Here is a 55895-nt window from a genome sequence, read left to right on the forward strand (position 1 = left end):
CGCTCATGGCGGGCCTTCTGGAATATCTAAATAACTGGGTGGAATATTAGATTTGCCACTATTATTTGAAAAATCTTTATTTTGAATATTTAATATCGGAAATTCTGATATTTAAGCGGCCATGCCCTTATGACCCCAGACCAGCTGCTCACCTTCGCCTGTGTGGCCGACACCGGCAACATCAGTCGCGCGGCGCAGACGCTGCACCTGTCGCAGCCGGCGGTGTCGGGCCAGTTGCGCATGCTGCAGGAGTGGTTCGGCGAGCCGCTATATCGCCGCAGCGGCCATGGCATCGCGCTGACCGAGGCCGGCGAGCGACTGGCCGAGCAGGCCCGCCAATTGCGCCAGGTGTACCGGCAGGCGCAGGCCGTGCGCGAATCCTGGCGCGGGCTGGAGACGGGCGTGCTGCGCCTGGGCGCCAGCACCACGCCGGCCAGCTACCTGCTGCCGCGACTGGTGGCCGAATTCCGGCAGGCGTTTCCGGCCGTGAGCCTGCACTTGTCGGATGGCAACACGCGCGAAATCGTCGAGCGGCTGCCCGTTCTGGACCTGGCTTTCATCGAGGGCGACGTGCCCGCCGGACTGCCGGCAGACACGGCCGTGCATGCCTGGCGCCAGGATGAAGTGGTGGCGATCGTGCGCGCCGACCATGCGTTGTCGGGCAAGGGCGCCGTGACCCTGCGCGACCTGGCCGCGTCGCCGCTGGTCATGCGCGAACCGGGTTCGGGGGTGCGGCGGCTGGTCGAGCGCGCTTTCGCCGATGCCGGCCTTACGCCGTCGGTGGGGTTGGAACTGGCGGGCGTGGAAGGGGTGAAGCAGGCGGTGCGCGCCGGATTGGGCGTGGGCTTCGTGTCGGTGATGTCGATGCGGCACGAGGACGGCGCGCTGGCCGCGTTGCGGCTGCTGCCCCGGCCGTTGACCCGCACGCTGAGCATCCTGGTGCCGCACGCGGATGCCGCGGCACGTGCCGCCGGGCGCTTCCTGGCGATGTGCATGGCGATCCGGCCGGCGGACGGCGGCTAGCCCGCCGCGCGCGGCATCAGGGGCCCGGTCCCAGCCGGGCCGCCTGACGGACCTGATTTCAGGCCTGCGGCTTGGCCAGGCGCTGCAGCGCCAGCTGGACCCAATAGGTGCCGCCCAGCGGCAGCAGTTCGTCGTTGAAGTCGTAGCTGCCGTTGTGCAGCATGCACGGCCCCAGTCCGTGGCCGTGGGCGCGATGCTCGCCCATGCCGTTGCCGATCCAGACGTAGCAGCCGGGCAGTTCCTGCAGCATGAAGGCGAAGTCCTCGGCGCCCATGGTGGGCTGGACGTGGTCGTCGACCATGTCCTCGCCGACGATGCCGCGCAGCACCTCGGCGCAGAAGGCGGCTTCGTCGGGATGGTTGATGGTGGGCGGGTAGTTGCGCTGGAACTTGAATTCCACTTCGCAGTCCATCGCCGCGCAGGTGTGGCGGGCGATCTCTTCCATACGGCGTTCGATCAGATCCAGCACGTCCAGCGTGAAGGTGCGCACCGTGCCGCGCAGCTCGGCGTGGTTGGGCACCACATTGTCGGCGCTGCCGGCGTGAATCTGGGTGATGCTCAGCACCGCGGCGTCGAGCGGGTTGCGGTTGCGCGTGATGATGGTCTGCAGCGATTGCGCCATCTGCACCGCCGCCATGACCGGGTCGATGCCCAGGTTGGGCATGCCGGCGTGCGTGCCCTTGCCCTTGATGACGATCGAGAACTCGTTGCTGGACGCCATGATGGGGCCGGGCGTCAGGCCGAACTTGCCGGGCGGCATGCCGGGCCAGTTGTGCATGCCGAACACGGCTTCCATCGGGAAGCGCGTGAACAGCCCGTCGTCGATCATGCGCTTGGCGCCGCCGCCGCCTTCCTCGGCCGGCTGGAAGATCACGTAGACCGTGCCGGCGAAATCGCGGTGCTGCGACAGGTAGCGGGCCGCGGCCAGCAGCATGGCCGTGTGGCCGTCGTGGCCGCAGGCGTGCATCTTGCCTTCGTGCTGGCTGGCGTGGGCGAAGGTGTTCGCTTCCTGCATGGGCAGCGCGTCCATGTCGGCGCGCAGGCCGACCGCGCGCTCGCCGGGGAGCTTGCCGCGGATGATGCCGACCACGCCGGTGCCGCCCAGGCCGCGATCGATCTCGATGCCCCATTCCTCAAGCTTGGCCGCGACGACGTCGGCGGTGCGGAACTCTTCAAAAGCCAGTTCGGGATGCGCGTGGATGTCGCGCCGGATGCCGGCGATATCGTTGTGCCAGGCGACGATGGGTTCGAGCAGTTTCATGGGGAAAATTCGGGGGACGAAAGGGAACTCAACAAGGGTATCATCATTCGAAAATCGAATTAATGGAGGCAAACACTATGGCTCGTCCGTGGCTCGCGCACTATCCGCAAGGTGTTCCCCAAGAGATTTCCACCGAGGGCTATGCCTCGCTGGTCGATTTGCTGGACAGGGCCTGCCAGCGCCATGCGGCCCGAACCGCCTGCACGGCGATGGGCACCGACATCAGCTACGCCCAGCTCGACGCGCATGCCCGCGCCTTCGCCGCGTGGCTGCAGTCGTTGAACCTGCCCAAGGGGTCGCGCGTCGCGCTGATGATGCCCAACGTGCCGGCCTACCTGGTGAGCATGCTGGGCGCGCTGCGGGCCGGCCATATCGTCGTCAACGTCAATCCGCTGTACACGGCCGAAGAGCTGCAGCGCCAGCTGCTGGACAGCGGCGCCTCGGTCATCGTGATCCTGGAGAACTTCGCGCGCACGCTGCAGAACGTGCGCGCTCGCGGCGAGCTCAAGCACATCGTCGTGACCGGTCCCGGCGACCTGCTGGGCGGACTCAAGGCGCCGCTGGTCAACTTCGTGGCGCGCTATATCAAGAAGATCGTGCCGGCTTGGCAGATCGACGGCGCGCGCATGCTGCCGGCGGTCCTGGCCGACGGCGCGCGGCGGCCGTTCACGCCTCCGGCGCTGTCGATGGACGACGTGGCCGTGTTGCAATACACCGGCGGCACCACCGGCGTGCCCAAGGGCGCCATGCTGTCGCATCGCAACCTGACCGCCAATGTGCTGCAGACCGAGGCCGTGGCCCAGCCCGTGATCCACGACCTGGCGGACCGCCAGCTCACCATCCTGAGCGCGCTGCCGCTGTATCACGTGTTCGCGATGACGGTTTGCGGTCTTTACGGCCTGCATGCGGGCATGCGCAACGTGCTCATCATCAATCCGCGCGACCAGCCTTCGCTGATCAATGCCTGGCGCAAGGTGCCCATCAATCTGTTCCCCGGCGTCAATACGCTGTTTAACGCGCTGGCGCACAACGAGGACTTCGCCAAGCTGGACTTTTCCGTGCTGCGGCTGACGCTGGGCGGCGGCATGGCGGTGCAGCAGGCGGTGGCCGAGCGCTGGCTGAAGATCACCGGACGGCCCCTGATCGAAGGCTACGGCCTGTCCGAGACCTCGCCGGTGGCCACGGTGAATCCCACCGACGCCACCGCCTATTCCGGGTCCATCGGCCTGCCGCTGCCGTCCACCGACGTGGCCATCCTGGACGACGCGGGCAACGAGGTGCCGCTGGGCGAGCGCGGCGAGGTCGGCATCCGCGGGCCGCAGGTCATGCTGGGCTACTGGCGCAAGCCGGAAGAGACGCGCCAGTCCATGACGGCCGACGGCTACTTCCGGACCGGCGACATCGGCATCATGGACGAGCAGGGCTACACGCGCATCGTCGATCGCAAGAAGGACATGATCGCGGTGTCCGGTTTCAAGGTCTATCCGAATGAAGTCGAGGCTGCCGTGGCCCAGCATCCGGGCGTGCTCGAGTGTGCTGCCATCGGCGTGCCGGACGAACATTCGGGCGAGGCCGTGAAGGTCTTCGTCGTGAAGAAAGATCCAACGCTGACCGAGGAGCAGGTGCAGCAGTGGTGCAAGGACAAGCTCACGGGCTACAAGCGGCCGCGCTACGTGGAGTTCCGCGATGAGCTGCCCAAGAGCAACGTGGGCAAGATCCTGCGCCGCGAGCTGCGGCCCGACGTCGAGGCGGCGGCCAGGCCCGCGGCCTGAGCCGGGCGCGGGTTCAGTCTTGCTTGTCCAGGTGCGGGGCGATCATTTCGTGCAGGGCCTGGCCGATGGCGGCGTTGCCCGCCACGACCCGGCCGCCGATCGGCCAGGAGTCGCGCTTGTGCATGTCTGAGCACATGCCGCCGGATTCGCGCACCAGCAGCGTGCCGGCGGCCACATCCCAGGGCGCCAGCCCCATTTCCCAGTAGCCGTCATAGCGGCCGCAGGCCGTCCAGGCCAGGTCCAGCGCGGCCGCGCCCATGCGGCGCACGCCGCGCGCGCGATTGATGGCGTCATGCAGCATGGGCATGTATTGCCCGGCGAAGGAAAAGTCGCGGAAAGGGAAGCCGGTGGCCAGCACCGCGTCATCCAGCGTCTGCGTGCGCGAGCACGAGATGCGCCGGCCGTTGAGCCATGCACCCAGGCCGTAGACGGCGGTGAACAGCTCTTCGCGGCAGGGGTCGTAGACCACGCCAACCACCGGCGTGTCCTCGCTCAGCGGCTGGCCGGCAGACACCGATGTGCCGGCGTGCGCGATCAATGCGATGGAAACCGCGTAGTGGGGGATGTCATGCAGGAAATTGGTGGTGCCATCCAGCGGGTCGATGTACCAGGTGGCGCTGCCTTGGGCCTGTCCGCCGGTTTCCTCGGCCACGATGCCGAATTGCGGCGTGCGCGTACGCAGCTCCTGGATAATGGCGGCTTCGGCTTCGCGGTCCGCCTGTGACACCAGATCGTTGCGCGCCTTGCGATCGATCACGAGATCGGCGCGGTGATGCGCGTAGGATTGCAGGATGGCGGCGCCGGCGTGCGCGGCGGTGACCGCCGCGTCGATCGTGGCGCACAGGTCTATGGGCGAACCCATCGAGCGGGGCTGATCGTAGGTATCCATGCGGCCAGTTTACGCCCCGCATGCGTCAGCCTTGTTGCGTCCGGCCCCAAAACCGCGCCGCGCGTGGCGCGCATCCAACGTCGGCGTCGCGTGGCCGGGCCGCGCTGGGCCGTCGCGTCGTCCGATAATTCGCGTCATTCCCGAATCTGCTTGAATCCTGGTCCCTCATGTCTTCGTCTTATGTTCCCCTGGCGCCGGCGACGGTTGCCCTCGATGCCGAAGGCCGGCTCTACAGTCCGGCCTATGGCGACGTCTACCATTCGCCGGCGGGGGCGCTGGGCCAGGCCGAGCATGTATTCCTGCGGGGCAATGGCCTGCCGGAACGCTGGCGCGGCAGGGATGCCTTCACGGTCTGCGAGACCGGGTTCGGGCTGGGCCTGAATTTCCTGGCGCTGTGGCGGGCATGGCGCGACGACCCGGCGCGCAGCGCTGCGCTGCACGTGCTGGCGGTCGAAGGCCATCCCTTCGCTCCGACGGATCTGGCTGCGCTGTTGGCGCGCCACGCGCCCGGGCCGCTGGCCGGCCTGGCGCGCGAGCTGGCGGCTCAATGGCCGCTGCCGCTGCCTGGCTTGCACCGGCTCGAATTCGACGGCGGGGCCGTCACGCTGACCTTGGCCTTTGGCGAGGCGCAAACGGTGGCGCCGCGTTTGGACGCCTGCGTGGATGCGTATTTCCTGGATGGTTTTGCGCCCGGGCGCAACCCGCGCATGTGGGAACCGGCGCTGCTGCGCGAACTGGCCGCCATGGCAGCGCCCGGCGCGACCCTGGCTACCTGGGCCTGCACCGGCGAGCTGCGTCGGGCATTGTCCGAATCCGGTTTCGACGCGCGCCGTGAAACCGGCTATGGCGGCAAGTGGCACATGACGGTCGCCACCGCCAGGGCAGAGGGCGCGCGGGCCGCGCAGGCGCGCGCCCGCATCCGGCCGCGTGGCCACGCCGTCGTGGTGGGCGCGGGCCTGGCCGGCGCCGGCATCGCGCAGGGGTTGGCGCTACGCGGTTGGCGCGTGACCGTGCTGGACGCCGCTCGTGCCGGTGGCGTGGGGGCGCATGCCGGTCACGTGGCGGCGGCGCTGACGCCGGTGGTGGCGCGTGACGACAATGCGCGCGCCCGGCTGTCGCGCGCGGGCAGCGCGCGGGCGCTGGCGCGTTGGCGCGACTTGCCCGAGGGCGCCGCGCCGCGCGTCTGCGGCACGGTGCAATTGGAGCGCGACGAAGGGCGCGCGGCGGCGCTGGCGGGCACCTTGGAAATGTTGGCGTTTCCCGCCGAGTGGGTGCGGCAGGTTGATCGCGATGAAGCCGGCGCGCTGGCCGGCATGCCGGTGGCGCGCGGCGGCGCGTATTTCGCGCAGGGCATGCTGATGCAGCCGGGCCGCCTGATCGAAACCCTGCTGGCCTTGCCCGGCGTGACGGTGCTGCCGGCGCAGGTCGCGCGCGTTCATCAGGATGACGGGCAATGGCAGGCGCTGGACGCGGCGGGCCGGGAACTGGCGCGCGCGGACACGATGATCCTGGCCAACGCGGCCGGCGCCCGCGGCGTGTTGGACGCCAGCGGACTGCTGGAGCCCTGGCTGCCGCGCGTGGCGCAGATGCACGCGCTGGCCGGCGAGGTCACGCTGCTGCCCGCCGCGGCGCTGGACGGCGGACCGCGTTGCATCATTGGCGGCGAAGGCTATCTGTTGCCCGATACCGGCGAGGGCTGCGTGGCCGGCAGCACCTATGTCCATGGCGCGGAACAGGCGCTGATCAGCGCTGAGGGGCAGCAGGTCACGTTGGGCAAGGCCGCAGGCTTGCTGGGCACCGTCGGTCCGGCCTGGAATGCGCTGACGCCCGGCAGCCTGCCCGGTTGGGCGGGGTGGCGGGCAGTTCTGCCCGGCCGCCTGCCCGCCGTGGGGGAGTTGGCCCATGCCCCGGGGCTATGGATGGCCGCGGGCTATGCCTCGCGCGGCCTGTCCTGGTCCGCGCTCATGGGAGACCTGATCGGCGCCCGCCTGATGGGCGAACCTTCGCCGCTGGAGCGGGATCTGGCCGGATTGGTGACGCCTCGATGAAGGGCGATGCAAAAGAGGGGTAATTCCTATTGTGACAGGCCGTTATTGACGGCCAGTCACGGAAATTGCGTGGATTTGCCGCAAGATGGGCCCGGTTTCATAGGGCGTGGCAGCGTTTGCGAGGTGCCCGGACGTGCCGGGCCGGGGACCGATGTCAGGCTTTTACGGCCCTTTTTTTGTATGAATTGGTCGCCCAAAAGAGGGACCGAGTTTATTTCAAAGCCCAAATCCGTCAAAATAACGACTTTTGATGGTTTTTGGCTTAAGCCGGGGGATGCTCTGTGCCGCCCAAGTTCGACTTTGCCCATACTACCCAGCTCGATACCATCGAGCTGTTGACGTCTCGCCCCAGTCGCATCGATTTCGACGCGGGCGATGGGTTGCATCTGGTAGTCGAGGCGCATGCGCCTGGGGTTTTCCGCCTGCGCTTCGGCGAGGCGAGTCTGCTCAATGATGACAAGCCGGGCGCGCGTGCGCGCGCCGTCGCGGAAATGCTGCTCGCGCGCCAGGAGGCCGTGGGCGAGTCCACGATCAGTCCGCGCGACGACGGCGACGGCTGGCGTATCGCGCAAGGAGACGTGACACTCGAGGTCCGCTCCAATCCGGTGCGCGTGGCGCTGTACCGCGGCGAGACCAAGGTCTTCGAGTCCGAGGTGTCCGCGCATACGCCCGCATTCGGCCACAATGCGCTGGATGACACCGAGGCGGCCGCCTGGACCGCCGGTTTCACGCTGGGCGCCAACGAGCGCGTCTACGGCCTGGGCGAAACCCCGGGCGACCTGAACCGGCGCGAAGAATCCGTCGTGTCCGACGATCCCGAGCACCGCGCGCTGCCCCTGGCCTGGAGCCCGCAAGGCTGGGGCGTCTATGTGAACACCATGCGCCGCGTCGAGCACGCGGTGGGCGCCGCGCCGGCGGAGTCGGCCTATGTGCTGACCGTCGACGACGCCGTGCTGGACCTGTTCCTGTTCGCCGGCGAGCCGGGCGAGATCCTGAACCAGTACACCGCGCTGACCGGCCGCGCCGGCCAGCCCGTGCTCTGGGCGATGGGCGCCTGGCTGCAGCAGGCCAGCGGCGAGATGCCCACGCAGACGGTGGCCTTGCTGGCGCGCATGCGCGAGAACCAGATTCCGGTCGACGCCGTGACGCTGGCCCAGCCGGCGGCCTGGGGCTTCCTGTCCGACAAGACCGTGTTCGAATGGGACGCCCAGCGCTTCCCGGATGCCAAGCAGATGCTGGCCCTGTTCCACAAGCACAACGTGCATGTGGCGGCCTCCGGCTTTCCGGGCGTGCTCAAGAGCAGCCCGCTGTTCGAGGAACTGGAAGACCGGGGCTGGCTGCTGTCGAAGGACGACGGCTCGGCGCAGGTGTTCGACGGTATTCCCGCGACGTCCGGCCAGCCTTACGGCCTGCTGGACCTGACCTACCGCGACATCTATAACCTCTGGGTCGAACGTCATCGCCAGCTGATCGAGGACGGGCTCGACGCGCCCGCCTGCGACGCGCAGATCGCCATTCCCGACGGCGTGAATGCGCGCAACGGCGAGACCGGCGCGGCGCTGCGCAGCATGTATCCCCTGCTGGTGCGGCGCGCGCTGTTCGATGCCGTGGCCGGCCTGAAGGTGCCGCCCGAGGGCGTGGTGCCCAGTTCCGATCTGTTCCCCGCGGCGCAGCGCCTGCCCTGGCAGACGGGCCCGCAGGCTGAAAACAGCTGGGACGGCCTGCGCCACACGTTGCGCACCGCCTTGTCGATCGGCGCCAGCGGCGTGCCCGTGCAGGTGCACGGCATCGGTTCGGCCTCGCGCGATCTGGCGGGCATGACGCCCGAGCTGTACCTGCGCTGGCTGGCCATGGGTGTGTTCTCCGCGAACTTCTCGTTCCAGGGCGTGAACGGCCTGATGCCCTGGGATTTCGGCGACGAGGTCCTGGCGCATGTCCGCACCTGGATGCAGTGGCGTTATCGCCTGGTGCCCTATGTGCTGGGCGCGATCGAGGATTCCGCGCGCACGGGCCTGCCGGTGCAGCGCTCGATGGCGCTGTCCTTCCCCAACGACGAGCATGCCCACGATTGGGATCTGCAATACCTGCTGGGCCCGGCCCTGCTGGTGGCGCCGATCACCGAGCCCGGCAAGAGCGTGCGGGTGTACCTGCCCAAGGGCGACGCCTGGTGGGACCTGAACACGGGCCATCGCTACGAAGGCGGCACCACCTGGACGCTGGAGTGCGAACTGGGCCAGTTCCCGGTGTTCGGCCGCGAAGGCCACATGCTCTGTCTCGGCCCCGCCGCCCAGCATACGGGCGAGTTCAACTCGGCCCGCATCCTGGACGAGGTCTGGATGTTCGGCATGCCGGTGCACAACCCCGTTGTCATGCGCAACAAGATCCGTGTCATGCAGATGCAGGGCTCGAGCTACATCAAGGGCCTGGAAGGCTTGCGCATCTCGCCGTCCGAGGGGCTGGAGGTCAAGCGCCGCGGCGCCGAGGTCCGTATCTCGCGGGCGCGCTGAGCGACAGGGGCTGCGGCCGGACAGGTCGGCGCCCCCGGTTTTCCGCGCAACGCAAGCCGCGCTGAACAAGGGCAGTCAGGAAGGCTTTCCTTCCCGACTGCCCTTTGCCCTTGATGCGCGGACGTCGCGCTCATGTTTGCTAGCGCTGCTGGCAAATTCTATATTTCTTGTAGTTATAAAAAATGAAAAATACGGTCGTTCTCTTTAGAAGAGAAAAGATACAGAATCGCCTGCCATGATTCACATCGAGAACCTTTCCAAGACCTACGCCACGCCGCATGGCCTGTTCCAGGCCCTGCGCGGCATCAACCTGCACATCGAGCAGGGCGAGGTCTTCGGCATCATTGGTCCCAGCGGCGCTGGCAAGAGCACGCTGGTCCAGTGCATCAATTTGCTGGAGCGGCCGAATGAGGGCTCGATCGCCATCGGCGGCCAGCCGTTGACCGGCCTGGGCGAAGCGCAGCTGCGCGCGCAGCGCCGTCGCATCGGCATGGTGTTCCAGGGGTTCAACCTGCTGTCGCGCCGTACTGTGTACGGCAACGTCGCGCTGCCGCTGGAAATCGCCGGCGTGCCCAAGAGCGAGATCCCGGCGCGCGTGGAGCGCCTGCTGGCCCTGGTCGGCCTGGAGCACCTGCGCGACCGCTATCCCAGCCAGATCAGCGGCGGCCAGAAGCAGCGCGTGGGCATCGCGCGCGCGCTGGCCAATGACCCGGACGTGCTGCTCAGCGACGAGGCCACCTCGGCGCTGGATCCCGAAACCACGCACAACATCCTGGCCTTGCTGCGCGACATCAATCGCAAGACCGGCGTGACCGTGGTCATGATCACGCACCAGATGGAAGTGGTGCGCGAGGTCTGCGACCGCGTGGCCGTGCTGTCGCAAGGCGAAGTGGTGGAGATGGGCAGCACGCGCGAAGTGTTCGCGCAGCCGCGCCACGAAGTCACCCGCGCCATGGTGTCGGCGGCCACCGCGTCCGATCTGACCGACGCTACGCTGGCCGCCGCCAAGCAGCGCATCGAGACACTGGCCGCCGCCCAGCCTGGCCAGGCCGTGCGCCTGCTGCGCCTGTCGCTGACCGGCAACGACGCCTCGGGCGCCTTCCTGTCCGATCTGTCCCGCCAGTTCTCGCTGGACGTGGGATTGGTGCAGGCCCGTGTAGAAGATATCCAGGGCGTGGCCGTGGGCACGATGTTCGTGCTGGTCCAGGGCGCGCCCGCCGCGGTCAAGGACGCCGTCGCGGCGCTGGCCGCCCGTGACATTACCGTTGAAGAAATTGCTCATGAGCCCGCAACTGATCGACCTGCTTATTACGTCGCTGCTTGACACCCTGCTGATGGTGGGCGTGGCCAGCGCCATCGCGGTGTTGATCGGCATCCCGCTCGGCGTGACGCTGACCGTCACGGCGCGTGGCGCCATGCTGGAAAACCAGCCGGTCAACCACGTGCTGGGCGCCATCATCAACGCCACGCGCTCGGTGCCCTTCGTGATCCTGATGGTCGCCATCATTCCGTTCACGCGGCTGGTGGCGCAGACCTCGATCGGCACCACCGCCGCCATCGTGCCGCTGTCGGTCGCGGCCATTCCCTTCATGGCCCGCATCGCCGAGAACGCCATGCGCGAAGTCGATCCGGGCCTGGTCACGGCGGCGCGCGCCATGGGCGCCTCGCCCATGCAGATCATCGTCAAGGTGCTGCTGCCCGAGGCGCTGCCCGGCCTGATCGCCGCCACCATCGTCACCATCGTCAGCCTGATCGGCTATTCCGCCATGGCGGGCGCGATCGGCGGCGGTGGCCTGGGCGACCTGGCTATCCGCTACGGCTACCAGCGTTTCCAGACCGAGGTCATGGCGGCGGTGGTGGTGGTGCTGATCGTGCTGGTGCAGGCCATCCAGAGCTTCGGCGACCGTCTCGTGCGCCGGCTCTCGCACCGCTGAGCCCATTCTTTCCTACTTCCGACATTCGGGATATTCGCAACATGAGCATCAAGGTTTTGAAGTCGTTGGCCGCGTTCGCCCTGGGCGCCGCCGTGTTTGCCCAGCCCGCGCTGGCGCAGGACAAGCCGCTGAAAGTCGGCGTGACCGCCGGCCCGCATGCGCAGATCTTCGAAGTGGTGAAGCAGGAAGCCGCCAAGCAGGGCCTGAACATCCAGATCATCGAGTTCTCCGACTACGTGCAGCCCAACGTGGCGCTGTCCTCGGGCGACCTGGACCTGAACAGCTACCAGCACCAGCCTTACCTGGACAACGCCAATGCCGACCGGGGCTACAAGCTGGTCAGCATCGCCAAGACCGTGATCTTCCCGATCGGCATCTACAGCAAGAAGATCAAGTCGCTGTCCGAGCTGAAGGAAGGCGCGCGCATCGGCCTGCCCAACGATCCGACCAATGGCGGCCGCGCGCTCCTGCTGCTGCAGGCCAACGGCCTGATCAAGCTGCGTCCGGAAGCCGGCCTGAAGGCGACGCCGATCGACGTGATCGAGAATCCCAGGAAGCTGCGCTTCATCGAACTGGACGCCGCCCAGCTGCCGCGCTCGCTGGACGACACCGACGCCTCGGCTGTCAACACCAACTTCGCGCTCGAAGCCGGCCTGAACCCGGCCAAGGACGCGATCGCCCAGGAGTCGCCGGACTCACCTTACGCCAACGTGCTGGTGGTGCGCGAGAAGGACAAGGACCGTCCGGAGTTTGCCAAGCTGGTGTCGGTCTATCACAGCGCCGCGGTCAAGCAGTTCATCGAGACCAAGTACAAGGGCGCCGTGGTGGCGGCCTGGTAAGTCCAGAACGGGTCTCGCGGCCGGGATTGCCTAGCCGCCGATTCGACTGCGCCCCCAAGGCACAGGCGGCAAGCCTGGTCCTGGGGGCGTTTTTCATGACTGGGCGAGAGAGTGCATCCTGGCGCTGGCCAGGCATGTTGCGCTGATCTTACGGTCGCAGGATTCTTTGACAAGATCGGGCAAATCAGCCATAATTTCTGGCTTCGGTCGGGTTGTTAGCTCAGTCGGTAGAGCAGCGGACTTTTAATCCGTTGGTCGCGAGTTCGAGTCTCGCACAACCCACCACCCCCCACCACCCCGAATTTCAGCGTATGCCGGGCTCTGTTCCTGGGCGATGCGCTGGTGAGGTTGACGATGACGCCGCTCTCTTTGAGAGCGGCGTTTTCTTTTTGGAGCGCGCTGGTCGGGGGCAAATCCAGGGGCAAATTCGAGGTAACAACCCCCGGCATGGCGGAGCCAGGTCAAGCGCTTCAGGACAACAGCCGAGGCCGCATCGCCGCCGTCAGGTCATGCAGGCTCAGCCCGCAGCTGCGCGCGCGTTCGGACAGTGCGGCGCTGTGCTCGAGCGCGCGCTGGCTCTCGGCCAGCAGTACGTCCAGCTGTTCTTCCAGCGTGGCGGCCATGGTCCAGGCGTGTTCGGCGAACTGGGAAAAGAAGCCTTCGGCGCAGGTCCTGCAGATCGCGGTACCGTTTTTCTCCAGCAGCGGAGCGCCTTGCGCAAGCGTCGATAGGCAGAAGGCACAGGCGAGGGCGCGGCTCATGCGTTGAACGGCTCGTGAAATGGGTTGTTGGTAAGTGCCCTGCGGCCAGGGCACTTACCAACAACGGCGCGGGCCGCCGACTCTTAAGGCCGGGAAGACGAGGATGACTTGCTCCTGTGCCCCAGCGCGGCTTTGCCAGGTTTTGGCAATTCCCGGGCGATTGTGCGGGTCGCACGCGCGAGACGGGCAAAAAAACGCGCCCCGAAGGACGCGTTGCAAATGCCGGGCCTGTGGCCCGGCCAGGGGGGTGGGTTGAGCCGGACGCTTCAGCTCAGGTTGAAGCCGCCCGGGCCGGCCTGGCCCAGCACTTCGCGCGCGCACTGCATGGCTTCGGTGGCACTGGCGACCGCCAGGAACGGCATGTCGAAGGCTCGCGCCATCTTCTCGGCGCGCTTGCGGATCTTCTCCAGCGCCTCGGCGTCCCGCTCCACCGCGATGAAAGCGCGGCAGCGCGCGCGCAGTCGCGGCATGTTCGTCGTCTGCCATTCCACCATCGCCTTGCGGTCTTCGTGTCCGGCTTCCTGCCGCATGTCGGGCACCACCAAGACGAAAGGCTGGGGGTTGTTCACCAGCATCTCCATTTCGCGTATCCAGCTGGCGGAATAGCCATCCGGGGCGCCGCCGTGCTTGGCGGTCACGATGGGGAAGTGGGACAGGTCGTGAAAGAAAAACTGATCTCGGTTCATTCGAATTCTCCGTGAAGGTGGGCGGCGGCGCCCTTGCGGCATCCGCAACCGCCGTAGAGCACCAGGCTGTAGGACTCCAGCGCGAAGCCGCTGCGCCTGGCGATGTCTCCGACCAGCCGCGACATCGAGGGATCGCTGGATTCCAGGATCCGGCCGCAATGCGTGCAGACCATGTGGTCGTGGTGCCCCTTGTCGTTTATTTCGTACACGGTGGTGTGCGCGTCGAGCTGCGTGCGCTTGAGCAGCCCGGCTTCCTCGAGTTGCGTGATCACCCGGTACACCGTGGCCAGGCCGATGTTGCTGCGGTCGGCGATCAGGCTGCGGTAGAGGTCCGCCGCGCTCATGTGCTCGCCCGCGTGTTGATGGAAGATGTCCAGGATCTTCAGGCGCGGATAGGTGGCCTTGATGCCTGCATCGCGCAATCGGGTGTGGTCCATGTGGGTTCTCCAGTCAGGGTAGGGCCGGCCTGATGAGAATGATGTCTATTTTCAAAATTTCCCGCTAACGGGATCCCGTCAATCAGTAGCGCAAACCTGCCAATCTCGATTGCGAGCGTATGCGGAGGGGTGGCGCGTGAATCGGGGGACAGTATCGGACCTCAAGCGAACTTCAGGTCAAGCATGTCGCAGCGGATGGACCACGCGATGTCTGCGCATGCGCAAGGCCCTGGGCCGTGCTCGCCAGGCGCCATCCGGGCGTGGGCACATGACGGCTTGCGTGGAATGCCGAGAAAATGAGAATGATGTACATTTGCATATCATCCGCAGACCGGGGCTTCATGTCCCAGCCCACGTTTTTACGATCATGTACCGCGAGGAATCCGCGCTTTTTTCCGGCAATCTCCTGCTGACCCCGCACAGCGTGCGCGGCCGGCGCGAGACCAAGGGCATATACGTGCCGCAACACCGTCACGACGAGGGCATGCTGGCGCTGGTGCACGAGGGCCTGGTGCTGGTCCAGGCGGGCAATGAGGTCTGGACGGTGATGCCGGGCAGCCTGGGCTGGATTCCGCCGGGCGTGATGCACGGCGCGCGCTGGTTCGGCGATGCCCATGGTTCTTTCCTGTTCGTGCGGCCCGACGCCTGCGCGCAGTTGCCCTCTGTCTGCCGGTCCTGGCCGTCGTCGCGGCTGATCGAGGCCGTGGTCGAGCGCATCGCCAGCGGTCCGCCCGGCATGCTGTCGGAAGCGTATCTGGCGCAGTTGTTCGAGGTGCTGCTCGAGGAGGTCCGCCTGCGCGAGCACGATCCCATGCCCTTGCCCATGCCCGAGGACCCGCGCCTGCAGGATCTGGCCAACACGCTCCTGAGCACGCCGGACGATCCTTCCGGCATCGATGACTGGGCGCAGCGCCTGAACATGTCGTCGCGCACGCTGATGCGCCGCTTCCGCCAGGAAACCGGCGTGACGCTCGGCCAGTGGCGGCAGCGGGCGCGCCTGCTGCGCGCGCTGGAGATGCTGGGCCGTGGCGGATCCGTCACCGAGGCTGCGCTGGCCGTGGGCTACGAGAGCACCAGTGCCTTCATCGGCAGCTTTCGGGCGGCGTTCGGCGTCACGCCGTCGCGTTACGTGGCTGGCCGCGACTAGCTCGCCGGCCGAGCGCGTTCCGGGGGCGTTGCCGGCGTCCGCATTTACCGTTCTTTACCCTTTTTCGACAGAATCGCCGATCTTCTGAAATGCCCGCTGTCTACGATGGCGTCAGGGTAGGACAGGCAGGTCTGGCCGTCCGCCCGCGATGCTTCAGGGGTGTACTCATGTCTGTTCAGACGATCCAGATTCTTTCCAGGGCTGGCAGCGGCGGCGTCATCGCGCGCGCCGTGCCCGCCGCGCATGCCGGCGTTCGTCCGCCTGTCGGCGTGCCTGCCTTTCCGGCCATCCTGTGCAAGATCCTCGCGTCGACGCGCAGCGCCTGGCAGCTCGACGGCGCGCCGGCCGGCAAGTCGTAGCGCTGTGGCTCAGGCGGCGGCGGGCTGGTCGGGATGCTGCGGCTGCGGGCCAAGCGGATCGTTTTCCGCGTCGGGGCGCGGCGGCACCGCCGGCAGGCCCAGGGCCAGGCGCAGGCGCTGGCAATCCGGGTTGGGCGTGCCGTCCGGCAGCCAGATATCGAACTCGCGGCAGGGCGTGGGGCGGTTTTCGTAGATGGCGCAGTGGATGCCCGGCTTGCCCAGTTCCCCGCGCAGCGAGATGCAGCGCCCGCCGCCCATTTCCGTGCCTTTCATGCAGGCGCGCAGCGGGCTGAGCTGGGTGACCAGTTCCACGGGCACCTGGCCGCCGTTCTCGCCCGCCAGCTCGCCGCAATAGAACGAGACCCGGAAGTGCGAACAGCACGCGCCACAGTCCAGGCAGGGATTGGCGGCGGGGTCGTCGCCGGCCAGGACGGCGGGCGAAACGAAAGTGATGGGCGAGGTTTCTAGCAAGGACATGGCGGAAAGTCCGTAAGCCTGTCCGGTCCCGGCGTGGACGCAAAACGGGCTTGCGTCGCGCAAGCCCGGCGGGTCGATCCGGGAGGCGCGGGATCGCCCGCGCGGGATCAGGGAAATGGATAGTAGCGGGATTTCCGTCGCGCGATCCACGATTTTTTTGTCACCGGGCGATGCCGGCGAAAGCGCGCCTGCGGACCCGGGCGGCCATGGGACAAATGCGGCGCTGCGCGCGGGGACGGGCGCCTGCCTGGGTTAGCATCTCGTTCTGCGAATGCGCCGGGAGCGCCACCAATGAGCCTCAAGACCGATTTTCCCGATGGGCTGGCCCGCTGCGGCTGGCTCGACGGCTCCGCCGATTACACGGCCTATCACGACCTGGAATGGGGCCGTCCCGTGGCCGACGACCGCGCCCTGTTCGAACAGCTGAGCCTGGAGGGTTTCCAGTCGGGCCTGAGCTGGCGGACCATCCTGAACAAGCGCGAGGCCTTTCGCCGCGGCTTTTCCGGTTTCGATCCGGCGCGCGTGGCCCGCTACGGTGAAAAAGAGATCCAGGTGCTGCTGGCCGATGCCGGCATCGTGCGCCACCGGGGCAAGATAGAAGCCGTGATCAACAACGCGGGCCGGGCGCTGGAAATGATCGAGCGCGAGGGCTCCCTGGCGGCATTCCTGTGGCGCTACGAAGCGCCGCGCAAGGCGCCGTCCAATCGCGGCGCGTCGGTGTCCGAGCAGTCGCAGGCCCTTTCCAAGGCGCTCAAGAAGCTGGGCTGGAAGTTCGTGGGGCCGACCACGGTCTATGCCTTCATGCAGTCCGTGGGCATGGTCAACGACCATGACCCCGGCTGCCATTGCCATGCCGCCTCGGAACGCGCGCGGCGGGAGTTCGCGCGTCCGGGGCAGACCGGCTGATCAGACCGGGTTCGCGGGCCCGGCCTGGCCGGGCAGGGCATAGCGGCCTTCTCGGTAGGCCCAGCTCGGCCACAGCGCGTGCGCCAGCGCCTCGCGCGCCAGCTCGGGATCCAGCGCCTCGGGCGTGTAGTCCTCGGGGGCGGTGTAGCGGTATTGCACCGGCGTCTTGCTGGGCGCCATCACCAGCAGCCGGTCTTCCTTCAGGTACCCATAAGTGTTGTCGTACTGCATGATGGCGCGGCCCGGCGTGCTGCGGGTGAGGTCGTGGCCGATCATGGGGTGCTCGGTGTCGACGCCGGTCAGCGACAGCAGGGTCGGCGCCAGGTCGATCTGGCTGATCAGGCGCTCGTCGCGCCGAGGCTCGATGCCGGCGCCCAGGATCACGGCGGGGATATGGAAGTGCCGCACCGGCACCAGGCTGGCGCCGAACACGCGCGAGTCATGGTCCGCCGCGACCAGGAATACCGTGTTTTCCCAATACGGCGAGGCCTTGGCGCGCTCGAAGAAGCGCCCCAGCGCCCAGTCGGCATAGCGCACGGTGTTCTCCACGGTGGCGGGATTGCCGTCGACCTGGATGCGGCCGGCCGGGTACTCCCAGGGCGAATGGTTGGAGACGCTGAAGGCCAGCGTGAAAGTGGGCTGGTCGCCGTCTGCGCGCAGCAGCCGGTCCAGCTGGTTGAACATGTCTTCGTCCGATGCGCCCCAGGTGCCGACGAAGGCCGGATCCACGAAATCCGCGCGGTCCACGACCTGCTTGAAACCATTGCCCAGGAAAAAGCCCTTCATGTTGTCGAAGTGCGATTCGCCGCCGTAGATGAAGCGCGAGTGATAGCCGTGCCGGCCCAGCAGGTCGGCCAGCGAGAAGAAACCGCGCTGCGAGCGCGGCAGCTTCAGCACGGCTTGCGCCGGCGTGGGCAGGAATCCGGTGACGACCGCTTCCAGCCCGCGCACCGAGCGGGTGCCGGTCGCGTAGGCGCGGGTGAAGGCCCAGGACTCGCGGGCCAGGGCGTCGAGTTCGGGCGTCAGGTTGGCGCCGCCCAGCGCCGCGCTGTACTGGGCACCCAGGCTTTCCTCCAGGATGATCACCACGTTGAGCGGACGCTTCGTCTTGCGGGTCGCGGGTTGCGCGTGCAGGCTGGGATAGTCGGCGTTGGCGGGCGGGACGGGCAGGCCCGCCTGCCTGAGCACGCGTTCATGCATCTCGGCTTCGTCCATGTTGCCGTAGACGGCCGACGCGGATTTCTCGTTCTTCATGCTGTAGACAGCATAGAAGACGTTGTAGAGCGAGTTCAGCGCCAGCGTGTTGAGCATGCCGTCGGAGCTGTAGGCCACCGAGGACGGGTTCATGGGGCGGTGGCCCAGCGTGCCGCGGATGGACAGGATCACCACGGCCAGGATCGCCAGGCTGGCCAGCGGCATCTGCCACCAGCTGAGCGGCGCGTCGGGCGCGGCCGGCCAGAACAGGCGCAGCGCGCCCCAGCCGATCAGCGCCACCAGGGCCAGGCCGCCGACCAGCGCGGCCTTGTAGCCGCGCCAGAGCATGCCGGAGACCTCGCGCGGATGCTTCAGGTATTCGACGAACAGGCGGTTGGGGCGGGAGTCGTATTCCAGAATGAAGGCGGGCGAGGCGATTTCCAGGAAGGCCAGCAGGATGAAGCTGGCCAGGTACCACACGGCCGCCGCGTCGGCGGCGAACGAAAAATGGCCGAACCAGGGCGACAGCACGGCGGGCAGGGCCGCCATGACGGCGATCTGGTGCGCGTCGATGCGCAGGCCGCCCAGCATCAGCGGCAGCAGTCCGCCGGCATTGCGCACGCGCTGCCATTGCCACGCGGCCAGGGCCAGGCGGCTGAAAGTCAGCAGCGCGAACGCCGCTGCCACGAAAATCAAGGTTGAATGCCGCATCGGGCCTCCAGGTAGTTCTGCCATCCGTTCCTCGCGGAACGGGTCCATCCGGGTCGCGTAGTCCTGTCTTTTTGTAACTCCGCGCTCCATGCGCCTTCCGGCACGCGCCGTCTGCCCGAATCAGGCGCCGCAGCAAGCGCGGCGGCGCCGGCCGGGCTGCCGCGCCGGTTACGGCGAGCCCTTGACGCGTGCCAGGCCGGAAAAATCCATACACATTCTCGGGCCGGCAAGCTTAACCCGTCCGGCGGGTCGGGCTACCCTATAGGGGACTGAACGGGGCACAGGAGCGGCGACGGCCTGCCATCGTCGCGACGCCAAGGATAATAACCATGACACGCACAAGAAAAGTAGCGATCGGGGTTTTCGCCGTGATCGGCGTGGCCATCGCGGCCCTGGTGGCCGTCGTGGCGCTGTTCGACTGGAACCGCGCCAGGCCGATGATCAACGAGCGCGTCAGCGCCGCCATCGGGCGGCCCTTCGCCATCAACGGCGACCTGAGCGTGCGCTGGGCGCGCGAGCCGGATGAGGGTGGATGGCGCGGCTGGGTGCCGTGGCCGCACGTGAGCGCGCAGGATATCTCCGTCGGCAACGCGCCCTGGGCCAAGGCGCCGGCCTTCGCCACGCTCAAGCGCGGCGAGTTCAGCCTGTCGCCGCTGCCGCTGCTGAGCCAGCGCGTGGTCATCCGGCGCATACAACTCACCGAGCCTGCCGCCGACCTGGAGCGTCTGGCCGATGGCCGGGCCAATTGGCAGTTCACCATGCCCGACACCGGCGAGCCGTCGCCGTGGGTGCTGGACATCAACGAGATCGGTTTCGACAAGGGCCAGGTCGGCTTGCGCGACGAGATCCTCAAGGCGGATCTGACGCTGCAGGTGGATCCGCTGGGCAAGCCTGTTCCTTTCGCCGACGTGGCCGGCGCGGATTTCGCGCCGCAGGCGCCGGCTGATGGCGCGCCCGCCGCCGGATCCCTCGACGTCGCCGCCAGCCCCGCCACGCGAGCGCCGTCCGGCGAGTCCGCGCCCGCGCCGCGCGACTATGTGTTCGGCTGGAAGGTCTCGGGCAAGTACAAGGACCTGCCGGTCAAGGGCGAGGGCAAGGTCGGCGGCATGCTGGCCATGCAGGATGCGAGCCAGCCGTTCCCGGTGCAGGCGGATCTGAGCGTGGGCGGCACGCGCGCGGCGGTGGTGGGCACGCTGCGCGATCCGGCCAGCCTGGCCGCGCTGGACCTGCGGCTCAAGCTGTCGGGCGGATCGATGGCGCAGCTCTATCCGCTGACCGGCGTCACGCTGCCCGACACGCCGCCTTACTCCACCGACGGCCATCTGGTGGCGCGGCTGCGGCGCCAGGGTGGCGCCGTGTTCGACTACAAGGACTTCAACGGCAAGGTCGGCAACAGCGACCTGCACGGCGACGTATCCTTCGCGCTGGGCGCGCCGCGCCCCAAGCTGACCGGCAAGCTCTCGTCCAAGCTGCTGCGCATGGCCGACCTGGGGCCGCTGATCGGCGTGCCCTCGGGCAAGGCGGCGCCGGCCCAGGACAAGGACAAGAGCGCGCCCGCCCGGCCGCCCGGCGGCAAGGTCCTGCCGACGCAGGCATTCCGCACCGATCGTTGGCGCGACATGGATGCCGACGTGGCGCTGGAAGCGGCCAGCATCATCCACGACAGCAAGCTGCCCCTGTCCGATCTCAGCGTCCACGTGGTCCTGCAGGACGGCGTGCTGACGCTGGATCCATTGAAGTTCGGCATGGCGGGCGGCAGCATGGCCGCGACGGCGCGCCTGGACGGCTCCGGAGCGCCGCTGTCCGGGCGGATCGAGGTGCATGCGCGGCGCCTGCGCCTGAAACAGCTCTTCCCGGCTTCGCCGTCCATGCAGAAGACGCTGGGCGAGCTTCATGGCGACCTGGCGCTGACGGGCTCCGGCAATTCCGTGGCGGCCCTGCTGGGCTCCGCGACCGGCGACGTGAAGATGCTGGTCAACGACGGCGTGATCAGCCGCAGCCTGATGGAGATCGCCGGCCTGAACGTGGGCAACTACGTCGTCTCCAAGCTGTTCGGCGACGACGAGGTGAAGATCAATTGCGGCGTGGCCGACCTGCAGATGAAGAGCGGCACGATGACGCCGCGCGTGTTCGTGTTCGATACCGAGAACGCGCTGATCGGCATCACGGGAACCGCCGACTTCAAGAACGAGAAACTGAACCTGGATATCACGCCAGACAGCAAGGGCTTCCGTCTCTTTTCCCTGCGATCCCCGCTATACGTGCAGGGCACGTTCGGCAAGCCGGACGTGGGCGTGAAGGCCTTGCCGCTGGCGGCGCGCGGCGCCGGCATGGTGGCGCTGGGCGTGCTACTGACGCCGGCCGCGGGCCTGCTGGCCTTGATCGGTCCCAGCGCCGACGAGGGCAATTCCTGCGGCGCGCTGCTCAAACAGGCGAAAGGCGCGTCGGCGGCCGGCAAGGGCAAGTAGCGGCGGCGGGAGTCCGTCTTCAGGGCAGGGTGCTGCGCAGGCCGCCGCGCACGAGGTCGTCGGCGGCGGCCACGGCGTTGCGGCCATGGTTCTTGGCGTAATAGAGCGCCTGGTCCGCGCGCTGGTATACCGCCTCCAGCGTGGCGCCGTGCGTGGGATAGTGCGCCACGCCGGCCGACAGCGTGATCGGATGGGCCGACAGGTCGGGATCGGGCGAGGTCGCGATTTTCAGGCGCAGCCGGTGTGCCGCGGCTACCGCGGCGGCCATGGGCACGCCCGGCAGCAGCATCACGAATTCTTCGCCGCCCGCGCGGGCCAGCGTATCGCTGGCGCGGGCGCTGTCCGCCATCTGCCTGGCCAGCCTCTGTAGCGCCCGGTCGCCAGCGGCGTGGCCATAGCGGTCATTGATGTTCTTGAAGTGATCGATGTCGATGACCACGATGGCGACCGGCGTGTCCTCGGCCTGCAGCATCGCCATGGCTTCTTCCAGGCCGCGGCGGTTGAGCAGGCCGGTCAGCGTGTCGGTGGCGCTCTTGCGGCGCAGGTCGCGCATCTTGTGGTGCATGGACGCCAGGCCCATCAGCAGTGCGCGCTTGAGCTGGGTCGCCTCGAAGTACCAGGAGCGCACGCCGCGTATGCCGTCGGCGGAATCCAGGTCCTGCATGCGCTTGGCGAAGCCGGCAAGTTCGCCCAGCGGCTTGGCGATCAGCCTGGACAGCAGCCAGAGCGACGCGATGGACAACAGCAGCAGGGGCAGGGTGTTGCGGGCGGTGGCGAGCAGCAGGTCGCTCAGGGGCTGCAGCGTGCCCGCCACCGGTCGCTGTGCGATGAGGCTCCAGCCCGTGCTCGGCACCGGCGCATAGCCGGCCAGCATCTCGCGGCCCTGAGCGTCGACGAAGCGCAATTCTCCCGTCTCGCCGCGCAGCGCGGGCGCCAGCGCCTGCAGTTCGGCCGCCGGCTTGCCCAGCATGCTGCGGTCGCGGTCATAGATCAGCGTGCCGTTGCGGTCCACGACGCGCAGGACCGAGTCGTCGCGGTGGAAGTGCTGGCCCAGCAGGCGGTCCAGCACGTTGTCCTGGTGCAGATACAGCGTGCCGGCGATATAGCCGATGTAGCGCTTGTCGGCCGAGAAGATCGGATGCGTGTAGAGAATGAGCCAGCGGCCGCTGCGGCCCTGGAACGGTTCGCTGATGGTGGGGCGCTGGGTCTGTATCGCGTCCTGCGCGGCCGTGCTGTGCATCTGCCGGCCCAGCAGGTCCGGCACGGACGCCGAGGCTGACAGCACCTTGCCCTGCGGCGACACGATGAAGCTGGAGTTGAAATGGCCGAGCTGCGTTTCCTGGCGGCGGGTTTCCTCGGCCATCAGTTCCGGATGCGCCTGCATGTCCGCCAGCATCTCGGCGCTGAACGCCAGATAGCGGCGCAGGTCGTTCAGGAAATACTCGGTGGTCGCGGCCAGCTTGGATGCATAGGCGCGGTTGTCTTCCTGCGCGTTATGCAGCAGCAGGTCGCGCTGCACGAGATAGCTGGCGTGCAGGCCGCCCGCCAGCACCAGCATGATCGACAGCAGGCTGATCCAGAGGATGAGGCGCCGCAGGTCGATGCGGATCATGGCGCCGTTCTTCAATCGGGGGCGTGGTCCGGAGGCGGGACGCCGGCCTGCGCGTCCCAGGAGCACATGGCCTGCCGCGCCACGGCCTGCAGCGTCTTGCGGCTGGCGCCGTCGCGCGCCTGGATGGACATGCCGTGCAGCACCGTGGTGTAGAACGCGGCCAGTCCTTTCAGGTCCGCGTCGTCAGGCAGTTCGCCGCCGGCCGCGCCCTGGTTCAGCCGCGCCAGGATGCGGGCCTGCATCTCGCGCCTGCCTTCACACAGGAACTCGCCGATGCCGGGCGGGCTGACCGTGCCCGCCGGCGCGCCCAGCACGATCATGCAACCGGGAGGCAGGCCGGGCGTGGTGAAACGCTCGGCCGCTGCCAGCAGCATGCCCTGCATGGCGTCGCGGGCGCTGGGCGCGTTCTGCAGCGCCTGGCGCGCGGCGCCGCCGTCGGTCTGGCGGTACAGCTCGACGGCCTCGCGGAACAGCGCTTCTTTCGAGCCGAACGCGCCATAGAGACTGGGCGAGTTGATGCCCATCGCCGCCGTGAGGTCGGTCAGCGATGCGCCTTCATATCCTTTCGACCAGAAGACCTCCATGGCCTTGCGCAAGGCCTGGTCGCGGTCGAAGTTGCGGGGGCGTCCTCGTTCTGCCATGCGTGCGATTTTAAGCTGGCGCAGTATTTTGTGTTGATCGATAAGAAAATCATTGACGCCGCCGAGGCGGGGCGGCGATGATATTTGTATTAATCACTACAAATTAAGGTGTCTCCATGCGAAATCTCCAGGGCAAAGTGGCGTTCGTGACCGGCGGCAGCCGCGGCATCGGCGCCGCCATCGTCCGGCGGCTGGCGGCTGACGGCGCGGACGTGGCCTTCACCTATGTCAGCGCATCGTCGGCCGGCAAGGCCGGCGAATTGGTCGCCGAAATCCAGGCCGGCGGCGGCAGGGCGCTGGCCATCCAGGCGGATGCGGCAGACGCGGATCAGCTGCGCCGCGCCGCCGAACGAGCGCTGGATGAGCTGGGGCCGGTCGACGTGCTGGTCAATAACGCCGGCGTGTTCATCGCCGGCGATCTGGCGCAGGCCAGCCTGGACGACTACGAGCGCACCATGGCCGTCAACGTCCGCGCGCCCTTCGTCGCCGTGCAGGCGCTGCAGCAGTCCATGCCCAACGGCGGCCGCATTATCAACATCGGCAGTTGCCTGGCCGAGCGCGCCGGCCGCGCCGGCGTGACGATCTATGCCGCCAGCAAGTCCGCCTTGCTCGGCCTGACGCGCGGGCTGGCGCGCGACCTGGGACCGCGCGGCATCACCGTCAATGTGGTGCACCCGGGGCCGATCGACACCGACATGAACCCGGCCGACGGCGAGCGCGCCGGCGACATGGTGGCGGTGCTGTCCTTGCCGCACTATGGTGAAACCCGGGACATCGCCGGTATGGTCGCCTTCCTGGCCGGCCCTGATGGGCGCTATGTCACGGGCGCGAGCCTCGCGGTGGACGGGGGATTCGCGGCCTGAGAGGAAATTTTCTTGGGAGCGACTTGCACGATTCAAAAAAGCTCTCTATAATCTTTCTTCTTCGCTACTCACACATCAGCGACAGCGAATCGCAGCAGAAACCGCAAGGGGTCTAAGTGATTGATGAGTGAGTTTGCGTCGGGCTGTTAGCTCAGTTGGTAGAGCAGCGGACTCTTAATCCGTAGGTCGAGTGTTCGAGCCACTCACAGCCCACCAGAATACCGAAGGCCGTTGACGAATCCGTCAACGGCCTTTTTGTTTTCACGGCCTACGCCAGGCTGGCGTAGCCTGCGCCACCCGTCAGCATTCCCACCTATACCCCCCCCACGTTCATTTCCATTTCAACCGTCACGGTCAACGTCGTCGGCAATGGCAACTGCGACGATGGGGGTTGCCGCTATTCCCGCTGCGGGCGTGCATGGGCGTGACAGAGGGCCGCATTGGCCCGGGACAAGCGCCTGTCATATTCATCGTCCAGAATCGGGCCGGACAGGCATGTGCCTGCAAGACAACAGCGCGCCCGGCGCGCCATGGGGGGCTACATGGATAACGCACTCGAACGCGACGGCGTGGCCGCGCTGGAGCGGCAACTGCGCCTGCAGGCGGATCTGATCGACAGCCTGGACGAAGAGCTGGAGCTGGAACTGGACGATCGCCGGCTGGACGGCGAAGACACCTCCGACGAAGACTGGCGCGCCAATCGTCAGCGCTATTTCCGTGAACTGCTGCGCCTGCAGGGCGAGCTGGTCAAGCTGCAGGACTGGGTGGTGCACTCCGGCCATCGCCTGGTCGTGCTGTTCGAGGGGCGCGATGCCGCCGGCAAGGGCGGCGTCATCAAGCGCATCACGCAGCGCCTGAATCCGCGCGTATGCCGCGTGGCCGCGCTACCGGCGCCGACCTCGCGCGAGCGTACGCAATGGTACTTCCAGCGCTATGCGGCGCATCTGCCCGCCGCGGGCGAGATCGTGCTGTTCGACCGCAGTTGGTACAACCGCGCGGGCGTGGAACGGGTCATGGGCTTTTGTAATGATGCCGAGTACGAGGAGTTCTTCCGCTCCGCGCCCGAGTTCGAGAAGATGCTGGCCCGCAGCGGCATCCAGATCATCAAGTACTGGTTCTCGGTGTCGGACAACGAACAGGAAGCCCGCTTCGAGAGCCGCATCAACGATCCGCTCAAGCAATGGAAGCTGAGCCCGATGGACCTGGAGAGCCGCCGCCGCTGGGAGGCATACACGCAGGCCAAGGAAGTCATGCTGGAGCGCACTCACATCCCTGAGTCGCCCTGGTGGATCGTGCGGGCCGACGACAAGAAAAAGGCCCGCCTGAACTGCATCACCCACCTGCTGGACCAGGTGCCCTATCTGCCGGTGGATCACCCGGAAGTGCAGTTGCCGGAGCGCGTGCATCACGAGGACTACCTGCGCCATCCCGTGCCCGAGCACATGTTCGTGCCGGACCGCTATTGAACTGGCCGGCGCCTGTCTTCCGACTGTCACATTCCGGCGTCACCATCCCGATCCCAGGGCGGGCCGCAACGGCCCGCCATCGCTACGCCATGAGCGCGGATCATGATGACGACATCGACGGCAGCCGGCTATGAATCCGACATCTCGGGCCTGATCTGCGCCTTCCGATTCACGCCGGACGGTCCCGGCGCCGAACTCGATTCGCAGGCGCTGGAGCAGCGGCTGGCGGATAGCGCGAGCGAATCGGAAGAGGGCGATTTCCTCTGGCTGCACATGAACCTGTCCCAGGCCGGTTGCGTGCGCTGGCTGCGGGCGCATCTGGAACTGCCGGATGCCTTCATCGCCATGCTGGGCGAGGCGGCCCATTCGACGCGCATCGAGCAGCAGGAGCGCGCGCTGGTCGCCGTGTTCAACGACGTGATCTTCGATTTCGAGCGCACGCCGGCCCAGGTGGCCACGCTGTGGGTCTGCGCGAGGCGCAAGCTGCTGGTCACGCTGCGCCACAAGCCGTTGCGCTCGCTGGACCGGCTGCGCGAGCATGTGCGCCGGGGCGAGCGCTTCCGTTCTCCGGCCGAGCTGCTGGCGCACCTGATGCGGGATCAGGCCGACCTGATGACCGAGATCGTGCGCAAGGCCAGCCTGGATGTGGACGGGATCGAGGACCGCTTCCTGGCCGCGCATGCGGGACCGGCGCGGGTGGACTTGGCGGCAACGCGCCGGGTGCTGGTGCGGTTGCAGCGCACGCTGGCCCCCGAGCCGGGCTCGGTGTTCCGCCTGCTGGCGCGTCCGCCGGCCTGGCTGCAGCCACGCGACGTGCAGGAGCTGCGCGAATCGACGGAAGAATTCTCCGTCGTGCTGGGCGACATGGCGGGCCTGATCGAGCGCATCAGGCTGCTGCAGGAAGAGATCGCGGCGCGCCTGCAGGAACAGAACAACCGCACGCTGTTCACCCTGACGCTGGTCACGGTGCTGGCCCTGCCCATCAACATCATGGCCGGCCTGTTCGGCATGAACGTGGGCGGCATCCCGCTGGCGGAGGACCGTGGCGGCTTCTGGATCATCTGCGCGCTGGTGGCGGTGTTCACCGCGGCGGTGGCCTGGGTGGCGCACCGCCGACGCCTGCGCTGACGGCCCGCTAGAGCCGCCGGCAGACCGCCTCGGCGAACTGGCGCGTGCCGGCCGTGCCGCCGAGGTCGCGCGTGGCCACCTTGTCGGCGTTGATGGTGGCGGAGATGGACTGCTTCAGCCGCTGGGCGTCGCCGGCACGGCCCACATGCTCCAGCATCATGGCGGCGGCCAGCATCAGCGAAATCGGATTGGCCACGCCCTTGCCCGCGATGTCGGGGGCCGAGCCATGCACCGCCTCGAAGATGGCCGCGTCCCTGCCGAAGTTCGAGCCCGGCGCCATGCCCAGGCCGCCGACCAGGCCGGCCAGCTGGTCGGACAGGATGTCGCCGAACAGGTTGGTGCACAACAGCATGTCGAAGCGCCAGGGATTGAGCACGAGCTGCATGGCGCAGGCGTCCACGATCATGTCGTCCACCTCGACCCGGCCCTCGTACTCCTTGGCGACATGCTTGCAGGCCTCGAGGAACAGGCCGGTGAGCGCCTTGAGAATGTTGGCCTTATGGACCACGGTGATTTTCTTGCGGCCATGCCGGACCGCGTACTCGAACGCGAAGCGGGCAATGCGCTCGCTGCCTTCGCGCGTATTCATGCCGGTGCAGACGGCCGCCGCGTGCGGATCGTTGCCCTGCGGGATGTAGAACTCGTGCGCGACATAGAAGCCGCCCAGGTTTTCCCGGATCAGCACCAGGTCGATATTCTCGTAGCGGCCGGGCACGATGGTGTTGACCGGGCGGACGTTGCCGAACAGCTCGAATTCCTCGCGCAGGCGCACATTGGATGAGCGGAAGCCCGTGCCGACCGGCGTGGTCAGCGGCCCCTTCAGCGCCAGCCGGCGCTCGCGGATGCTGGCCAACGTGGCGGCGGGCAGCGGATCGCCCGCGCTGGCGACGCCGGCCATGCCGGCCTGCTGCACGTCCCAGTCGAACGGGCTGCCCAGGGCGTCCAGCACCTGCACGGTGGCTTCGACGACTTCCGGGCCGATGCCGTCTCCGGGTATCAGGGTTGCGGGGATACGGGACGGAGAAGTCGGGTTCATGGCATCACCTTGGTAGTTCGACCGGAGCAGTCGTCCGGGCATTTTTACCATGGCGACACGGCGGCGAGGCCGCGTCCTGCCGGCCCGGCGGTTGGCCGGGAGGGCGCGCTGCCGTTAAGTCCAACCTAAATGTCGGTTGCATGGAGACTGAATCACAGCGGGGGCGCGGCTTCTTATAGTGATTGCTTCCGCAGTTTTCCGGAGTGTCCATTCCATGTCTGTTACGAACACCGGCGCCAGCCCCGTCCATCCTCGTCCCGATGCCGGGAACGGTTTTCCCCAGGCGGTGCTGTTCGACCTGCTGACCGCCTTGCTCGATTCCTGGACGGTCTGGAACGCCGCCGCCGGTTCTGAGCCGCAGGGACGCGCGTGGCGCGCGGAGTACCTGCGCCGCACCTATGGCTGCGGCGCCTACCTGCCCTATGAGCAATTGGTGGCCGAGGCCGCCGAGGCGGTCGGCCTGCCCGCTTCCGCGCCTGCCGCGCTGGAGGCGAACTGGGGGCTGCTGCCGGCCTGGGACGGCGCGCGCGAGCTGCTGGCGGCGCTGCGTCCGCATAGCCGGCTGGGCGTGGTCACCAACTGCTCCAGGGCGCTGGGACATCGCGCTGCCGCACTGCTGGGCGTGGACTGGGACGTGGTCGTGACGTCGGAAGAGGCGGGCTACTACAAGCCGGATCCGCGGCCTTACCAGCTGGCGCTGGCGCGGCTGGACGTGCAGCCCGGGCGCGCCGCCTTCGTCGCGGGCTCCGGCTACGATCTGTTCGGCACCAGCCGCGTGGGCCTGCGGACCTATTGGCACAACCGCGTCGGCCTGGCGCTGCCGCCCGGCGCGCCCGAGCCGGAACGCCAATCGCCGGGCCTGGCCGAGGCGCTGCCGTGGCTGGCGCGCTTTGGCGCCTGAAAGCCTGCCGGCGCTCGGCATCGGCCGGCAGCCGTCGGTCGCAAGGACGAGAGCGGCCTCTACAAAATGTTGCGCGCGGCTCCGGCGCGCTTGCTAGCATGGATCAGCCGGAATCTCCCGGCTGATCCGACGGGTAAGTGGAGGTTGTCATGAACTCAAGAACAATGTTCAACCGTATCGCTGTGGTCGTTGTTTCGGGAGGGCTGCTGGCGAGCTGCGCCACGCAGCAGCAGAACAATACCGCCATAGGCGCGGGCGCGGGCGCGGCGGTGGGCGCGGGCCTGGGCGCTCTGATCGGCAATGGCAAGGGCGCCGCGATCGGCGCGGGCATCGGCGCCGTGGCGGGCGGCCTGGTCGGCTACAACTGGAAGGTCGTGAAGGACGATGTGCAGAAGTCCGGCGCGTCCTCGCTGGGGATCGACGTGGTCGAAATGCCCGACGGCAGCCTCAAGGTCAATATCCCCAGCAATGTCTCGTTCGATACCGACAAGACCCAGCTCAAGCCGGCGCTGCTGCCCGTGCTGGATTCCGTGGCGCGCTCGCTCAATCAGCACCAGGAGCTGCGCGCCAAGGTCGTCGGCCATACCGACAGCACCGGGGCGATGGCGCATAACCAGACCCTGTCGGTCAACAGGGCCAAGAGCGTGACCGACTACCTGGCGCGCCAGGGCGTGGCCGCCGGCCGCCTGTCGGTCGAGGGGCGCGGGCCGAACGATCCGATCGGCGACAATGCCACCGCCGAGGGGCGCGCGGCGAACCGGCGGGTGGAGATCTACCTGTACGCCGTCAAGCAATAGGCGCGACCGCGGTCCGGCGAGCGAGGCGGCGGGCGCGGGGCGCCGCCGCCTTGAGCCATTTGATAGCCAGGAGTCCATCATGAGCATGTTTCCGCCCGCGCGCATCGGCGCCCAGATCGCGGTGGCCGCGTTGAGCGGCTGGCAGGCCGTTGCCGAGCGCGACGCCATCGAGAAACGCTACCGCTTCGCCAACTTCAATGCCGCCTTCGCCTTCATGGCGCGCGCCGCCATGTTCGCGGAAAAGCTGGACCATCATCCTGAATGGACCAACGTCTACAACCGGGTGGATGTGCTGCTGACCACGCATGACGCGGGCGGTGTCACCGAGCTGGATGTGCGCATGGCGCAGTTTATGGACGAGGCGGCGCAGCAGCTGGGCGCCACGGCGCCGAAGGCGGCGTGAAGGGCCGGCTCCAGGCGGGGCCGGAATGGGCACGGGGGCCGCGCCCGGCGGGGGCGATCAGTTGCGCACGTAATAGATGCGCATGGCCTGCTGCTTCTGCGCGCCGTCCATCACGCGCAGCACCACGACCTTGGGCGTGAAGCCCTCGGGCAGCTTGAGCTGGCCGAGCGCGTAGTCGTAGCGGTCCACGTTCAGCGTCGGGCCTTCCGGCGTGATGGTGGCGACGCGGCCATTGGGATAGCTGCCGTCGATGGAGAAGGTCAGCGTGCCCTTGAACGGCGCGCCCTGGCGCTCTTCGCGCATCACCAGCACCTGGAAGTCGAGCAGGCCGGGCGCGCGCTTGAACGTGGCCGAGCGGATGCCCAGGTTGCCGCCGCGCGGGTCGGGCGGCATGGCGTCCTGGAACAGCACCAGTTCCTTGTTCAGCGCGTCGATCTTGCTGCGGGCCTCGGCCAGGTCGGACGTGAGCTTTTCATGGCCGGTCTTGTTGGCGTCGCGCTGCTGGGTGGTTTCTTCCAGCTGGGACTGCAGGCGCTGGCGTTCCAGGTTGGCGGCGCTGAGTTCGCTGTGCAGCTGTTCGGATTGCTCCACCGTCAGGCGCTGCGGGCCGTAATTGGTCTGCAGGAAAAGCACGCCGCCGGCGCCCAGCCCGATGCCCACCAGAAGCAGCACCAGCCAGCGCGGCATGCGCCGCGTGCGTTGGCCCGGCTGATAGACGGAGGGCTTGAATACGGCCCGTTGCGATTTTCCAAACATCCCCAAATTCCTAGAAAAACTCTGCGACGTATGCGGCAGGCGCGCCTGAGGCGCGCCAAAGCGTCAGAGGATACCCCGCCAGCGAGGGTGGTTGGGCGCGCGGACAAGCCTGGTTGCGCACCTTGATATTGTGAAATATGTGGACGTCAGCAGGGCTTGCCGCCGAGTTCGGCGTCCAGCTCGGCCAGCCGTTCCGGCGTGCCGACGTCGGTCCACCTGCCCGTGTGGCGCGCGCCCCGCACTGCGCTGCGCGCCATGGCCTGGCGCAGCAGGGGGGCCATCCGGGCCGCCATGCCTCGGGCCAGGCCCGCGAACAAGCCAGGATGGTAGACGCCGATGCCGGAGAAGGTCAAACGCGGGCCGTTGCCATCATGGACCCGTCCGTCCGGTTCCAGCACGAAATCGCCGTTTGGGTGGTGCTGGGGGTTGTTCACCAGCAGCAGCCAGGCGCTGTCCGGCTTCAGGTCGGCGGCCAGGGCGTGGGCGGCGTCCGGCTGCCAGTCGCACCAGACGTCGCCGTTGACCACCAGGAAGGGCGCGTCGCCCAGCAGAGGCAGCGCCTGGACGATGCCGCCGGCGGTTTCCAGCGCCGTCTGTTCGGGCGAATAGCGTATGCGCACGCCGTGGTTCGATCCGTCGCCCAGGGCCTGTTCGATTTCGTGGCCCAGCCAGGCGTGGTTGATGACGATGTCCCGGATGCCGGCTGCGGCCAGGCGCCGCAGGTGCCAGACGATCAGGGGCTGGCCGCCCGCCGGCAGCAGGGGCTTGGGCAGCCGGTCGGTCAGCGGGCGCATGCGCTCGCCGCGGCCCGCGGCCAGGATCATGGCCCGCATCAGAACGTGTATCCGACTTTGGTTTCGCGGCCGTCCAGCGAGTCCAGCAGGCGCAGCAGGGGAGTGAACACGCCGTAGCGCTGCGCCACCTGCCGCACATAGCCATTCACGCGGGGCATGTGGTCCAGGTAGTGCTTCTTGCCGTCGCGGTGGTTCAGGCGTGCGAACACGCCCAGGATGCGCAGGTTGCGCTGCAGGCCCATCCATTCATAGGCGCGGTGGAATTCGGCGAAGTCGGCATCCACCGGCAGGCCGGCGGCGCGCGCCATTTCCCAGTAGCGGATCGCCCAGTCCAGCTGCTGGGGCTCTTCCCAGGTGGTGCGGGCGTCGGTCACCAGCGAGGCCAGATCATAGGTGATGGGGCCCGCCAGCGCGTCCTGGAAATCGATGATGCCGGGATTGGGGCCATATTGAGGCTGGTCGCAGACCATGAGATTGGGCGAATGGTAGTCGCGATGGACCAGGACCGTGGGCTGTCCGCCGTTGCTGGCGGACAGCAGCGCGAAGATCTTCTCCAGTGCGCTGCTCATCTTGTCGTCCAGCGTCACGCCGTGATGCCGGCTCACGTACCATTCCGGGAAGAGCGTGAGCTCCTGCGCCAGTCGGGCCGTATCGTAGGGCGCCAGGCCGGTGACCGGCGCCTGCTGCATCTTGACCAGGGCGGCCAGGGCTTCGCGGTACAGGGTCTGCAGCTCGCGGTCGCCGATGCCGGCGCGGATGCGCTCGACGTAGTTCTGCTGGCCCAGGTCGGACAGCAGCAGCAGCCCCTGGCCGAGGTCCTGCTCCAGCACGGCAGGCACATTCAGGCCGACGCCGCGCAGCAGCCCGCCCACATGCAGGAATGGGCGGCAGTCTTCGTGCTCGGGCGGGGCATCCATGACGATCAGCGTCCGGTCGCCCGCGTCCAGCCTGAAATAACGGCGGAAGCTTGCGTCGGCGGAAGCCGGGCGCAGGGTGTCCACGGCCAGGTTCAGGGAGGCGGGCAGGCCGGTCAGCCAGTTGCGGATCTGCGTCAGGCGGGGGTCTAGAGGGGTTTTCAAGAAAGATCCGTGTGGGAAGGACGATATTGCGGAATTTTGCGCCCGGCGCACATAAGTCTGGGCGCGTGGCGCGGCTTCTCTATAATACCGGGTCATTTCCGTTGGCTTTGGCTCCCTGCGAGCGCCAGTGCCGGCTTCTTCCATCGTCGATAAGGGCTTTTTTCACTCGTGCGCAAGGTTCGGTGGTTGATCCTATCTGCTGTCAGCGTTGCCGGGGCCGCTCAGGCCCAGGGCAGCCAAGGGACGGCCGCGTCAGCAACGCCCGCCGCTTCGGCGCCCGTGCTGCGCACGTCCCCCGGCCTGAGGCTGCACAGCCTGCCGGACGGCAATATTCCCGCTTATCTCGAAGCCGATTCAATCGACGGCGATCCGGACTCCGACCTGACCCTGACCGGCAACGCGCAGGTGCGCCGCATCGACGGCGTCATCAAGGGCGACCGCATCAATTACCGCAAGGACAGCGGCGAGGTCGACGTCGAGGGCAGCGCGCGCATGATGCGCGACGGCACCCTGGTGACCGGTCCGCGGGCCAAGTTCAACGTCGACAAGTACACGGGCGAGATCGAGAAGCCGAATTTCTGGATGGGCGCCACCGGCGGCTTCGCCGTCGCCGAGCACGCGGATATCTTCAGCAAGTCGCAGATGCGGCTGCACACCGTGACCTACAGCGGCTGCAACTGCGAGAAGCCGTCGTGGTACATCAAGGCCACCACGGTCGACGTCGATTTCGACGAGAACGAAGGCGTGGCGCGCAACGGCGTGCTGTATTTCAAGGACGTGCCGATCCTGGCCTCGCCCTACATGACCTTCCCGGTCAAGAAGGAGCGCAAGTCGGGCTTCCTGATGCCCACCTATGGCACGACCAGCCAGGGCGGCCTGGATATTTCGCTGCCGTACTACTTCAACCTGGCGCCGAACTATGACATGACGCTGGTGCCGCGCTATTTCTCGAAGCGCGGGATGCAGCTGGGCGGCGAGTTTCGGTATCTGGGCGCTGGTTACGGCGGCGCGATGATCGGTACCTATCTTCCCAGCGATCAATTGCGGGACCGCGATCGTTGGATGTTCCGTTGGGCACATCAGCAGATCCTCGGCAACGGTTTCTACACCGACTGGGATTACGCCAAGGTCTCGGATGACAACTACTTCCGGGATATTTCCCAACTTGGATTGAATCAGGCGCCGACAACCTACTTGCCTCAGCGGGCACGGGTAGGTTGGGCGTCGAGCTACTGGAGCGCCTACGCTCAGGTCTACAAGTATCAGACCCTGCAGGATCCCGACGCGCCCCTTTCTCCGCCTTACGACAAGCTGCCAGAGCTCTTCCTGCGTGGCGCCCGTTACGATTGGGGCGGATTCGACGTCGATTGGACATCCACAGCAGTCCGGTTCCGTTTGCCGGAGATCAATCAGCGACGCTACGGTCCTGACGGAGATCGACTGCAGTCTTATCCCACCATCTCCTATCCGATCATTCGGCCGGGCTGGTTCATCGTGCCCAAGGCAGGAGTGAATTTCACACAGTACCAGATGCGCTGGTACAACCGAGATTGGTATGGATTGGATGGCACCGGGGATGCTTCGCGTTACCCGCGCAGCATGTCGCGCACCGTGCCCATCTTCTCGTTGGACATGGGGATGGTTTTCGACCGGGAAACTACCCTGTTTGGCAAACCGTCAACGCAGACGCTTGAGCCTCGACTGTACTATCTCAAGGTCCCGTATCGTGATCAAAGCCGTCTTCCCGTCTTTGACACGTCTCTTTCCGATTTCAGTTTCCCCCAGGCGTTCGAAGAGAACATCTATACCGGTGGCTGGGATCGTATCGCCAATGCAGACCAGCTGACCGCAGCGTTGACCACGCGCTGGCTGGACGCGGATACAGGCTTTGAGCGCCTGTCCTTGTCCGGCGCGCAACGAATCTACTTCGAAGACCAGAAAGTGACTCTGCCTGGCGAAACGCCACGCAAGAATGTCCGCTCGGATTTTCTGGTGGCGGCTAGCGCTGCATTGACCGATACGGTAAGCACCGATCTGGGCGCTCAATACAATCCCTATGACAATCGCTGGTCGCGAGCGTTGATCAGCGCGCGCTGGTCACCTCAACGATTGACGACGGTTGCGCTGTCATATCGTTATCAGCGGGATCCTGCTCCTGGGATTAGCTACCAGCCTCAAGGCCAGAATCAGGTCAGCCTCGCAGTTCAATGGCCTTTCACCAAGCGTTGGTATGGTGTAGGACGGGTGGACTATTCTCTGCGGTCTGGCCCCAGCACCACTATCGCCAATCTCAACGATTCTCCCCGCGTCACCCAGGCCATCGCCGGCCTGGAATACAAGGGAGACTGCTGCTGGGTGGGCCGTGTGGTCTATCAGCGTTACGCGGTGTCGGCCAAGGACGCCAACTCCGCCGTGTTCTTCCAGCTTGAGCTGACCGGTCTGGGCGCCCTCGGCACCGACCCGATGAACCTGCTGAACAGAAGTATCCCCGGCTACAGCCGCATTACCCCGCCTGTGCCGAACGGGACCACATTTGAAAGGTATGAATGATGCGTAGGTTGCACTCCTTGCGCCGCCTGTCCGGCAGCGCTGTGCTGTTGGCCCTTTGCGCCGGCTTGCCGGCCGCTCATGCGGCGGAGCCCGCTGGCAAGGGCGGCGGCAAGCCCGCCGCCGCGCAAAAAAGCGCGGCGCCCGCGCAGTCCGAGCAGTTCGTCGATGGCATTGCCGCCGTCGTCGACAAGGACGTGATCACGCTGCGCGAACTGCATGAAGCGTCGCTGCGCATCGCCGGCGACCTGAAGGCGCGCGGCATCCAGGTGCCTGACGGCCAGACGTTGCAGCACCAGGTGCTGCAGCGTCTCATCATGGAACGCGTGCAGCGCCACGAGGCCGACCGCATGGGCATCCGCGTGGATGACGCGCAGGTGGACCAGGCCACCCAGGCCATCGCGGCGCGCAACAAGATCGGCGTGGACCAGCTGCGCAAGGAAATCGAAAAATCGGGCGTGTCCTGGGATAGCTATCGCAAGTCCCTGCGCGACGAGATCCGCATGGACCGCCTGCGCCAGCGCGCCGTCGATTCCAACATCGTGATTTCGGACGCGGAAGTCGATGCCTTCCTGCGCGACCAGCGCCGCAACCCGGCGTTCGCCGCGCAGACGCAGGCCGAATCCCAGCCTCAGCCGCAGGCGCAGCCGGAACCCGTGCCGGAGCAGGCGGCGGCGCCCAGCGGGCCGATGCTGTATGCGCTCGCGCAGATCCTGGTGCGTGTGCCTGAAGGTTCATCGCCTGAGCAGTTGACCGCGTTGCGCAAGAAGGCCGAGGGCCTGCTGGCCCGCGCCAAGCGCGGCGACGATTTCGCCAGCCTCGCGGCCGCGTCCTCCGACGGTCCCGAGGCGCTGCAGGGCGGCGTCATGGGCGTGCGTCCGCTGGACGGCTGGCCCGACCTGTTCGTCAAGGCGGTCGGCAATCTGCAGAAGGGCCAGGTCAGCGCCCTGATCCAGAGTGGCAACGGCTTCCACATCATCAAGGTGCTGGACCGCGGCACCGCGCAGCCGGCTCCGGCCCGCACCGCCCGCGCGCCCGCGCCTGCCCAAGCGCCGCAGCCGAAGTCCCAGCCGCAGCGCGCGCAGCAGCCGGCATCCACGCAGGTCACGCAAACCCGCGCGCGCCACATCCTGATCAAGACGTCCACGGTCATGAGCGACCAGCTGGCGCGTCAACGCCTGGAACAGGTGCGCCAACGCCTAGTGGCGGGCGATGCCAAGTTCGAAGACATGGCGCGTCAATATTCGCAGGACTCGACCGCGCCGCAGGGCGGTGAGCTGGGTTGGCTGAATCCCGGCGAAACCGTGCCGCCGTTCGAATCGGCGATGAATGCGTTGCAGCCTGGCGAAATCAGCCAGCCGGTGCAATCGCCGTTCGGCTGGCACCTGATCCAGGTCGAGGAGCGCCGCCAGCATGACGCGACCGACGAAATGGCGCGCATGAAGGCCCGCCAGATCCTGTTCGAGCGTCGCGCCCAGCCCGCCTTCGAGGATTGGCTGGACCAGTTGCGCGCCCAGGCCTATGTGGATAACCGCCTGGAAAAGCAACAGCGCATCCAACAGAACAACCGCTAGGCCGCTCATGTCTCAACACCAGGCGCGCAAGCGCTTTGGCCAGAACTTCCTGACCGACGACAGCGTCGTCGAGTCCATCGTCCGGGCGGTCGCGCCCGCCCGTGGCGATGCGGTGGTTGAAATCGGGCCCGGCCTGTCCGCGCTCACCCGGCCGCTGCTGGAGCGGCTGGATCGTCTCACGGTGGTCGAGATCGATCGCGATCTGGCCGCGCGGCTGCGCAAGCAGTTCGAGGCCGACCGCCTGACGGTGGTCGAGGCCGACGCGCTGACCGTGGATTTCGCGCAGTTCGGCCCCGGACTGCGCGTGGTCGGCAATCTACCGTACAACATCTCCAGCCCGCTGCTGTTCCACCTCATGGCCTCGGCCGACCACATCCGCGACCAGCATTTCATGCTGCAACGGGAAGTGATCGACCGCATGGTGGCCGAGCCCGGCTCCAGCGACTACAGCCGCCTGTCGGTGATGCTGCAATCGCGCTACCGCATGCACAAGCTGTTCGACGTGCCGCCCGAGGCCTTCGACCCGCCGCCCAAGGTGGTGTCGGCGGTCGTGCGCATGATGCCCCTGCCCGGGGACCGCCTGCGTCCCGTCAGCGCCAGGGCGTTCGAGACGGTGGTGGCGCGGGCGTTTTCCCAGCGTCGCAAGATGCTGCGCCGCGTGCTGGCGGACTGGGCGCCCCAGGTGCCCTGGGAAGCGCTGGACATCGCGCCCACGGCGCGCGCCGAGGACGTGTCGGTGGACCGGTATATCCGCCTGTCCGACGCGCTGGTCGCGGCGGGCGTGCTGCAGGCCGGCTGAGCGCCTGACCCTTTCTTCACCATACTGGCCCCCTTGATTGCCGGCCTGCCGCAAGCGCGGCAGCCGGCGCCCTGCGCTACAGCATGCGTTTCTGCGCGGCCATCCATAGCTGCATCACGTCGCGCGCGCGATCGTGCAGCAGGCGTTCGGCGTCGTTGAGCGCCTGCTGCAGCGTGATGGGGCCGGGCGCGAGGCTGAACGCCGCGCTGATGCCGCAGGCGTGCAGGGCCTCGTAGCCTTCGCCCAGCGAGCCGGCCAGGGCCACCACGGGCACGCCTGCCTGCCGGGCGATCCGGGCGACGCCGGCCGGCGTCTTGCCGCGCAGCGTCTGCGCATCCATCCGGCCTTCGCCGGTGAACACCAGCGTGGCGCCTTCCACGGCTTGCGCCAGTCCGCCCAGCTCGGCCACGATGTCCACGCCGGGGCGAAAGCGCGCGTCCAGGAATGCCTTGGCCGCGAAGCCCAGGCCGCCCGCGGCGCCCGCGCCGGGCGCATCGCGATGGTCGACCCCCAGGCTGCGCGCGCAGATGTCGGCAAAACGTTCCAGCGCCTGGTCCAGCTCATGCACCTGTGCGGGCGTCGCGCCTTTCTGCGGACCGAATACGTGCGACGCGCCCTGCGGACCGCAGAGCGGATTGTCCACGTCGCTGGCCACGTCGATGCGCGCGCCGGCCAGCCTGGGGTCGAGTCCTTGGACATCGATGGAGGCGATCCGCGCCAGCGCGCCGCCGCCTGGCGGCAGGCTGTGCCCCTCGGCGTCCAGCAGCCGCGCGCCCAGCGCGGTCAGCATGCCTGCGCCGGCGTCGTTGGTGGCGGAGCCGCCCAGGCCCAGGATGATGTGGCGCGCGCCGGCGTCGAGCGCGGCCAGGATCAGCTCGCCCACGCCGTGGCTGCTGGCGCGCATCGGGTCTCGGCGCGCCGGCGCGATCAGCTCCAGGCCGGAAGCGGCGGCCATTTCGATGATGGCCGTGCCGTCCGCCAGCATGCCCCAGACCGCGTCGACCTTGTGGCCCAGCGCATCGTTCACGGTCTGCATGCGCGCTTCGCCCGAGGCCGCGGCGAGCACCGCCTCGACCGTGCCCTCGCCGCCATCGGCCATGGGCACGCAGACAGTCTGCGCGCCGGGAATAGCGGCTTTCACGCCGCGGGCTATGGCCTCGGCCGCGGCTGGCGCGGAAATGCTTTCCTTGAACGAGTCGGGTGCGATGACGATTTTCACGATGCGGACAAGCCTGGTCAGGATAGGTGGCGTTCATGATACCCGCGCGCTCGCATCGCGTCGTACCATAGCGTTTCCGTTGTTTCTTGCGAGATAGGATTCCCATGCCCGTACTGCGCCGCACCAAAATTGTCGCCACCCTGGGACCGTCGACGTCGACGCCCGAGCGCATCGAGGCCCTGATCCGGGCCGGGCTGGATGTGGCTCGACTGAACTTCTCGCACGGCAGCGCCGACGACCACCGCGAACGCGCGCGCCTGGTGCGCGAGATCGCGGCGCGGCAGGGCCGCTACGTCGCGATCATGGGCGACCTGCAAGGACCGAAGATCCGCATCGCGCGCTTCACCGACAAGCTGGTGCAGCTGCAGGTGGGCCAGCCCTTCACCCTGTCGCGCGTCCATCCCAAGGAAGCGGGCACGGCCAGCATCGTCGGCATTGATTACCCAGAGTTGGTGCAGGACTGCCGCGTGGGCGACGAGCTGCTGCTCGACGACGGCCGCGTGGTGCTGGTGGTGGATAGCGTCGAGGGCGACGAGGTCCGCACCACCGTAACTGTCGGCGGCCCGCTGTCCAACAACAAGGGCATCAACCGCCGCGGCGGCGGCCTGTCCGCGCCCAGCCTGACCGACAAGGATCGCGTCGACATCAAGCTCGCCGCCGAGATGGAACTGGATTACGTGGCGGTCTCGTTTCCGCGTTACGGCAGCGACATCGACGAGGCGCGGACCCTGCTGCACGCGGCCGGCAGCGATGCCTGGATCATCGCCAAGATCGAGCGCGCCGAGGCCGTGGCCGACGACGAGGCGCTGGATGCGCTGATCCGCGCCAGCGACGGCGTCATGGTGGCGCGTGGCGACCTGGGCGTGGAAGTGGGCGACGCCGAGCTGGTGGGCATCCAGAAGCGCATCATCCAGCACGCGCGCACGCTGAACAAGGTCGTGATCACGGCCACGCAGATGATGGAGTCCATGATCTCCAGCCCCATGCCCACGCGCGCCGAAGTCTCCGACGTGGCCAACGCCGTGCTCGACTACACCGACGCCGTCATGCTGTCGGCCGAGAGCGCCTCGGGCCAATACCCGGTCGAGACGGTGCAGGCCATGGCGCGCGTCTGCCTGGGCGCGGAAAAGCACCCGACCTCGACCCAGTCGCACCATCGCCTGGGCGAGACCTTCACGCGTTGCGACGAGACCATCGCGTTGGCCGCCATGTACGCGGCCAACCACTTCCCCGGCGTCAAGGCCATCATCGCGCTGACCGAAAGCGGCCACACGCCGCTGATCATGTCGCGCATCCGTTCGGGCGTGCCGATCTACTGCTACAGCCCGCACAGTGTCACGCAGAATCGTGTGACGATGTTCCGCGGGGTCTACACGATTCCCTTCGCGCCGTCCGACTACGAGCCCGCCGACCTGAGCAACGCGGCCATCGACGAACTGCGCAAGCGCAACCTGGTGCAGAGCGGCGACTGGGTCATCCTGACCAAGGGCGATTTCTATCGTGACAGCGGCGGCACCAATGGCATGAAGATCCTGCTGGTGGATTGATGCGGGTGGGTCGGGCCGCGTCAGGTCGGGCCGAGTCAGGCGCGGCCGCGCAAGGCCGGGCCCTGCCTGGCCCGACAACGCCGTCGCCGGCTCGAAGGCGCGGCGTTCAACCGAAGAACCAGTAGCACACGCCGATCGCGGCCAGCACGCCGGCCGCGTCGGCCACCAGCGCGCAGGCCACGGCGTGGCGCGCGCGCAGGATGCCCACCGAGCCGAAGTACACCGCCAGCACGTAGAAGGTGGTCTCGGTGCTGCCCTGCACCACGGTGGCCAGCAGCGCGGGGAAGCTGTCCACGCCGAAGTGCGTCATGGTCTCCAGCATCAGCGCGCGCGCCGCGCTGCCGGAAAAGGGCTTGACCAGGGCGGTGGGCAGGGCGTCCACGAAGCGCGCGTCCCAGCCCGCCTGGGCGGCCAGCCAGCGGATTCCGTCAAGCAGGAAGTCGAGCGCGCCCGAGGCCCGCAGCATACCCACCGCGCAGAGCATGGCCACCAGGTAGGGCAGCAGGTTCTTGGCGATGTCGAAGCCTTCCTTGGCGCCCTCGACGAAGGCCTCGTACACCGGCACCTTTTTCCAGGCGCCGGCCAGCAGGAACAGCAGCAGGATGCAGAACAGCGTCAGGTTGCCCAGCAGCGAGGACAGCGCGGCGATGGCGGTGGCCGTCATGCTGGCCAGCAGTGCCATGAAGCCGCCCAGCGCCAGCGCGCCGCCGCCCAGCCAGGCCAGCACCACCGGATCCGTCAGTTTCAGGCGCTGGCAGAACGCCACCGCCAGGAAGCCGGCCAGCGTGGAGGCGCAAGTGGCCAGCAGAATGGGCAGGAACACCAGCGTCGGATCTGCCGCGCCCTGTTGCGCGCGGAACATGAACAGCGACACCGGCAGCAGGGTCAGCGACGAGGCATTGAGCACCAGGAACAGGATCTGCGCGTTGCTGGCCGTGTCGGGCTTGGGATTGAGCGACTGCAGCTCGCGCATGGCGCGCAGGCCGATGGGCGTGGCCGCGTTGTCCAGGCCCAGGCCGTTGGCGGCAAAGTTCAGCGTGATCAGGCCGATGGCGGGATGGTTGCGCGGCACCTCGGGCATCAGGCGCGCGAACAGCGGGCCGAGCAGCCGCGCCAGCCGTTCCACCAGGCCCGCGCCCTCGGCGATGCGCAGGAATCCCAGCCACAGCGTCAGCGTGCCGAACAGCAGCACCATGACTTCAACCGACACGCGGGCCATGTCGAACAGGCTGGCGATCATGGCGCGGAAGACCTCGGCGTCGCCGATGGCGAGCCAGCGGTAGAACGCGGCTGCCGCGGCGGCGAGAAAGAAACTCAGCCAGAGTTTGTTCAGCATGTCTTGGGCCTGATGGTACGAAAAATGGGCCGCGCGGCGTCGGCCCTGCGCGCCTGGGCGCGGGGCGCGGTTCGACTGGGCGCCCGGGCATTGTCGCAGAGTCGGGCGGCCCCCGCGTGGTCGCGCGTCCGCAATTCTGGTACTTTGACCCGATGCGTCCCAGGGCCGACGGCCCGGGGACGACGACAGCAAAAGGGGAGCCCATGGATTTCAACGCCTGGCGCCGGCGCCGCGTTTCCGAACCTGCCTACCGTTGGGCGCGCCGCGCGCTGCCGCCCATGTCCGCGACCGAACGCGAGGCCATCGAGGCCGGCGACACCTGGTGGGAGGCCGATCTCTTCAGCGGCAATCCGGACTGGCGCAAGCTGCTGGACGTGCCGGCCGCCACGCTGACGCCGGACGAGCGGAAGTTCATCGACGGGCCCGTGGCGCAGCTGTGCGCCATGCTGGACGAATGGGATATCAGCTGGAACCGCCGCGACCTGCCGCCCGAGGTCTGGGCCTTCCTGAAGGCGCAGCGCTTCTTCGGCATGATCATCCCGCGCCGCTACGGTGGCCTGGGCTTCTCGCCTTACGCGCATTCCGAGGTGGTGCGCCGCATCTCCGCCTACTCGGTCACCGCCGGCGTCACCGTGATGGTGCCCAACTCGCTCGGACCGGGCGAGCTGCTGATGCAGTTCGGCACGCCGGCGCAACGCGACTACTGGCTGCCGCGCCTGGCCGACGGGCGCGAGATTCCCTGCTTCGGCCTGACCAGCCCCGAGGCCGGCTCGGACGCGGCCTCCATGACCGACACCGGCGTGGTCTGCCGCCAGGTGGTGGATGGGCGCGAGCTGATCGGCATCCGGCTGAACTGGCACAAGCGCTACATCACGCTGGGCCCGGTGGCCACGGTGCTGGGGCTGGCCTTCAAGCTGTCCGATCCCGACGGCATCCTGGGCGAGCCGCGCGACATCGGCATCTCGGTGGCGCTGGTGCAGGTCGATGCGCCGGGCGTGGAGATCGGCCGGCGCCATCTGCCCGCCATGCAGGCCTTTCAGAACGGCCCCAATCGCGGCCGCGACGTGTTCGTGCCGCTGGACGCGCTGATCGGCGGCGAGGAGCGCGCCGGCCACGGCTGGCAGATGCTGATGAGCGCGCTGGCGGCCGGGCGTGGCATTTCGCTGCCCTCGCTGTCGGCGGCGGCGGCCGCGCTGGGGGCTCACGCCACCGGCATGTACGCGCGCGTGCGCGAGCAGTTCGGCCTGCCGGTGGGGCGCTTCGAGGGCGTGCAGGAAAAGCTGGCCAACCTGGCCGGCAACGCCTACCTGGTCGAGGCCGCGCGCCGCCTGACCTGCGCGGCCCTGAACCAGGGCGTCAAGCCGGCCGTGGTATCCGGCATCATGAAATATCACGCGACCGAGCGCATGCGCCAGTCGGTCAACGACGCCATGGACGTGCACGCGGGCCGGGGCGTGATCGACGGGCCGCGCAACTACCTGGGTTCGCTGCACCGCGCCGTGCCCATCGCCATCACGGTCGAAGGCGCCAACATCCTGACGCGCAACCTGATCATCTTCGGCCAGGGCGCCATCCGCGCGCATCCGTACCTGATGCCCGAGATGCTGGCGCTGGGCAATCCGGACGAAGAGCGCGGCATGGAGGTCTTCCACGACGTGTTCTGGCGTCATCTGCGGCACGTCGGCATGACGTCCCTGCGCGCCATCGGGCGGGCCTGGACCGGCGGCATGCTGGCGCCCACGCCCACATCGGGGCCGACGGCCCGCCACTACCGCAGGCTGGGCCGCTACGCCGCCGGCTTCGCGCTGCTGGCCGACGCCTCGCTGGCCAGCCTGGGCGGCGCGCTCAAGCGCCGCGAGCTGCTCTCCGCAAGATTGGGCGACATTCTGTCCGAGCTGTATCTGTTGTCGGCCGTGCTCAAGCGCTGGGAAGATGAAGGCCGCAAGCACGACGACCTGCCGCTGGTGCGCTGGTGCATGGAGCAGGGTGCGGCTCGCATCGAGGGCGCCATGGACCAGGTGCTGTCCAACCTGCCGGGCCGGGTGCTGGCCTGGGGCCTGCGCGCCGCCATCCTGCCGCTGCGGCTCGCCAAGGGGCCGGACGACGCCTTGACGCGCGAATGCGCCGAGCTGTTGCTCAAGCCCTCGCCCACGCATGACCGCCTGGCGGCGGAATTGCAGCGCGAGCCCGGGCCGGACCCGCTGGGGCAGCTGACGCGCGCGTTCGCGCTGGCGGAAGCGGTGCAGCCGCTACGCGACCGGCTACGCCAGTCCGGCCTGCGCGACTGGCGCGAGGCCCATCGGCAGGGCGCCATCACCGATGCGCAGGCGGCGCAGCTGGAGGCCGCCGAGGCATCGGCGGCCGAGGTGCTGCAGGTGGATGATTTCGCGCCGGAGGAACTGTCGCCCGGCGCGGGCCGCGACAATGCGCAGCCCAGCGGCGATTGAGGCCGCCGTGTCGCGGCGTCCTCAATCGTCCTGGTTCGGATCCATGCCGGGGAACAGGATCTCGGTGTAGCCGAACTTGCTGAAGTCCTGGATGCGGGACGGATACAGGCGCCCGATCAGGTGGTCGCATTCATGCTGCACCACGCGGGCGTGAAAGCCCTCGGCCTCGCGCTCGATCGGCTGGCCCTGCGGATCCAGGCCGGTGTAGCGGATATGGCGATAGCGCGGCACCAGGCCGCGCAGGCCGGGCACCGACAGGCAGCCTTCCCAGCCGTCTTCCATCTCGTCGGACAGCGGCGTGATGACCGGATTGCACAGGATGGTCTGCGGCACCGCCGGCGCGTCGGGATAGCGCTCGTTGCGGTCGAAGCCGAAGATCACCAGTTGCAGGTCCACGCCGATCTGCGGCGCGGCCAGTCCCACGCCCTGGGCGGCGGCCATGGTCTCGAACATGTCCGCGACCAGCGCGCGCAGCTCGGGCGTGCCGAAATGCGCCACGGGCGCGGCCACGCGCAGCAGCCGAGGGTCGCCCATTTTGAGGATGGTGTGAATCATGATGGCGTCGTGGTTGTTTGTCGATCAAGCGCATCCCCCGCGCGCATGAAGCAGGCGCGGCGCAGAGCGGGGCGGCGCGGATCCGGCTCTGCCGGTCCGCTGCCGCGCCCCCTGGGGGGAAGCGCGCAGCGCTTCGGGGGGGTCAACCCTTTTTCTGGATGAACTCGATCTTGTAGCCGTCGGGGTCTTCGACGAAGGCGATAACCGTCGTGCCGTGCTTCATCGGGCCGGCTTCGCGAGTGACCTTGCCGCCGCGTTCCTTGACCTTGTCACAGGCTTCGTAGGCATTGTCGACTTCCAGGGCGATGTGGCCGTAGCCGCTGCCCAGGTCGTACTTGTCGGTGTCCCAGTTGTGGGTCAGCTCGATGACGGCGCCTTCGGCCTCGTCCTGGTAGCCGACAAAGGCCAGCGTGAACTTGCCGTCCGGATAGTCGTTGCGGCGCAGGACGCGCATGCCGAGCACGTTGGTGTAGAAGTCGATGGATTTGTCGAGGTTGCCGACTCGCAGCATGGTGTGTAGCAGGCGCATGTTGGTGTTTCCTATGCGGTCAGGGTGGAAGGGAGCGCCGGCTTCTGGCCGGCGGCGGTCCCGCGGATGCCGAGTTCGGACAGCGCCTCGCCCATGGCCTGGACGGCTTGCCGCATCTGGTCGGCTGCGAAGGCGCCGATGCAGCCGACACGGAAGGAAGGCTGTTCGGTGTTCTTGAAATTGCTGAGCACGTAGCCTCGGCGCTTGAGCGCGTCGACGAAGGCCTGCAGGTCCCAGGCCGGCGTGTCCGGGGCCAGCACATTGACGACGATGGGGCCCTGCAGCGCCGGCGGCAGCCAGGGCGTCAGGCCGATCTCGCCGACGCCTTGGTACAGCGCGCGCATATTGGCCGTGTAGCGCGCCAGGCGCGCCTCGCGGCCCTCCTCATGATAGCGCGCCAGCGCGACGGCGAAGGCGGCCAGCGTGGGCGCGGGCGGGGTGAAGCGCGGCCCGGCGTTGGGCTGCAGGCTTTGCTGATAGATGTCGGCCAGGTCCAGCGACCAGCTGCCGGCGCGGCCCTGCGCGGCGTCCAGGCTGTCGCGCCGCGCCACCACGAAGGCGGCGCCGGGCAGGCCCTCCAGGCATTTGTTGGCGGTCAGGGCCACCGCGTCCACGGCCGGCAGGTCCGACAGATCCAGCGGCAGCGCGCCAAAGGCCGAGACCGCGTCGATGATGACGCGCCGCCCCAGCGCCTGCGCGACGCGGGCGATGGCGGGCGCATCGTGGCAGATGCCGCTGCTGGTTTCGCTGTAGACCAGGGCCACGTGGCTGATCGTCGGGTCCTGTTCCAGGGCCTGGGCCACGGCCTGCGGATCGATGCGGTCGCGCACGCCCACGTACAGCGGCACGGCCACGCGGCCGGCCTCGGCGGCGAGCCGCTGCAGGCGGCTGGCATAGGCGCCGGTGGACGGCACCAGCAGGCGTCCGCCTGGCGGCATCAGCGTGCGGATCGCGGCCTCGACAGCGAAGTGACCGCAGCCGGGCAAGGCCAGCGCGACATGTTCGTCGGGCCGCGCGCAGGCGGCGCGCAGCACGCCGGCGCAGACCTGGCGGTAGAGTTCGCGGAAATCGTTGTCCCAGGGCGCATAGTCCTGCGCCGCGGCGGCCCTCACCCGTGCGTCGGTGGTCACCGGGCCGGGAATCAGCAGCAGCATCGTCGTGTCTCCAAGGCGCCTCAGAATTGAGGCAGGGATGCCGGATCGTGGCGCCGCAGGATGTTCTTGGCGTCCTCGAAATCGGGCAGGATCTGGCCCACTTCGCGCCAGAAGTCCTGGCTGTGGTTCATTTCGCGCAGGTGGGCCAGCTCGTGCGCGATCACGTAGTCGATGATGGCCGGCGCGAAGTGGATCAGGCGCCAGTTCAGCATGATGTTGCCGTCGCTGGTGCACGAGCCCCAGCGGGTCGCGGCGGAAGACAGCCGCCAGCGGCGGATCTTCAGGCCGCTGATCTGCAGGAAATGCGCCAGGCGCGCGCCGAACCAGGCGCCGGCGCGCTGTTGCAGCCAGGCCTGGGCGGCGTCGCGGATGCGGCCCTGGTCGGCGTTGGCGGGCAGGGCCAGCCACAGCGTGTCGCCGTCCCGTGGGGCGTCGGCGTCGCCCGAGAGCGCGGCCTGGCGGCTGTCGCCGCCCACGCCGATGACGATGCGCCGGCCCAGATAAGGCAGCTCGCCGCCGGCCTGCCAGCGCGTGTGCGCCATGGCCAGCTGCCGCTTGCGGGCGTGCCATTCGCGCAGCTTGTTCAGGATCCAGCGGGCTTTCTCGCGCACCGCGTCGTCGATCTGGCCCAGCGTGACCCAGTTGGGCGCGGTGACGCGCAGACCGTCGTCGGTGATGACGAAGCCGATGCTGCGGCGGCGCGAGCGCAGCAGCACGAAGCCGATGGGCTGTTCGTCGGTGTTCACCTCGCGCCAGCGGGCGCCGGGCGGCAGTGGATCGGGGCAGGGCGTCGGCACGCGGGCCGAGGCATTCGGGGACAGCGTCAGCAGCGGTTCGCCCGAGTGGGCGGGGGACGGATCCGGCAGACGCGCCGGGGACGGCGCGTCAGGCGCGGGGCGCGGTCCGGGCGGCGCGCGCGGCGCGGCGTCCGCCGGCGGCACGCCTTCCGGCGCGCCGGTTTCCCGCGAGTCGAACAGGAGTTCGAGCTGAGCGCTGCTAGACATACCTTTCAGGGTTGAGACGCCGCATTTCCCCTTCGATCCAGTCCTGGACCTTCTGGTTCAGTTCCTCGGGGGGGAGTCCCTGAGATTCTATCGCGGGTCCGATGGACAGCGTAACCAGTCCCGGGCGCTTCACGAAGGCGTTGCGTCGCCAGCATTCGCCGGCGTTGTGCGCCACCGGGATGACCTTGGCGCCGGTGCGCGAGGCCAGCAGCGCGCCGCCCATCTTGAACCGGCCGGCCTGGCCCGGGGGCACGCGCGTGCCTTCCGGAAAGAGCAGAGGCCAGCGGCCCTCGTCCATGCGCTTGCGACCCTGGGCGACGACCTGCTCGAAGGCGTCGCGGCCCTTGCTGCGGTCGATGGCGATCATGCGCAGCAGCGCCAGGCCCCAGCCGAAGAACGGCACCATGTGCAGTTCCTTCTTGTAGACGAAGCAGACTTCGCGCGGCATGTAGGCGGGAAAGAACAGCGTTTCCCACGCGGACTGGTGCTTGGACAGGATCACGGCCGGGCCGTCGGGCAGGTTTTCCCAGCCCTTCACCTGCCAGCGGATGCCGCAGATCACGCGCGCGCCCCAGATCGCCAGGCGCGGCCAGCCCACGGTGAGCTTGTAGCGCAGGTGCAGCGGCAGCGGCGCCCACAGGACGCAGGCGAAGGCGTAGGGAATGACCGTGACGATCAGGAAAATGGCGTAAAGCAGCGAACGGAGCCGGGCCATCGGGTCAGGCCTCTTTGTCTTGCAACAGCAGGTCGACCACGGCCGACAGGTCGTCGCAGATGCGCGTGCCGGGCGGCAGGCCGCCCTTGGCCTGCGTCTTCGCGCCGTTGCCGGTCAGCACCAGCCAGGGCGCGCAGCCGGCGGCCGACGAGGCCTGCAGGTCGCGCAGCGAATCGCCCACCGCCGGCACGTCGTTCAGGTTGGCGTCGTAGCGCGCGCCGATCTGCTCGAACATGCCGGGCAGCGGCTTGCGGCATACGCAGTTGTCGTCCGGCCCGTGCGGGCACAGGAAGACGGCGTCGATGCTGCCGCCGACGGCGGCCAGCTCGCGCCGCATCTTGGCGTGGATGGCGTTGAGCGTGTCCATGTCGAACAGGCCGCGCGCCAGTCCCGACTGGTTGGTGGCAACCACCACCTTCCAGCCGGCCTGGGTCAGCCGGGCGATGGCCTGCAGGCTGCCGGGCAGGGCGATCCATTCGTCGGGACTTTTGACGAAGGCGTCGCTGTCCTGATTGATGACGCCGTCGCGGTCGAGGATGATCAGTTTCACTGTGCCAGCCTGGAAATGTCAGCGACCTGGTTCATCAGGCCATGCAACTGGCCCAGCAGGGCCAGCCGGTTGGCGCGCACGGCCGGGTCCTCGGCCATGACCATGACGTCGGCGAAGAAGGCGTCCACCGGCTCGCGCGCCTGGGCCAGCGTGCGCAGGCTGGCGGCGAAGTCGCCGGTCGCGAACTGCGCCTCGGCCTGCGGGCGCAGCGTCGCGACCGAGGCGGCCAGCGCCTTTTCGGCGGGCTCGACCAGCGCGGTGTCGTTCACCTGGCCGATCTCGCCCTCGGCCTTCTTGAGCAGGTTGCCGATGCGCTTGTTGGCGGCGGCCAGGCTGGCGGCTTCGGGCATTTGCGCGAAGGCGGCCACGGCGCGCACGCGCTCGCCCACCTGATGCAGCGGCGGCGTCAGCGCGATCACGGCTTCGACCGCGTTGCGGTCGGAATCGGCGATCAGCTGGTTGCGGTAGCGTTCATAGATGAAGGCGCGCACCTCGGCCAGCGTGTCGGCGGGGATCTTGCCGGCAGGGAAGGTGCCAGCGGCCAGGTCGAGCAGGCCGTCCAGCGACAGCGGGCCGTCCTGGTTGATCTTCAGCCAGCCGCCGGCGGCCAGCTGCTCGAAGGCGCTGATCAGGCCCAGCGCGGCGCGGCGCAGGCCGAAGGGATCGCGCTCGCCGGTGGGCGCCAGGCCGATGGCCCAGATGCCGACCAGGGTTTCGGCGCGTTCGGCGATGAACAGCGTGGCGGCGGTCAGCGTGTCGGCGTTGACCGGGGCGTCGCAGCGGTTGCGGTACTGGGTGCGCAGCGCCTCGACCACGCTGGCCGGTTCGCCGTCGCCGGCCGCGTAGTACGCGCCCATGATGCCTTGCAGCTCGGGGAACTCGCCCACCATGTTCGAGCCCAGGTCGGCCTTGGCCAGCAGGGCGGCGCGGTCAGCGGCCGAGACGTCGCCGCCCAGCTGCTGCGCCACGCCCCGGGCGATGGCGCGCACGCGCTCGACGCGTTCGAGCTGGGTGCCCAGCTTGTTGTGGTAGACGATAGCGCCCAGCTGCTCGACGCGCGCGGCCAGCGGCGTCTTGCGGTCGGTGTTGAAGAAGAACTGCGCGTCGGCCAGGCGCGGGCGCACCACGCGCTGGTTGCCTTCGACGATGTTCACCGGATTGGCCGTGTGCATGTTGCTCACGATCAGGAAGCGGTGCGTCAGGCGGCCGCTGGCCGGGTCGAACAGCGGGAAGTACTTCTGGTTCAGGCGCATCGTCAGGATCAGGCATTCCTGCGGCACCTGCAGGAATTGTTCCTCGAACTCGCCCACGTAGACGGTGGGATGCTCGACCAGCGCGGTGACTTCGTCCAGCAGCGCGGCGACTTCCGGATCGTCGCCCAGCGTGGCGGACAGGCGGCCGGCGTGGTCCAGCAACTGGCGCTCGATGTCGGCGCGGCGGCCCTCGAACGAGGCCATGACGCGGCCCTTGTCGGCCAGCGTGGCGGCATAGGCGTCGGCGTCGGGTATCGCCACCGGGCCATTGCTCATGAAGCGGTGGCCCAGCGTTTCGCGGCCGGCGGCCAGGCCCAGCGCGGTCACGGGCACCACGTCGGCGCCGTGCAGCGCGATCAGGCCGTGGGCCGGACGCACGAACTTGACGGTGGTCACGCCGTCGGCCAGCTGATAGCGCATGACCTTGGGAATGGGCAGGCCGTCGATGGCGGCGGCGATGCCTTCCTGCAGGCCCGTGGCCAGCGCGGCGCCGGGGGCGGTGCCGCGGGCGACCAGGTAGTCCTGCTTGCCGTCGGATTCGCGTTCCAGCGTGGCCAGGTCGATGTTTTCCAGGCCCTTGGCGGCCAGCTTCTTTTGCAGCGCGGGCGTGGCCTGGCCGTCTTCGGTCAGGCCGATCTTCACCGGCATCAGCTTTTCGGCGTAGGCCTGGTCAGGGGCCTGGGCCAGCACGGCCGACAGGCGCACCGCCAGGCGGCGCGGCGTGGCATAGGCCTCTGTCGTGCAGCCATCGGCCAGCAGGCCATGGCGCGCCAGCGTGGCGCGCACGCCTTCGGCGTAAGCCTGGCCCAGCTTCTGCAGGGCCTTGGGCGGGAGTTCTTCGGTCAGCAGCTCGACCAGCAGGGGGCGGATGTTCGTCGTCATTTATGCAGTCTCCCCGGCGGCCTGGTCGCGATCCAGCATGGGAAAGCCCAGCCGCTCGCGGGAGTCGTAGTAAGCCTGGGCGACGGCGCGCGACAGGTTGCGGATGCGGCCGATGTAGGCGGCGCGTTCGGTCACGCTGATCGCGCCGCGCGCGTCCAGCATGTTGAAGGTGTGCGCGGCCTTCAGCGTGGCCTCGTAGGCCGGCAGGGCCAGCGGCACGTCCATCAGGCGCTTGGCCTCGGCTTCGTAGTCGTTGAAATGCGCGAACAGCATCTGGGCCGAGGAATGCTCGAAGTTGTAGGTGGACTGCTCCACTTCATTCTGGTGGAACACGTCGCGGTACAGCACGCGGCGGCCGTTGGCGCCTTCGGTCCAGACCAGGTCGTACACGCTCTGCACGTCCTGCAGGTACATGGCCAGGCGTTCCAGGCCATAGGTGATCTCGCCCGTGGTCGGCGTGCAATCCAGGCCGCCGACCTGCTGGAAATAGGTGAACTGGGTCACTTCCATGCCGTTGAGCCAGACTTCCCAGCCCAGGCCCCAGGCGCCGAGCGTGGGATTTTCCCAGTCGTCCTCGACGAAGCGGATGTCGTGCTCGGCCGGGTCGATGCCCAGCGCCTTCAGCGAGCCGATGTACAGGTCCAGGATTTCCGGGGGCGCGGGCTTGAGCACCACCTGGTATTGGTAATAGTGCTGCAGGCGGTTGGGGTTCTCGCCGTAGCGGCCGTCCTTGGGGCGGCGCGAGGGCTGCACATAGGCGGCGCGCCAGGGCTCCGGACCGATGGCGCGCAGGAAGGTGGCGGTGTGCGAGGTGCCGGCGCCGACTTCCATGTCGTAGGGTTGCAGCAGGGCGCAACCCTGCTTGTCCCAGTATTCCTGGAGCGTAAGGATGATTTGCTGAAAAGTGAGCATAGGATTCTTGGAAATCGGCCGCGGGGCAGGGACTGCCCATGGCGTGGCAAACCGGGCATTTTAACTGGCCCGGGGCAGGGCCGGGCGCGTGGGCGGGAATGGGGCCGGATCAGGCGCCGCCCGCTGGCCCCCGGGGACGGCGCGCGCCTGGCGGACACCCCGGCCGGGCGCGCCTGCGCCGGCAAACCAATGGTCGTATGATTCCGGCTTGTACCCAAGTCTTATATAAAACTGGAACTCGATTCCGGCAGACCCGAAAAAAGGAGTTGTCCCATGTCCGACCTGATCACGGTGGAAGTCACCGACGGCATCCAGATCATCACGATCAACCGTCCCGAGGCCAAGAACGCCATCAACCTGGAAACGGCGCAGGCCATGGCGGCGGCGCTGGATCAGCTCGATAGCCGCGACGACGTGCGCATCGGCATCCTGACGGGCGGCGGCGGCACCTTCTCGTCGGGCATGGATCTCAAGGCCTTCGCCAAGTCCGGCCAGCGTCCCTACGTCGAGGGCCGCGGCTTCGCCGGCCTGACCGAGCGCCCTCCCAAGAAGCCGCTGATCGCGGCCGTGGAAGGCTACGCCCTGGCTGGCGGCTGCGAAATGGCGCTGGCGTCCGACCTGATCGTGGCTGCCAGCAACGCCAAGTTCGGCCTGCCCGAGGTCAAGCGCGGCCTGGTGGCCGGCGCCGGCGGCATGCTGCGCCTGCCGCGCCGCCTGCCGTACCACATCGCCATGGAAGTGATCCTGACCGGCGACATGCTGCCCGCCGAGCGCGCCCATGCCTTCGGACTGGTCAACCGCCTGACCGAGCCGGGCGGCGCCCTGGCCGGCGCGCTGGAGCTGGCCCGCGCCATCGTCGAGAACGGCCCGCTGTCGGTGCAGACCGCCAAGAGCATCGTGTCCCAATCGGGCGACTGGTCGCAGGACGAGATGTTCGACCGCCAGCGTCCGCTGACCGCGCACATTTTCACCTCGGCCGACGCCAAGGAAGGCGCCACCGCCTTCGCCGAGAAGCGCAAGCCGGTTTGGCAAGGTAAATGAGCGCCCGGCAAGAACCATAAAATAGGCTAGTCCCTACGCGCGCGGCCGGTCGCCCCGGCCGCGTTTTCACGTTTTCCCTCTAGACAGCAAATTCGCCATGTCCGTCATCATCAAGGAAGAAGACCTGGTCCAGTCGATCGCCGACGGGATCCAGTTCATCAGCTACTACCATCCGGTGGACTACATCCGCCACCTGGCCCGCGCCTACGAGCGCGAGGAAAGCCCCGCCGCGCGCGACGCGATGGCGCAGATCCTGACCAACTCGCGCATGTGCGCCGAAGGCAAGCGTCCGCTGTGCCAGGACACCGGCATCGTCAACGTGTTCCTGAAGGTCGGCATGGACGTGCGCTTCGACACCAAGCGCAGCCTGCAGGAACTCTGTGACGAAGGCGTGCGCCGCGGCTACCTGAACCCGGACAATCCGCTGCGCGCCTCGGTGCTGGATGATCCGCTGTTCGCCCGCAAGAACACCCGCGACAACACGCCCTGTATCCTGCACGTCGACCTGGTCCCCGGTGACAAGGTCGACGTGCAGATCGCGTCCAAGGGCGGCGGTTCCGAGAACAAGACCAAGTTCGTCATGCTCAACCCCAGCGACTCGCTGGTGGACTGGGTGCTCAAGACCGTGCCGACCATGGGCGCGGGCTGGTGCCCGCCCGGCATGCTGGGCATCGGCGTCGGCGGCACCGCTGAAAAAGCCATGCTGATGGCCAAGCAGTCGTTGATGGAAGACATCGACATGTACGAACTGCTGGCGCGCGGCCCGCAGAACAAGCTGGAAGAGCTGCGCATCGAGCTGTACGAAAAGGTCAACGCGCTGGGCATCGGCGCCCAGGGCCTGGGCGGCCTGACCACGGTGCTGGACGTCAAGATCAACACCTTCCCGACCCACGCGGCTTCGAAGCCCGTGGCCATGATCCCGAACTGCGCCGCCACCCGCCACGCCCACTTCGTGCTGGATGGCTCGGGCCCGGCGCGCCTGGATCCGCCCTCGCTGTCCGAGTGGCCGGAAGTGCACTGGGCGCCGGACTACAACAAGTCCAAGCAGGTGGACCTGAACACGCTGACCAAGGAAGAAGTCGCCAGTTGGAAGCCAGGCCAGACCCTGCTGCTGTCGGGCAAGATGCTCACCGGCCGCGACGCCGCGCACAAGCGCATCCAGGACATGCTGGCCAAGGGCGAGCAACTGCCGGTGGACTTCACCAACCGCGTCATCTACTACGTGGGCCCGGTCGATCCGGTGCGCGACGAAGTGGTTGGCCCGGCCGGTCCCACCACCGCCACCCGCATGGACAAGTTCACCGAGATGATGCTGGCGCAGACCGGCCTGATCTCCATGATCGGCAAGTCCGAGCGCGGCCCGGTCGCCATCGAGGCGATCCGCAAGCACGGCTCGGCCTACCTCATGGCGGTGGGCGGCGCGGCCTACCTGGTGTCCAAGGCGATCCGCGAAGCCCGAGTGCTGGCCTTCGAGGACCTGGGCATGGAAGCCATCTACGAGTTCGATGTGAAGGACATGCCGGTGACCGTGGCGGTGGACGCCCAGGGCATTTCGGTCCACAACACCGGACCGAAGGAATGGCAGGCCAAGATCGGCAAGATCCCGGTCGCGGTGGCTTGACCGGCGGTTTCGCGTGAAGCCGCAAGCGTGAGGGTTCGCCCTCGTTCGCGGCGCGCCTGATGAGGCGCGGGCGGCTCAGGAACGACAAGGCCCCGGCCAGGAAACTGGCCGGGGCCTTGTTTCATCGGATCGGGCGCGGCGCGCTTGCGGGACCGATCCGTCTTTCCCTACCGGACCGCGCTCACGGGGCAGGGGTGTACGTCGCCTTCGAGTCCACGATGTCGCTGTCTACACCAACGTTCAGGCCCACGAGGATGTTGTGGTGCTTGCCGTTCGAAATGACGGGGCCGGAGGCTTCGGATCTGAGGATGCGACCGTCGGCGTTGAGGCCGACCAGCCCGCCGGCCAGGAAGTTGTTGGACCAGACCTCGCCCGTGGCCAGGGAATCGCTGATCTCGGCTCCGGCCGCGTTCACGCCAACCAGTCCGCCGGGGGCGGCGTCGTCACCTCGGACCGTCGCCCTGGCGATCGCGTGTTCGATGCGGGCACCCTTGGAGGAGTTCATGCCGGCCAGCCCGCCCAGGTTGCCGCCGTGATGATCGGCGGTGTTGCGATTGATGACCTCGCCGTCGAAGCTGACGTGTGAGATCAGGCCTCTGTTCTCGCCGACCAGCCCTCCGACGGCGTCGCTGTTCATGCTGGCGATCCGTCCCGAGGCGCGCACCTGCCTGATGACGCCCTGATTCTGGCCAGCCAGTCCGCCGATGGCGCGCGCGCCATGCTCGGATGCAATGTACAGATCCTTCAGGTCAAGATCGCGGACAGTGCCGCTTGAAACGCCAAACAGGCCCAGGTTGTCGGATGTAGAGGCTTGTCGAGACGCGTCGTGCTTGATGTAGAGGCCGTCGATGGCATTGCCCAGGCCCGCCAGGGTGCCGCGGAAGCTGTTGGCTTCATGCTGGCCCACCGGAAGAAAGCCGCGCCCCATGTTCCAGTTGCGCGTGTCGCTGGCGTCGATGTCATTGCCCAGCACGTAGTGGCCGGCCAGGTTGTTGTCCATCTCCTGGAGCTGGCGCGCATCCTGGATGACGGCATAGGTCTGCCCGTTCAGCGAGAATCCGGCGTCGGCGCCGGACAGTGTCACTTTCACGTCCTTGCCCAGGCGATAGTCGGCGTTCTCGCCATGCGCCAGCGCCAGGCTGGCTCGGCGTCCCCTGGCCTGGATGTCGGCCGCCAGCAGGATGTTGTCGCGGGCGGACAGGCTCAGCGTGTGGTCGTTGTTCCAGGCGACGGCCTCGTTCACCTGGAGGTCGGCTTGAGTGGATGCCAGCGACACGTTGTTGCGGCCCAGGTGGCGGGCCAGCGCGGCGGCGCT

At 67.8% G+C, this 55895-nt stretch carries 48 protein-coding genes and 2 tRNA genes (1 of these 50 running past the window's edge); 26 read left to right on the forward strand and 24 right to left on the reverse strand.

Annotation, left to right across the window (positions count from 1 at the left end; genetic code table 11):
• Nucleotides 1-129 precede the first annotated feature (129 nt).
• Nucleotides 130-1023 (forward strand): LysR family transcriptional regulator, encoded by an 894-nt coding sequence (locus AC6LJ5_RS05590; RefSeq protein WP_498140008.1) that lies wholly within the window; start codon nt 130-132, stop codon nt 1021-1023.
• Between the two features lie 58 nt (nt 1024-1081).
• Here the strand turns inward: AC6LJ5_RS05590 and AC6LJ5_RS05595 are convergent, their stop codons facing one another.
• The gene (locus AC6LJ5_RS05595; protein ID WP_103272513.1) at nt 1082-2284 is read right to left on the reverse strand and encodes a M20 aminoacylase family protein; all 1203 of its coding nucleotides are present in this window, start codon (nt 2282-2284) and stop codon (nt 1082-1084) included.
• Between the two features lie 77 nt (nt 2285-2361).
• Here AC6LJ5_RS05595 and AC6LJ5_RS05600 point away from each other — a divergent pair, with 77 nt between their 5' ends.
• Nucleotides 2362-4056, forward strand: coding sequence for an AMP-binding protein (locus tag AC6LJ5_RS05600; protein ID WP_392410736.1), 1695 nt, complete (start codon nt 2362-2364; stop codon nt 4054-4056).
• Nucleotides 4057-4069: 13 nt separating this feature from the next.
• On the opposite strand, the gene AC6LJ5_RS05605 is transcribed toward AC6LJ5_RS05600, so the two are convergent.
• Entirely contained in the window at nt 4070-4945 is an 876-nt protein-coding gene (locus tag AC6LJ5_RS05605; RefSeq protein WP_498140009.1) for an inositol monophosphatase family protein, read from the reverse strand.
• Nucleotides 4946-5112: 167 nt separating this feature from the next.
• On the opposite strand from AC6LJ5_RS05605, the gene mnmC reads away from it, so the two are divergent.
• The 6 genes from mnmC (at nt 5113) to AC6LJ5_RS05635 (ending at nt 12558) form a co-directional block, all read left to right on the forward strand.
• Nucleotides 5113-6993: a bifunctional tRNA (5-methylaminomethyl-2-thiouridine)(34)-methyltransferase MnmC2/FAD-dependent 5-carboxymethylaminomethyl-2-thiouridine(34) oxidoreductase MnmC1 gene (mnmC, locus tag AC6LJ5_RS05610; RefSeq protein WP_498140010.1), complete on the forward strand. Its 1881-nt coding sequence runs from the start codon at nt 5113-5115 to the stop codon at nt 6991-6993.
• Nucleotides 6994-7274: 281 nt separating this feature from the next.
• Nucleotides 7275-9500 carry a glycoside hydrolase family 31 protein gene (locus AC6LJ5_RS05615; protein WP_103272517.1) on the forward strand — a complete coding sequence of 742 codons (2226 nt, stop codon included), beginning with the start codon at nt 7275-7277 and terminating at the stop codon, nt 9498-9500.
• Nucleotides 9501-9735: 235 nt separating this feature from the next.
• The gene (locus tag AC6LJ5_RS05620; RefSeq protein ID WP_103272518.1) at nt 9736-10824 is read left to right on the forward strand and encodes a methionine ABC transporter ATP-binding protein; all 1089 of its coding nucleotides are present in this window, start codon (nt 9736-9738) and stop codon (nt 10822-10824) included.
• Nucleotides 10781-11434 carry a methionine ABC transporter permease gene (locus AC6LJ5_RS05625; RefSeq protein WP_103272519.1) on the forward strand — a complete coding sequence of 218 codons (654 nt, stop codon included), beginning with the start codon at nt 10781-10783 and terminating at the stop codon, nt 11432-11434. Before AC6LJ5_RS05620 ends, AC6LJ5_RS05625 begins: the two co-directional genes overlap by 44 nt.
• Nucleotides 11435-11475: 41 nt before the next feature.
• Nucleotides 11476-12273, forward strand: a complete 798-nt coding sequence (locus tag AC6LJ5_RS05630; RefSeq protein ID WP_498140011.1) for a MetQ/NlpA family ABC transporter substrate-binding protein — start codon at nt 11476-11478, stop codon at nt 12271-12273.
• A 209-nt stretch (nt 12274-12482) separates the two neighbouring features.
• Nucleotides 12483-12558, forward strand: a tRNA-Lys gene (locus AC6LJ5_RS05635).
• Nucleotides 12559-12743: 185 nt separating this feature from the next.
• Here the strand turns inward: AC6LJ5_RS05635 and AC6LJ5_RS05640 are convergent.
• The 3 genes from AC6LJ5_RS05640 to AC6LJ5_RS05650 all read right to left on the reverse strand — a co-directional run bounded on the left by AC6LJ5_RS05640 (nt 12744) and on the right by AC6LJ5_RS05650 (nt 14157).
• Entirely contained in the window at nt 12744-13034 is a 291-nt protein-coding gene (locus tag AC6LJ5_RS05640; protein ID WP_103272521.1) for an MSHA biogenesis protein MshH, read from the reverse strand.
• A 266-nt stretch (nt 13035-13300) separates the two neighbouring features.
• Nucleotides 13301-13720 (reverse strand): hypothetical protein, encoded by a 420-nt coding sequence (locus tag AC6LJ5_RS05645; RefSeq protein WP_103272522.1) that lies wholly within the window; start codon nt 13718-13720, stop codon nt 13301-13303.
• The gene (locus tag AC6LJ5_RS05650; RefSeq protein ID WP_103272523.1) at nt 13717-14157 is read right to left on the reverse strand and encodes a Fur family transcriptional regulator; all 441 of its coding nucleotides are present in this window, start codon (nt 14155-14157) and stop codon (nt 13717-13719) included. The genes AC6LJ5_RS05645 and AC6LJ5_RS05650 overlap by 4 nt, the downstream gene beginning before the upstream one ends.
• A gap of 367 nt (nt 14158-14524) precedes the next feature.
• On the opposite strand from AC6LJ5_RS05650, the gene AC6LJ5_RS05655 reads away from it, so the two are divergent.
• Together AC6LJ5_RS05655 and AC6LJ5_RS05660 are read left to right on the forward strand one after the other, a co-directional pair.
• A complete protein-coding gene (locus AC6LJ5_RS05655) occupies nt 14525-15304 on the forward strand; it encodes a helix-turn-helix transcriptional regulator (RefSeq protein WP_392410730.1) in 780 nt (259 codons plus the stop codon).
• A gap of 167 nt (nt 15305-15471) precedes the next feature.
• Nucleotides 15472-15663 (forward strand): hypothetical protein, encoded by a 192-nt coding sequence (locus AC6LJ5_RS05660; RefSeq protein WP_392410729.1) that lies wholly within the window; start codon nt 15472-15474, stop codon nt 15661-15663.
• 9 nt (nt 15664-15672) lie between these two features.
• Here the strand turns inward: AC6LJ5_RS05660 and AC6LJ5_RS05665 are convergent, their stop codons facing one another.
• Complete coding sequence (locus AC6LJ5_RS05665) at nt 15673-16140, reverse strand: YkgJ family cysteine cluster protein (RefSeq protein ID WP_392410728.1); 468 nt, start codon at nt 16138-16140, stop codon at nt 15673-15675.
• Between the two features lie 291 nt (nt 16141-16431).
• Here AC6LJ5_RS05665 and AC6LJ5_RS05670 point away from each other — a divergent pair, with 291 nt between their 5' ends.
• A complete protein-coding gene (locus tag AC6LJ5_RS05670) occupies nt 16432-17046 on the forward strand; it encodes a DNA-3-methyladenine glycosylase I (protein WP_103272527.1) in 615 nt (204 codons plus the stop codon).
• Here the strand turns inward: AC6LJ5_RS05670 and AC6LJ5_RS05675 are convergent, their stop codons facing one another.
• Complete coding sequence (locus AC6LJ5_RS05675) at nt 17047-18951, reverse strand: LTA synthase family protein (RefSeq protein WP_498140012.1); 1905 nt, start codon at nt 18949-18951, stop codon at nt 17047-17049. It lies immediately after the preceding gene.
• A 329-nt stretch (nt 18952-19280) separates the two neighbouring features.
• Here AC6LJ5_RS05675 and AC6LJ5_RS05680 point away from each other — a divergent pair, with 329 nt between their 5' ends.
• On the forward strand, nt 19281-21419 hold the full coding sequence (locus AC6LJ5_RS05680; RefSeq protein WP_498140013.1) for an AsmA family protein: 2139 nt from the start codon (nt 19281-19283) through the stop codon (nt 21417-21419).
• A 19-nt stretch (nt 21420-21438) separates the two neighbouring features.
• Here the strand turns inward: AC6LJ5_RS05680 and AC6LJ5_RS05685 are convergent, their stop codons facing one another.
• Together AC6LJ5_RS05685 and AC6LJ5_RS05690 are read right to left on the reverse strand one after the other, a co-directional pair.
• Nucleotides 21439-23031, reverse strand: coding sequence for a GGDEF domain-containing protein (locus AC6LJ5_RS05685; RefSeq protein ID WP_498140014.1), 1593 nt, complete (start codon nt 23029-23031; stop codon nt 21439-21441).
• Nucleotides 23032-23042: 11 nt separating this feature from the next.
• The gene (locus AC6LJ5_RS05690; RefSeq protein WP_498140015.1) at nt 23043-23672 is read right to left on the reverse strand and encodes a TetR/AcrR family transcriptional regulator; all 630 of its coding nucleotides are present in this window, start codon (nt 23670-23672) and stop codon (nt 23043-23045) included.
• 116 nt (nt 23673-23788) lie between these two features.
• Here AC6LJ5_RS05690 and AC6LJ5_RS05695 point away from each other — a divergent pair, with 116 nt between their 5' ends.
• The 4 genes from AC6LJ5_RS05695 (at nt 23789) to AC6LJ5_RS05710 (ending at nt 27129) form a co-directional block, all read left to right on the forward strand.
• The gene (locus AC6LJ5_RS05695; protein WP_498140016.1) at nt 23789-24535 is read left to right on the forward strand and encodes a 3-oxoacyl-ACP reductase family protein; all 747 of its coding nucleotides are present in this window, start codon (nt 23789-23791) and stop codon (nt 24533-24535) included.
• A gap of 140 nt (nt 24536-24675) precedes the next feature.
• Nucleotides 24676-24751: transfer RNA gene (locus tag AC6LJ5_RS05700), tRNA-Lys, on the forward strand.
• A 326-nt stretch (nt 24752-25077) separates the two neighbouring features.
• Nucleotides 25078-26001 carry a polyphosphate kinase 2 gene (ppk2, locus tag AC6LJ5_RS05705; protein WP_498140017.1) on the forward strand — a complete coding sequence of 308 codons (924 nt, stop codon included), beginning with the start codon at nt 25078-25080 and terminating at the stop codon, nt 25999-26001.
• Between the two features lie 102 nt (nt 26002-26103).
• Nucleotides 26104-27129, forward strand: a complete 1026-nt coding sequence (locus tag AC6LJ5_RS05710; protein ID WP_103272532.1) for a transporter — start codon at nt 26104-26106, stop codon at nt 27127-27129.
• 7 nt (nt 27130-27136) lie between these two features.
• On the opposite strand, the gene AC6LJ5_RS05715 is transcribed toward AC6LJ5_RS05710, so the two are convergent.
• Nucleotides 27137-28165: an isocitrate/isopropylmalate dehydrogenase family protein gene (locus tag AC6LJ5_RS05715; RefSeq protein ID WP_498140018.1), complete on the reverse strand. Its 1029-nt coding sequence runs from the start codon at nt 28163-28165 to the stop codon at nt 27137-27139.
• A gap of 214 nt (nt 28166-28379) precedes the next feature.
• Here AC6LJ5_RS05715 and AC6LJ5_RS05720 point away from each other — a divergent pair, with 214 nt between their 5' ends.
• From AC6LJ5_RS05720 to AC6LJ5_RS05730, 3 genes are all read left to right on the forward strand, one after another.
• Nucleotides 28380-29066: an HAD family hydrolase gene (locus tag AC6LJ5_RS05720; RefSeq protein WP_392410720.1), complete on the forward strand. Its 687-nt coding sequence runs from the start codon at nt 28380-28382 to the stop codon at nt 29064-29066.
• Between the two features lie 149 nt (nt 29067-29215).
• Nucleotides 29216-29863 (forward strand): YiaD family glycine zipper/OmpA-like lipoprotein, encoded by a 648-nt coding sequence (locus AC6LJ5_RS05725; protein ID WP_498140019.1) that lies wholly within the window; start codon nt 29216-29218, stop codon nt 29861-29863.
• Between the two features lie 79 nt (nt 29864-29942).
• Nucleotides 29943-30266, forward strand: a complete 324-nt coding sequence (locus AC6LJ5_RS05730; RefSeq protein ID WP_103272536.1) for a 4a-hydroxytetrahydrobiopterin dehydratase — start codon at nt 29943-29945, stop codon at nt 30264-30266.
• 57 nt (nt 30267-30323) lie between these two features.
• Here the strand turns inward: AC6LJ5_RS05730 and AC6LJ5_RS05735 are convergent, their stop codons facing one another.
• The 3 genes from AC6LJ5_RS05735 to AC6LJ5_RS05745 form a co-directional block, all read right to left on the reverse strand.
• Complete coding sequence (locus AC6LJ5_RS05735) at nt 30324-31022, reverse strand: DUF6776 family protein (protein ID WP_103272537.1); 699 nt, start codon at nt 31020-31022, stop codon at nt 30324-30326.
• 146 nt (nt 31023-31168) lie between these two features.
• Nucleotides 31169-31855 carry an N-acetylmuramate alpha-1-phosphate uridylyltransferase MurU gene (murU, locus tag AC6LJ5_RS05740; protein WP_498140020.1) on the reverse strand — a complete coding sequence of 229 codons (687 nt, stop codon included), beginning with the start codon at nt 31853-31855 and terminating at the stop codon, nt 31169-31171.
• Complete coding sequence (locus AC6LJ5_RS05745) at nt 31855-32895, reverse strand: aminoglycoside phosphotransferase family protein (protein WP_233772702.1); 1041 nt, start codon at nt 32893-32895, stop codon at nt 31855-31857. Before AC6LJ5_RS05745 ends, murU begins: the two co-directional genes overlap by 1 nt.
• 168 nt (nt 32896-33063) lie before the next feature.
• Here AC6LJ5_RS05745 and AC6LJ5_RS05750 point away from each other — a divergent pair, with 168 nt between their 5' ends.
• Genes AC6LJ5_RS05750 through rsmA form a run of 3 tightly spaced genes read left to right on the forward strand, consistent with a single transcriptional unit; the run spans nt 33064 to nt 37815 of the window.
• Entirely contained in the window at nt 33064-35445 is a 2382-nt protein-coding gene (locus tag AC6LJ5_RS05750; RefSeq protein ID WP_498140021.1) for an LPS-assembly protein LptD, read from the forward strand.
• The gene (locus AC6LJ5_RS05755) at nt 35442-37016 is read left to right on the forward strand and encodes a peptidylprolyl isomerase (protein WP_498140022.1); all 1575 of its coding nucleotides are present in this window, start codon (nt 35442-35444) and stop codon (nt 37014-37016) included. The genes AC6LJ5_RS05750 and AC6LJ5_RS05755 overlap by 4 nt, the downstream gene beginning before the upstream one ends.
• A 7-nt stretch (nt 37017-37023) precedes the next feature.
• Complete coding sequence (rsmA, locus tag AC6LJ5_RS05760; protein WP_103272542.1) at nt 37024-37815, forward strand: 16S rRNA (adenine(1518)-N(6)/adenine(1519)-N(6))-dimethyltransferase RsmA; 792 nt, start codon at nt 37024-37026, stop codon at nt 37813-37815.
• 76 nt (nt 37816-37891) lie between these two features.
• Here rsmA and AC6LJ5_RS05765 read toward each other — a convergent pair whose 3' ends face one another.
• Nucleotides 37892-39034 carry a glycerate kinase gene (locus tag AC6LJ5_RS05765; RefSeq protein WP_498140023.1) on the reverse strand — a complete coding sequence of 381 codons (1143 nt, stop codon included), beginning with the start codon at nt 39032-39034 and terminating at the stop codon, nt 37892-37894.
• Nucleotides 39035-39138: 104 nt separating this feature from the next.
• Between AC6LJ5_RS05765 and pyk the strand changes: the two genes are divergently transcribed.
• A complete protein-coding gene (pyk, locus tag AC6LJ5_RS05770; protein WP_103272544.1) occupies nt 39139-40581 on the forward strand; it encodes a pyruvate kinase in 1443 nt (480 codons plus the stop codon).
• A gap of 106 nt (nt 40582-40687) precedes the next feature.
• Here the strand turns inward: pyk and AC6LJ5_RS05775 are convergent, their stop codons facing one another.
• Nucleotides 40688-41917, reverse strand: coding sequence for a nucleoside recognition domain-containing protein (locus AC6LJ5_RS05775; RefSeq protein WP_498140024.1), 1230 nt, complete (start codon nt 41915-41917; stop codon nt 40688-40690).
• Between the two features lie 203 nt (nt 41918-42120).
• On the opposite strand from AC6LJ5_RS05775, the gene AC6LJ5_RS05780 reads away from it, so the two are divergent.
• Nucleotides 42121-44364, forward strand: a complete 2244-nt coding sequence (locus AC6LJ5_RS05780) for an acyl-CoA dehydrogenase (RefSeq protein WP_498140025.1) — start codon at nt 42121-42123, stop codon at nt 44362-44364.
• A gap of 21 nt (nt 44365-44385) precedes the next feature.
• Here AC6LJ5_RS05780 and def read toward each other — a convergent pair whose 3' ends face one another.
• The 8 genes from def to glyQ form a co-directional block, all read right to left on the reverse strand.
• Nucleotides 44386-44919, reverse strand: coding sequence for a peptide deformylase (gene def / locus AC6LJ5_RS05785; protein ID WP_103272547.1), 534 nt, complete (start codon nt 44917-44919; stop codon nt 44386-44388).
• 142 nt (nt 44920-45061) lie between these two features.
• Nucleotides 45062-45448 (reverse strand): lactoylglutathione lyase, encoded by a 387-nt coding sequence (gene gloA / locus AC6LJ5_RS05790; RefSeq protein ID WP_392410713.1) that lies wholly within the window; start codon nt 45446-45448, stop codon nt 45062-45064.
• A gap of 11 nt (nt 45449-45459) precedes the next feature.
• Nucleotides 45460-46602: a 2-aminoethylphosphonate--pyruvate transaminase gene (locus AC6LJ5_RS05795; RefSeq protein ID WP_498140026.1), complete on the reverse strand. Its 1143-nt coding sequence runs from the start codon at nt 46600-46602 to the stop codon at nt 45460-45462.
• A gap of 20 nt (nt 46603-46622) precedes the next feature.
• On the reverse strand, nt 46623-47606 hold the full coding sequence (locus AC6LJ5_RS05800; protein ID WP_498140027.1) for a M48 family metallopeptidase: 984 nt from the start codon (nt 47604-47606) through the stop codon (nt 46623-46625).
• Nucleotides 47599-48321, reverse strand: coding sequence for a lysophospholipid acyltransferase family protein (locus AC6LJ5_RS05805; RefSeq protein ID WP_103272551.1), 723 nt, complete (start codon nt 48319-48321; stop codon nt 47599-47601). The genes AC6LJ5_RS05800 and AC6LJ5_RS05805 overlap by 8 nt, the downstream gene beginning before the upstream one ends.
• Before the next feature lie 4 nt (nt 48322-48325).
• Complete coding sequence (gene gmhB / locus AC6LJ5_RS05810; RefSeq protein ID WP_498140028.1) at nt 48326-48871, reverse strand: D-glycero-beta-D-manno-heptose 1,7-bisphosphate 7-phosphatase; 546 nt, start codon at nt 48869-48871, stop codon at nt 48326-48328.
• Nucleotides 48868-51006, reverse strand: coding sequence for a glycine--tRNA ligase subunit beta (gene glyS, locus AC6LJ5_RS05815; protein ID WP_498140029.1), 2139 nt, complete (start codon nt 51004-51006; stop codon nt 48868-48870). The genes gmhB and glyS overlap by 4 nt, the downstream gene beginning before the upstream one ends.
• Entirely contained in the window at nt 51007-51918 is a 912-nt protein-coding gene (gene glyQ / locus AC6LJ5_RS05820) for a glycine--tRNA ligase subunit alpha (RefSeq protein WP_103272554.1), read from the reverse strand.
• A 273-nt stretch (nt 51919-52191) separates the two neighbouring features.
• Between glyQ and AC6LJ5_RS05825 the strand changes: the two genes are divergently transcribed.
• On the forward strand, nt 52192-52959 hold the full coding sequence (locus AC6LJ5_RS05825) for a crotonase/enoyl-CoA hydratase family protein (RefSeq protein WP_392410710.1): 768 nt from the start codon (nt 52192-52194) through the stop codon (nt 52957-52959).
• 97 nt (nt 52960-53056) lie between these two features.
• The gene (locus tag AC6LJ5_RS05830; protein WP_498140030.1) at nt 53057-54580 is read left to right on the forward strand and encodes a fumarate hydratase; all 1524 of its coding nucleotides are present in this window, start codon (nt 53057-53059) and stop codon (nt 54578-54580) included.
• Nucleotides 54581-54761: 181 nt separating this feature from the next.
• Here the strand turns inward: AC6LJ5_RS05830 and AC6LJ5_RS05835 are convergent, their stop codons facing one another.
• Nucleotides 54762-55895, reverse strand: partial view of a two-partner secretion domain-containing protein gene (locus AC6LJ5_RS05835; RefSeq protein WP_498140031.1) — the final stretch only. Its footprint extends 1170 nt past the window's final position; 1134 of the gene's 2304 nt are visible here — the last part of the coding sequence; its start codon lies off the right edge, out of view; the stop codon is at nt 54762-54764.

This window comes from Achromobacter sp. 1011791174, assembly GCF_059760925.1.

Bases quoted from the DNA above. Each gene is read 5' to 3' on its own strand.
- AC6LJ5_RS05825 (WP_392410710.1), top strand. From the start codon at position 52,192: ATGTCCGACCTGATCACGGTGGAAGTCACCGACGGCATCCAGATCATC.
- AC6LJ5_RS05755 (WP_498140022.1), top strand. From the start codon at position 35,442: ATGATGCGTAGGTTGCACTCCTTGCGCCGCCTGTCCGGCAGCGCTGTG.
- AC6LJ5_RS05630 (WP_498140011.1), top strand. From the start codon at position 11,476: ATGAGCATCAAGGTTTTGAAGTCGTTGGCCGCGTTCGCCCTGGGCGCC.
- AC6LJ5_RS05600 (WP_392410736.1), top strand. From the start codon at position 2,362: ATGGCTCGTCCGTGGCTCGCGCACTATCCGCAAGGTGTTCCCCAAGAG.
- AC6LJ5_RS05695 (WP_498140016.1), top strand. From the start codon at position 23,789: ATGCGAAATCTCCAGGGCAAAGTGGCGTTCGTGACCGGCGGCAGCCGC.
- pyk (WP_103272544.1), top strand. From the start codon at position 39,139: ATGCCCGTACTGCGCCGCACCAAAATTGTCGCCACCCTGGGACCGTCG.
- AC6LJ5_RS05595 (WP_103272513.1), bottom strand. From the start codon at position 2,284: ATGAAACTGCTCGAACCCATCGTCGCCTGGCACAACGATATCGCCGGC.
- AC6LJ5_RS05590 (WP_498140008.1), top strand. From the start codon at position 130: ATGACCCCAGACCAGCTGCTCACCTTCGCCTGTGTGGCCGACACCGGC.
- AC6LJ5_RS05605 (WP_498140009.1), bottom strand. From the start codon at position 4,945: ATGGATACCTACGATCAGCCCCGCTCGATGGGTTCGCCCATAGACCTG.
- rsmA (WP_103272542.1), top strand. From the start codon at position 37,024: ATGTCTCAACACCAGGCGCGCAAGCGCTTTGGCCAGAACTTCCTGACC.
- AC6LJ5_RS05735 (WP_103272537.1), bottom strand. From the start codon at position 31,022: ATGTTTGGAAAATCGCAACGGGCCGTATTCAAGCCCTCCGTCTATCAG.
- gloA (WP_392410713.1), bottom strand. From the start codon at position 45,448: ATGCGCCTGCTACACACCATGCTGCGAGTCGGCAACCTCGACAAATCC.
- murU (WP_498140020.1), bottom strand. From the start codon at position 31,855: ATGCGGGCCATGATCCTGGCCGCGGGCCGCGGCGAGCGCATGCGCCCG.
- AC6LJ5_RS05660 (WP_392410729.1), top strand. From the start codon at position 15,472: ATGTCTGTTCAGACGATCCAGATTCTTTCCAGGGCTGGCAGCGGCGGC.
- AC6LJ5_RS05795 (WP_498140026.1), bottom strand. From the start codon at position 46,602: ATGCTGCTGCTGATTCCCGGCCCGGTGACCACCGACGCACGGGTGAGG.
- AC6LJ5_RS05655 (WP_392410730.1), top strand. From the start codon at position 14,525: ATGTACCGCGAGGAATCCGCGCTTTTTTCCGGCAATCTCCTGCTGACC.
- AC6LJ5_RS05620 (WP_103272518.1), top strand. From the start codon at position 9,736: ATGATTCACATCGAGAACCTTTCCAAGACCTACGCCACGCCGCATGGC.
- AC6LJ5_RS05640 (WP_103272521.1), bottom strand. From the start codon at position 13,034: ATGAGCCGCGCCCTCGCCTGTGCCTTCTGCCTATCGACGCTTGCGCAA.
- glyS (WP_498140029.1), bottom strand. From the start codon at position 51,006: ATGACGACGAACATCCGCCCCCTGCTGGTCGAGCTGCTGACCGAAGAA.
- AC6LJ5_RS05665 (WP_392410728.1), bottom strand. From the start codon at position 16,140: ATGTCCTTGCTAGAAACCTCGCCCATCACTTTCGTTTCGCCCGCCGTC.
- AC6LJ5_RS05645 (WP_103272522.1), bottom strand. From the start codon at position 13,720: ATGAACCGAGATCAGTTTTTCTTTCACGACCTGTCCCACTTCCCCATC.
- AC6LJ5_RS05830 (WP_498140030.1), top strand. From the start codon at position 53,057: ATGTCCGTCATCATCAAGGAAGAAGACCTGGTCCAGTCGATCGCCGAC.
- AC6LJ5_RS05675 (WP_498140012.1), bottom strand. From the start codon at position 18,951: ATGCGGCATTCAACCTTGATTTTCGTGGCAGCGGCGTTCGCGCTGCTG.
- AC6LJ5_RS05720 (WP_392410720.1), top strand. From the start codon at position 28,380: ATGTCTGTTACGAACACCGGCGCCAGCCCCGTCCATCCTCGTCCCGAT.
- AC6LJ5_RS05800 (WP_498140027.1), bottom strand. From the start codon at position 47,606: ATGTCTAGCAGCGCTCAGCTCGAACTCCTGTTCGACTCGCGGGAAACC.
- AC6LJ5_RS05670 (WP_103272527.1), top strand. From the start codon at position 16,432: ATGAGCCTCAAGACCGATTTTCCCGATGGGCTGGCCCGCTGCGGCTGG.
- ppk2 (WP_498140017.1), top strand. From the start codon at position 25,078: ATGGATAACGCACTCGAACGCGACGGCGTGGCCGCGCTGGAGCGGCAA.
- glyQ (WP_103272554.1), bottom strand. From the start codon at position 51,918: ATGCTCACTTTTCAGCAAATCATCCTTACGCTCCAGGAATACTGGGAC.
- mnmC (WP_498140010.1), top strand. From the start codon at position 5,113: ATGTCTTCGTCTTATGTTCCCCTGGCGCCGGCGACGGTTGCCCTCGAT.
- AC6LJ5_RS05780 (WP_498140025.1), top strand. From the start codon at position 42,121: ATGGATTTCAACGCCTGGCGCCGGCGCCGCGTTTCCGAACCTGCCTAC.
- AC6LJ5_RS05775 (WP_498140024.1), bottom strand. From the start codon at position 41,917: ATGCTGAACAAACTCTGGCTGAGTTTCTTTCTCGCCGCCGCGGCAGCC.
- AC6LJ5_RS05730 (WP_103272536.1), top strand. From the start codon at position 29,943: ATGAGCATGTTTCCGCCCGCGCGCATCGGCGCCCAGATCGCGGTGGCC.
- AC6LJ5_RS05715 (WP_498140018.1), bottom strand. From the start codon at position 28,165: ATGAACCCGACTTCTCCGTCCCGTATCCCCGCAACCCTGATACCCGGA.
- AC6LJ5_RS05625 (WP_103272519.1), top strand. From the start codon at position 10,781: ATGAGCCCGCAACTGATCGACCTGCTTATTACGTCGCTGCTTGACACC.
- AC6LJ5_RS05650 (WP_103272523.1), bottom strand. From the start codon at position 14,157: ATGGACCACACCCGATTGCGCGATGCAGGCATCAAGGCCACCTATCCG.
- AC6LJ5_RS05690 (WP_498140015.1), bottom strand. From the start codon at position 23,672: ATGGCAGAACGAGGACGCCCCCGCAACTTCGACCGCGACCAGGCCTTG.
- AC6LJ5_RS05685 (WP_498140014.1), bottom strand. From the start codon at position 23,031: ATGATCCGCATCGACCTGCGGCGCCTCATCCTCTGGATCAGCCTGCTG.
- def (WP_103272547.1), bottom strand. From the start codon at position 44,919: ATGATTCACACCATCCTCAAAATGGGCGACCCTCGGCTGCTGCGCGTG.
- AC6LJ5_RS05680 (WP_498140013.1), top strand. From the start codon at position 19,281: ATGACACGCACAAGAAAAGTAGCGATCGGGGTTTTCGCCGTGATCGGC.
- AC6LJ5_RS05710 (WP_103272532.1), top strand. From the start codon at position 26,104: ATGATGACGACATCGACGGCAGCCGGCTATGAATCCGACATCTCGGGC.
- AC6LJ5_RS05725 (WP_498140019.1), top strand. From the start codon at position 29,216: ATGAACTCAAGAACAATGTTCAACCGTATCGCTGTGGTCGTTGTTTCG.
- AC6LJ5_RS05805 (WP_103272551.1), bottom strand. From the start codon at position 48,321: ATGGCCCGGCTCCGTTCGCTGCTTTACGCCATTTTCCTGATCGTCACG.